General features: G+C 56.0%; 56 protein-coding genes and 11 pseudogenes (1 of these 67 cut by a window edge). 31 read left to right on the top strand and 36 right to left on the bottom strand.

The window, feature by feature from the left end:
* Positions 1-629: 629 nt before the first annotated feature.
* Positions 630-1,309 (top strand): annotated as a pseudogene (locus GJ630_RS09755) (IS6 family transposase).
* Between the two features lie 394 nt (positions 1,310-1,703).
* Here the strand turns inward: GJ630_RS09755 and GJ630_RS20545 are convergent.
* Together GJ630_RS20545 and GJ630_RS19530 are read right to left on the bottom strand one after the other, a co-directional pair.
* A pseudogene (locus GJ630_RS20545) lies at positions 1,704-2,003 on the bottom strand (DUF4157 domain-containing protein); the annotation flags it as partial.
* A 113-nt stretch (positions 2,004-2,116) separates the two neighbouring features.
* Positions 2,117-3,025 (bottom strand): hypothetical protein, encoded by a 909-nt coding sequence (locus tag GJ630_RS19530; RefSeq protein ID WP_186764104.1) that lies wholly within the window; start codon positions 3,023-3,025, stop codon positions 2,117-2,119.
* Between the two features lie 104 nt (positions 3,026-3,129).
* Here GJ630_RS19530 and GJ630_RS09770 point away from each other — a divergent pair, with 104 nt between their 5' ends.
* Positions 3,130-8,325 (top strand): dockerin type I domain-containing protein, encoded by a 5,196-nt coding sequence (locus GJ630_RS09770; protein WP_252718773.1) that lies wholly within the window; start codon positions 3,130-3,132, stop codon positions 8,323-8,325.
* Between the two features lie 7 nt (positions 8,326-8,332).
* Complete coding sequence (locus GJ630_RS19535; RefSeq protein WP_197427633.1) at positions 8,333-9,505, top strand: hypothetical protein; 1,173 nt, start codon at positions 8,333-8,335, stop codon at positions 9,503-9,505.
* Between the two features lie 1,031 nt (positions 9,506-10,536).
* Here the strand turns inward: GJ630_RS19535 and GJ630_RS19540 are convergent.
* The 6 genes from GJ630_RS19540 to GJ630_RS09800 form a co-directional block, all read right to left on the bottom strand.
* Positions 10,537-10,689 (bottom strand): hypothetical protein, encoded by a 153-nt coding sequence (locus GJ630_RS19540; protein WP_004516568.1) that lies wholly within the window; start codon positions 10,687-10,689, stop codon positions 10,537-10,539.
* 174 nt (positions 10,690-10,863) lie between these two features.
* Positions 10,864-11,127: a hypothetical protein gene (locus GJ630_RS09780; RefSeq protein WP_191449810.1), complete on the bottom strand. Its 264-nt coding sequence runs from the start codon at positions 11,125-11,127 to the stop codon at positions 10,864-10,866.
* A 63-nt stretch (positions 11,128-11,190) separates the two neighbouring features.
* Positions 11,191-12,015, bottom strand: a complete 825-nt coding sequence (locus GJ630_RS09785; RefSeq protein WP_191449811.1) for an N-6 DNA methylase — start codon at positions 12,013-12,015, stop codon at positions 11,191-11,193.
* Positions 12,016-12,130: 115 nt separating this feature from the next.
* Complete coding sequence (locus GJ630_RS09790; protein WP_050007922.1) at positions 12,131-12,415, bottom strand: type II toxin-antitoxin system RelE/ParE family toxin; 285 nt, start codon at positions 12,413-12,415, stop codon at positions 12,131-12,133.
* Complete coding sequence (locus tag GJ630_RS09795) at positions 12,408-12,689, bottom strand: ribbon-helix-helix domain-containing protein (protein WP_050007921.1); 282 nt, start codon at positions 12,687-12,689, stop codon at positions 12,408-12,410. The genes GJ630_RS09790 and GJ630_RS09795 overlap by 8 nt, the downstream gene beginning before the upstream one ends.
* 131 nt (positions 12,690-12,820) lie before the next feature.
* The gene (locus GJ630_RS09800; RefSeq protein WP_191449812.1) at positions 12,821-13,261 is read right to left on the bottom strand and encodes a hypothetical protein; all 441 of its coding nucleotides are present in this window, start codon (positions 13,259-13,261) and stop codon (positions 12,821-12,823) included.
* Between the two features lie 106 nt (positions 13,262-13,367).
* Between GJ630_RS09800 and GJ630_RS09805 the strand changes: the two genes are divergently transcribed.
* Positions 13,368-13,757 (top strand): hypothetical protein, encoded by a 390-nt coding sequence (locus GJ630_RS09805; protein ID WP_191449813.1) that lies wholly within the window; start codon positions 13,368-13,370, stop codon positions 13,755-13,757.
* On the opposite strand, the gene GJ630_RS09810 is transcribed toward GJ630_RS09805, so the two are convergent.
* From GJ630_RS09810 to GJ630_RS09835, 6 genes are all read right to left on the bottom strand, one after another.
* On the bottom strand, positions 13,736-14,023 hold the full coding sequence (locus tag GJ630_RS09810; RefSeq protein ID WP_004966184.1) for a type II toxin-antitoxin system RelE/ParE family toxin: 288 nt from the start codon (positions 14,021-14,023) through the stop codon (positions 13,736-13,738). The two genes, GJ630_RS09805 and GJ630_RS09810, sit on opposite strands and share 22 nt — an antisense overlap.
* Positions 14,013-14,309 (bottom strand): ribbon-helix-helix domain-containing protein, encoded by a 297-nt coding sequence (locus tag GJ630_RS09815; protein ID WP_050007919.1) that lies wholly within the window; start codon positions 14,307-14,309, stop codon positions 14,013-14,015. The genes GJ630_RS09810 and GJ630_RS09815 overlap by 11 nt, the downstream gene beginning before the upstream one ends.
* 85 nt (positions 14,310-14,394) lie before the next feature.
* Positions 14,395-14,628 (bottom strand): hypothetical protein, encoded by a 234-nt coding sequence (locus GJ630_RS20035; RefSeq protein ID WP_252718774.1) that lies wholly within the window; start codon positions 14,626-14,628, stop codon positions 14,395-14,397.
* 228 nt (positions 14,629-14,856) lie between these two features.
* Positions 14,857-15,756, bottom strand: a complete 900-nt coding sequence (locus tag GJ630_RS09825; protein ID WP_191449815.1) for a transcription initiation factor IIB family protein — start codon at positions 15,754-15,756, stop codon at positions 14,857-14,859.
* A 57-nt stretch (positions 15,757-15,813) separates the two neighbouring features.
* On the bottom strand, positions 15,814-16,500 hold the full coding sequence (locus tag GJ630_RS09830) for a hypothetical protein (protein ID WP_191449816.1): 687 nt from the start codon (positions 16,498-16,500) through the stop codon (positions 15,814-15,816).
* Between the two features lie 218 nt (positions 16,501-16,718).
* Positions 16,719-17,504 (bottom strand): TrmB family transcriptional regulator, encoded by a 786-nt coding sequence (locus GJ630_RS09835; RefSeq protein ID WP_191449817.1) that lies wholly within the window; start codon positions 17,502-17,504, stop codon positions 16,719-16,721.
* Positions 17,505-17,680: 176 nt separating this feature from the next.
* Between GJ630_RS09835 and GJ630_RS09840 the strand changes: the two genes are divergently transcribed.
* From GJ630_RS09840 to GJ630_RS09875, 8 genes and pseudogenes are all read left to right on the top strand, one after another.
* A complete protein-coding gene (locus GJ630_RS09840; RefSeq protein ID WP_191449818.1) occupies positions 17,681-18,901 on the top strand; it encodes a digeranylgeranylglycerophospholipid reductase in 1,221 nt (406 codons plus the stop codon).
* A gap of 366 nt (positions 18,902-19,267) precedes the next feature.
* Positions 19,268-19,416: pseudogene (locus tag GJ630_RS20040) on the top strand (AAA family ATPase); the annotation flags it as partial.
* Between the two features lie 73 nt (positions 19,417-19,489).
* Positions 19,490-20,182, top strand: coding sequence for a nucleotidyltransferase domain-containing protein (locus GJ630_RS09850; RefSeq protein ID WP_050007966.1), 693 nt, complete (start codon positions 19,490-19,492; stop codon positions 20,180-20,182).
* Positions 20,183-20,308: 126 nt separating this feature from the next.
* Positions 20,309-20,680 carry a hypothetical protein gene (locus tag GJ630_RS09855; protein WP_197427634.1) on the top strand — a complete coding sequence of 124 codons (372 nt, stop codon included), beginning with the start codon at positions 20,309-20,311 and terminating at the stop codon, positions 20,678-20,680.
* Positions 20,681-21,755: 1,075 nt separating this feature from the next.
* A complete protein-coding gene (locus GJ630_RS19760; RefSeq protein ID WP_371727331.1) occupies positions 21,756-22,061 on the top strand; it encodes a hypothetical protein in 306 nt (101 codons plus the stop codon).
* Positions 22,062-22,252: 191 nt separating this feature from the next.
* Positions 22,253-22,810: a hypothetical protein gene (locus GJ630_RS09865; protein ID WP_252718775.1), complete on the top strand. Its 558-nt coding sequence runs from the start codon at positions 22,253-22,255 to the stop codon at positions 22,808-22,810.
* 302 nt (positions 22,811-23,112) lie between these two features.
* Positions 23,113-23,544 carry a hypothetical protein gene (locus GJ630_RS09870; RefSeq protein ID WP_191449820.1) on the top strand — a complete coding sequence of 144 codons (432 nt, stop codon included), beginning with the start codon at positions 23,113-23,115 and terminating at the stop codon, positions 23,542-23,544.
* A gap of 173 nt (positions 23,545-23,717) precedes the next feature.
* Positions 23,718-24,266: a hypothetical protein gene (locus tag GJ630_RS09875; RefSeq protein WP_191449821.1), complete on the top strand. Its 549-nt coding sequence runs from the start codon at positions 23,718-23,720 to the stop codon at positions 24,264-24,266.
* Between the two features lie 687 nt (positions 24,267-24,953).
* Here the strand turns inward: GJ630_RS09875 and GJ630_RS09880 are convergent.
* The 10 genes from GJ630_RS09880 to GJ630_RS09910 form a co-directional block, all read right to left on the bottom strand.
* Positions 24,954-25,304, bottom strand: a complete 351-nt coding sequence (locus GJ630_RS09880) for a hypothetical protein (RefSeq protein ID WP_023842887.1) — start codon at positions 25,302-25,304, stop codon at positions 24,954-24,956.
* 212 nt (positions 25,305-25,516) lie between these two features.
* Positions 25,517-26,779 (bottom strand): RNA-guided endonuclease TnpB family protein, encoded by a 1,263-nt coding sequence (locus GJ630_RS09885; protein ID WP_191449822.1) that lies wholly within the window; start codon positions 26,777-26,779, stop codon positions 25,517-25,519.
* A gap of 701 nt (positions 26,780-27,480) precedes the next feature.
* The gene (locus GJ630_RS19550) at positions 27,481-27,651 is read right to left on the bottom strand and encodes a hypothetical protein (protein ID WP_004592295.1); all 171 of its coding nucleotides are present in this window, start codon (positions 27,649-27,651) and stop codon (positions 27,481-27,483) included.
* Between the two features lie 34 nt (positions 27,652-27,685).
* Entirely contained in the window at positions 27,686-28,084 is a 399-nt protein-coding gene (locus tag GJ630_RS09890; protein WP_014030614.1) for a type II toxin-antitoxin system death-on-curing family toxin, read from the bottom strand.
* 295 nt (positions 28,085-28,379) lie between these two features.
* Positions 28,380-28,535: a hypothetical protein gene (locus tag GJ630_RS19555; RefSeq protein WP_014030612.1), complete on the bottom strand. Its 156-nt coding sequence runs from the start codon at positions 28,533-28,535 to the stop codon at positions 28,380-28,382.
* A gap of 23 nt (positions 28,536-28,558) precedes the next feature.
* A complete protein-coding gene (locus GJ630_RS09895; protein WP_191449823.1) occupies positions 28,559-28,819 on the bottom strand; it encodes a hypothetical protein in 261 nt (86 codons plus the stop codon).
* Between the two features lie 320 nt (positions 28,820-29,139).
* Positions 29,140-29,391 (bottom strand): type II toxin-antitoxin system HicA family toxin, encoded by a 252-nt coding sequence (locus GJ630_RS09900; protein WP_023842884.1) that lies wholly within the window; start codon positions 29,389-29,391, stop codon positions 29,140-29,142.
* Positions 29,392-29,661 carry a type II toxin-antitoxin system HicB family antitoxin gene (locus GJ630_RS09905; protein WP_007189808.1) on the bottom strand — a complete coding sequence of 90 codons (270 nt, stop codon included), beginning with the start codon at positions 29,659-29,661 and terminating at the stop codon, positions 29,392-29,394. It abuts the gene before it with no gap.
* Positions 29,662-29,774: 113 nt separating this feature from the next.
* Positions 29,775-29,924: a hypothetical protein gene (locus GJ630_RS19560; RefSeq protein WP_014030608.1), complete on the bottom strand. Its 150-nt coding sequence runs from the start codon at positions 29,922-29,924 to the stop codon at positions 29,775-29,777.
* 363 nt (positions 29,925-30,287) lie between these two features.
* Positions 30,288-30,584, bottom strand: coding sequence for a hypothetical protein (locus GJ630_RS09910; protein WP_014030607.1), 297 nt, complete (start codon positions 30,582-30,584; stop codon positions 30,288-30,290).
* Positions 30,585-30,922: 338 nt separating this feature from the next.
* Here GJ630_RS09910 and GJ630_RS09915 point away from each other — a divergent pair, with 338 nt between their 5' ends.
* The gene (locus GJ630_RS09915; RefSeq protein ID WP_023842882.1) at positions 30,923-31,567 is read left to right on the top strand and encodes a helix-turn-helix domain-containing protein; all 645 of its coding nucleotides are present in this window, start codon (positions 30,923-30,925) and stop codon (positions 31,565-31,567) included.
* 72 nt (positions 31,568-31,639) lie between these two features.
* The gene (locus tag GJ630_RS09920; RefSeq protein ID WP_014030604.1) at positions 31,640-32,599 is read left to right on the top strand and encodes a hypothetical protein; all 960 of its coding nucleotides are present in this window, start codon (positions 31,640-31,642) and stop codon (positions 32,597-32,599) included.
* Between the two features lie 172 nt (positions 32,600-32,771).
* Here GJ630_RS09920 and GJ630_RS09925 read toward each other — a convergent pair whose 3' ends face one another.
* The 3 genes and pseudogenes from GJ630_RS09925 to GJ630_RS09935 form a co-directional block, all read right to left on the bottom strand.
* A complete protein-coding gene (locus GJ630_RS09925; RefSeq protein ID WP_191449824.1) occupies positions 32,772-33,023 on the bottom strand; it encodes a hypothetical protein in 252 nt (83 codons plus the stop codon).
* A pseudogene (locus tag GJ630_RS20045) lies at positions 33,020-33,279 on the bottom strand (hypothetical protein); the annotation flags it as partial. The gene GJ630_RS09925 and the pseudogene GJ630_RS20045, both read right to left, overlap by 4 nt.
* A gap of 784 nt (positions 33,280-34,063) precedes the next feature.
* Positions 34,064-34,573, bottom strand: coding sequence for a radical SAM domain-containing protein (locus GJ630_RS09935; protein WP_371727347.1), 510 nt, complete (start codon positions 34,571-34,573; stop codon positions 34,064-34,066).
* A 190-nt stretch (positions 34,574-34,763) separates the two neighbouring features.
* Between GJ630_RS09935 and GJ630_RS09940 the strand changes: the two genes are divergently transcribed.
* A complete protein-coding gene (locus GJ630_RS09940) occupies positions 34,764-35,666 on the top strand; it encodes a hypothetical protein (RefSeq protein ID WP_191449826.1) in 903 nt (300 codons plus the stop codon).
* Between the two features lie 352 nt (positions 35,667-36,018).
* On the top strand, positions 36,019-36,300 hold the full coding sequence (locus GJ630_RS20550) for a PH domain-containing protein (protein ID WP_371727349.1): 282 nt from the start codon (positions 36,019-36,021) through the stop codon (positions 36,298-36,300).
* 134 nt (positions 36,301-36,434) lie between these two features.
* Here GJ630_RS20550 and GJ630_RS20320 read toward each other — a convergent pair whose 3' ends face one another.
* Both GJ630_RS20320 and GJ630_RS09950 read right to left on the bottom strand, forming a co-directional pair.
* Entirely contained in the window at positions 36,435-36,569 is a 135-nt protein-coding gene (locus GJ630_RS20320; RefSeq protein WP_256369590.1) for a hypothetical protein, read from the bottom strand.
* Positions 36,566-36,862 carry a hypothetical protein gene (locus GJ630_RS09950; protein WP_191449828.1) on the bottom strand — a complete coding sequence of 99 codons (297 nt, stop codon included), beginning with the start codon at positions 36,860-36,862 and terminating at the stop codon, positions 36,566-36,568. The genes GJ630_RS20320 and GJ630_RS09950 overlap by 4 nt, the downstream gene beginning before the upstream one ends.
* A 1,010-nt stretch (positions 36,863-37,872) precedes the next feature.
* On the opposite strand from GJ630_RS09950, the gene GJ630_RS09965 reads away from it, so the two are divergent.
* From GJ630_RS09965 to GJ630_RS09985, 5 genes are all read left to right on the top strand, one after another.
* On the top strand, positions 37,873-38,187 hold the full coding sequence (locus GJ630_RS09965; RefSeq protein ID WP_191449829.1) for a PadR family transcriptional regulator: 315 nt from the start codon (positions 37,873-37,875) through the stop codon (positions 38,185-38,187).
* Positions 38,188-39,354: 1,167 nt separating this feature from the next.
* On the top strand, positions 39,355-39,654 hold the full coding sequence (locus GJ630_RS09970; RefSeq protein WP_146418398.1) for a hypothetical protein: 300 nt from the start codon (positions 39,355-39,357) through the stop codon (positions 39,652-39,654).
* Entirely contained in the window at positions 39,654-39,866 is a 213-nt protein-coding gene (locus GJ630_RS09975; RefSeq protein ID WP_014030594.1) for a hypothetical protein, read from the top strand. The genes GJ630_RS09970 and GJ630_RS09975 overlap by 1 nt, the downstream gene beginning before the upstream one ends.
* A gap of 271 nt (positions 39,867-40,137) precedes the next feature.
* Positions 40,138-41,007, top strand: a complete 870-nt coding sequence (locus GJ630_RS09980) for a hypothetical protein (protein ID WP_191449830.1) — start codon at positions 40,138-40,140, stop codon at positions 41,005-41,007.
* A gap of 1,768 nt (positions 41,008-42,775) precedes the next feature.
* Positions 42,776-43,630, top strand: a complete 855-nt coding sequence (locus GJ630_RS09985; protein ID WP_217284527.1) for a hypothetical protein — start codon at positions 42,776-42,778, stop codon at positions 43,628-43,630.
* Positions 43,631-43,821: 191 nt separating this feature from the next.
* On the opposite strand, the gene GJ630_RS09990 is transcribed toward GJ630_RS09985, so the two are convergent.
* Positions 43,822-44,067 (bottom strand): hypothetical protein, encoded by a 246-nt coding sequence (locus tag GJ630_RS09990; RefSeq protein WP_191449831.1) that lies wholly within the window; start codon positions 44,065-44,067, stop codon positions 43,822-43,824.
* 85 nt (positions 44,068-44,152) lie between these two features.
* On the opposite strand from GJ630_RS09990, the gene GJ630_RS09995 reads away from it, so the two are divergent.
* The 10 genes and pseudogenes from GJ630_RS09995 (at position 44,153) to GJ630_RS10040 (ending at position 53,268) form a co-directional block, all read left to right on the top strand.
* On the top strand, positions 44,153-44,413 hold the full coding sequence (locus GJ630_RS09995; RefSeq protein ID WP_064288215.1) for a hypothetical protein: 261 nt from the start codon (positions 44,153-44,155) through the stop codon (positions 44,411-44,413).
* A 491-nt stretch (positions 44,414-44,904) separates the two neighbouring features.
* Positions 44,905-45,270 (top strand): VOC family protein, encoded by a 366-nt coding sequence (locus GJ630_RS10000; protein WP_023842880.1) that lies wholly within the window; start codon positions 44,905-44,907, stop codon positions 45,268-45,270.
* Between the two features lies 1 nt (position 45,271).
* Positions 45,272-45,543, top strand: a pseudogene (locus tag GJ630_RS20050) (transcriptional regulator); the annotation flags it as partial.
* Positions 45,531-45,665 (top strand): annotated as a pseudogene (locus GJ630_RS20555) (hypothetical protein); the annotation flags it as partial. The pseudogenes GJ630_RS20050 and GJ630_RS20555, both read left to right, overlap by 13 nt.
* Positions 45,666-45,770: 105 nt before the next feature.
* Positions 45,771-45,968: a hypothetical protein gene (locus tag GJ630_RS10015; protein ID WP_225308227.1), complete on the top strand. Its 198-nt coding sequence runs from the start codon at positions 45,771-45,773 to the stop codon at positions 45,966-45,968.
* A 292-nt stretch (positions 45,969-46,260) separates the two neighbouring features.
* Positions 46,261-46,569: a divalent-cation tolerance protein CutA gene (cutA, locus tag GJ630_RS10020; protein ID WP_191449832.1), complete on the top strand. Its 309-nt coding sequence runs from the start codon at positions 46,261-46,263 to the stop codon at positions 46,567-46,569.
* 48 nt (positions 46,570-46,617) lie between these two features.
* On the top strand, positions 46,618-49,206 hold the full coding sequence (locus GJ630_RS10025) for a PD-(D/E)XK nuclease family protein (RefSeq protein ID WP_371727343.1): 2,589 nt from the start codon (positions 46,618-46,620) through the stop codon (positions 49,204-49,206).
* Entirely contained in the window at positions 49,203-52,067 is a 2,865-nt protein-coding gene (locus GJ630_RS10030) for a UvrD-helicase domain-containing protein (protein ID WP_191449833.1), read from the top strand. The genes GJ630_RS10025 and GJ630_RS10030 overlap by 4 nt, the downstream gene beginning before the upstream one ends.
* Before the next feature lie 27 nt (positions 52,068-52,094).
* Positions 52,095-52,508: pseudogene (locus tag GJ630_RS10035) on the top strand (MFS transporter); the annotation flags it as partial.
* A 127-nt stretch (positions 52,509-52,635) separates the two neighbouring features.
* A pseudogene (locus tag GJ630_RS10040) lies at positions 52,636-53,268 on the top strand (IS6 family transposase).
* A gap of 217 nt (positions 53,269-53,485) precedes the next feature.
* Here the strand turns inward: GJ630_RS10040 and GJ630_RS10045 are convergent.
* From GJ630_RS10045 to GJ630_RS10070, 6 genes and pseudogenes are all read right to left on the bottom strand, one after another.
* Entirely contained in the window at positions 53,486-54,004 is a 519-nt protein-coding gene (locus GJ630_RS10045; RefSeq protein WP_014030580.1) for a hypothetical protein, read from the bottom strand.
* Positions 54,004-54,996 carry a ParA family protein gene (locus GJ630_RS10050; protein ID WP_014030579.1) on the bottom strand — a complete coding sequence of 331 codons (993 nt, stop codon included), beginning with the start codon at positions 54,994-54,996 and terminating at the stop codon, positions 54,004-54,006. Before GJ630_RS10050 ends, GJ630_RS10045 begins: the two co-directional genes overlap by 1 nt.
* Positions 54,997-55,675: 679 nt before the next feature.
* Positions 55,676-55,993: pseudogene (locus GJ630_RS10055) on the bottom strand (hypothetical protein); the annotation flags it as partial.
* Between the two features lie 32 nt (positions 55,994-56,025).
* Positions 56,026-56,527: pseudogene (locus GJ630_RS20560) on the bottom strand (twitching motility protein PilT).
* Positions 56,524-56,661 (bottom strand): annotated as a pseudogene (locus GJ630_RS20420) (UPF0175 family protein); the annotation flags it as partial. The pseudogenes GJ630_RS20560 and GJ630_RS20420, both read right to left, overlap by 4 nt.
* A gap of 425 nt (positions 56,662-57,086) precedes the next feature.
* On the bottom strand, positions 57,087-57,127 hold the 3' portion of the coding sequence (locus GJ630_RS10070) for a hypothetical protein (protein WP_252718778.1). It continues 322 nt past the right edge of the window; the window shows 41 of its 363 coding nt (coding positions 323-363); its start codon lies off the right edge, out of view; its stop codon occupies positions 57,087-57,089.

A 57,127-nucleotide genomic window follows, 5' to 3' on the forward strand; every position in this document is an offset into this window, starting at 1 on the left:
TTGTCTTCCGGGTTGGGACAGCTAAAGCACGCAAACGGGGTGTTCTCGGGCACTATTAATCGATGAGAAGCAGTGGCCGATAGTGTAATAGACCCAAACGTTGCACCCGTACTGTGAGATATAATATTTCTTATATATTATGGCTTGAATTCACAGGCCCAAATACCACTATCATGATATAACAAGCGTACACTTGTAAGATACGGTGATTTAATCCGTTCTATGGTTCTTTCTAGCGGTTTCTCCAACAGACACTGCCGCTGAAAACGCCCTCCATGATCCGGTAGTTCTCTGGAAGCTTATTCTAACGATCCATAACGACCGCGGGGTGCATTCATGAGATGCTTCCCAACTGTAGAACAACTGAGGACGATCAGAAGCCGATGAACTGACGGCTCTCGATGGTGATACCCAGAAACAACGGATTCAGGGTAAGATAGCGGAGTATTCCCGAAAGATGCGTTGGCATTGCAGAGTTTCGGGAGACAGTGAGGAAAGTGGCTACAGAGAGTCGTCTTCGAGATGAGCCATCCAAATCTCGACATCTCAGATGGTAGAGCGAACGAAACAGCAGGCACTGTCTAGTTGAGGGAGTTTGAGAAACGAGGAGGCCGTAGCGAGAAGTGTCCATGCAACTCGCAGACCTCCTCAGAGAAACGTTAGATGAGGACAGCCAAGACGTTTGGGAGAATGAGCGCACCCCGACACCCGTCCGGCGGTTTGGGGTGCGTCTCCATACTGCGGGGCTGTCGATCAGGGAGACGGTCGCTATCTTAGACCTTCTGGGTGTCGATCGCTCTCACGGGGCGGTCTGGAATTGGGTGCATACACTGTCTGAAGCGCAGAGCGACCCGCGACGGCAGAGCCGTCGCGGGTCGCGGTCGATGAGAAACAAATCGAGATCGACGGGGAGAAAAAGTGGTTGTACGCCGCTGTCGACACCGAATCAAAGCTGCTTCTCGAAGTGGACGTGTTCAGCCGCCGCGGGACTGACCCCGCGGCGGCGTTCCTGCACCGACTCACTCAGAAACACGATGTCGCCGATACAGAGTTTCTCGTCGATGCTGGCGGCTATCTGACTGCCCTCTCACGCCACGATTTGAGCGGTCGGCTTGACTACCGAATCCGGAACCACATCGAAAAGTGGTTCCAGACTGTGACCATGCGAATCGACCGCTTCCATTCCTTCTGGAGGGGCAGTCAATCCAGCGCGAAACAGTGGTTACGACGCTTCAGACACCACTACAACCATGAACAACCGAACCAAGCACCCGACGGACGAACGCCAGCTGTGGTCATCCAGAACTAGACAGTGCCTATCCGAATGAATTGCACCTATACTGATATAATTCCAAATATCTAATATATAGTACTATATTCGAACAAACTGCCTTTATATCTCTGAATGAGCCGTAATATTACTCTATCCCCCACTCCAAAAGGGTACAACTCCGAGTTATGTTTCCGTACTTATCCAAAACTGTGATCGAATATACTCAAGGGTACTATCTCCGATCAGGCCCCAATACCCTCTATCTTGTATTCACTCGCTCACACGCGAATCGGAGACCAGCCCCCTTTGTCGACACGATGAATGCCCGGTTATCGAACAAAGGTTCACAATCGTTTGAGTCTCAGGGGTCAACGCAAACCTGCAACCAGCTTGCGGAATGACTTCGGGGAGATATCGTAGTGTCTGGCAAACTCGGGTCGGGCTCGCCGCGGTTGAACGCGACGTGATTCCCAACGGTGAACGCCCGAGCGTTGATATCTTTGCAGGCTTTGGCCGCTGTTGGACCAGTATGGCTACGCACGTCTCTGAGGTCATCAACCATGTGGTCTCCCATGGTTTATTGAATTGAGGCGTCGAGTTGCTGGCCGGATGAGGAGTTGACGTCGCGCACAGACTCGGGTACTTGCGTATCGCCGTCGCAACTCGACTCGTGGTGTGCCCCATGCGACTGCTAGACCGATCTGAGATTCTGCCGCTTGATGTCCCGTATGAGATTAGCGGCGGTGAGTAGGTTGCCGACAACTCTTCACCCGGAAGCGACAGACGACCTCCAATTGGGCCGGTCAGCAAGGTGAGAATGTTTCGTGTGTCTTGGAATCGCTTCTACAAGCGACGATAGATGATGATCCCACCGAGAACAGCGACGATCATGCTCCCGACAATAAGCAGATTCGTGGGTGAGCCGCCAGACGGCTCGACAGTGTCTGTGGCCGCGGTCTGAGACGGTGTGATTGCTGGCCCACCACTGCTGGTCTGGGTTGAGGTTGATTGCTTGGTGTCTGTCTCGGTCGAGTGTTCAGTTTCCGTGGCCGTTGTTGGGGTGTCGCTGGGCGTTGTTTCCGTTACTGTCGGTGTGTCCGTCGCTGTTACTGTGTCACTGGAGTCACCGCTGCCGGAATCGCTATCATCATCGTCATCACCATCATCACTGTTACTACCGCCGGAACTCGACGAGTCTTCCTCGGTAGGAGTTTCTGTTGCAGTCGGCGTAGGCGTTGACGTATCCGTTGGTGTTGGTGTGGCTGTTTCCGTCGGCGTTGGTGTCGACCCATTCGCATCGTCGGTTTGGCCTTCGACGGTGAGGACGCGCCCTTCTGTTCCGGTGACCGAGTAGGCACTGCCGTTCTCGTCACCCAACGCCGCGACACTCACGGAGAGCCCGACAGTTCCGGAATTCTCGGCTTGGACAGTGACAGTCGCGAGTTCCACTGGGCCGCTCTGGAGCGTGTTCATTCCCGTCGCCGCCAACTGCACTGACGCCCCGCCGTCGGGCTGCTTGGCGTACGCTGGGCTGTCGGCATACCTGACGCTCTCGATGGTCGCGACGCTGCTGTCGTTGAGCGACACTGTCGCGTTGAACGTACCGACACCACCGCTGGCCTCGGCCACCACCAGCTCGTACTCGACGGTTGCGCCCGAATCAACGCTCTCTGCAGCCGGCGAAAGTCGAACCTCTGTCCCGCCGGCACCAGAAACGACAGCAGTACTCCCAATCAGCGCAGCGCTAACCAATACTACCCTCATGAGATGAGCGAGTTGCATCGATATTATCGAACCCGACATCCACAGTATTAAATAAACCGGAAGTAATATTTGAATTAATACTGGAATGCTTCATGTCTAGAGGTCACAGTCGTACTCGTGAGGGTATCGAACTCGTAAGTGAGCAGGCACGGCCGCTGTTGGCGGTCATCCTGACCGTATTGCTCGTCACCAGCCCAGTCGTCGCAGCGGTTCCGGCCGGCGCACTCACACAGGCCGGCAATGCAGGCAACACCGGTACGGGCGCGGGTAACACCGGCATCGGCACTGGCGCCGGAAACACGGCTGTGACACCTGACCCGGTCGTCGGCTCGGCGAGCCCGACCGACCCGAACGGTGATGGACGCTTCGAGGACGTCAACGGTGATGGCAGCTTCGACGTCGTCGACAGCCAGGCGTTGCTTGCTCATCTCACGAACGCCTCCGTCCAGAACTACAGTTCGAGTTTCGACTTCACTGGTGACGGACGAGTCACGGTCAGCGACGGCCAGTGGCTCTACGTTCAGGCTGTCAATCCGACCGAGACCGACGCTGACGGCGACGGACTCAACAATACCGTCGAGATCGCGCTCGGCACCAACGCATTCGACACCGATACCGACAGCGACGGAATCGGCGATTGGACCGAAACCAACGGCGGTAAGCCCATCGACACGGACAGCGACGGCATCATCGATGCCCGTGACGCGGACAGCGACGGCGACCGTATCCCCGACATCCGCGAAGGGACCAAAGACACTGACGGTGACGGGACGCCCAACTACCGCGACACCGACGACGACGGCGACGGCATCACCACCCGGACCGAAGCGCTTGACGGCCAGAACTACAGCCACGACGTCGACTTCGACGAGACGGTCAACTGGCTCGACACCGACGCCGACGGCGACGGGGCCCCCGACGGGACGGAGGGCACCGCCGACAGCGACGGCGACGGGATGCCGGACTATCTGGACAACGATCGTGACAACGACGGGCTCCCCGATAGCTACGAGCGCAACGTCACAAAGACCGACCCCGCCGACAACGATAGCGAGTCCCCTCTGACGAACTACACCGAAGCGGACAACGACGTCATCGACGGGATGGAGGACTTCGACCAGGACACGCTGGGGACATACGTCGAGTACGCCATCGGCACGGACCCGTTCGTGAGCGACACGGACGATGACGGCCTCTCAGACGGCTTCGAATACCGGAACGACCAGTTCAACCCGCTCGATGCCGATACGGACGGTGACGGCACAAGCGACGCTTCGGGCGACCTTGACGGTGATGGACTGACCAATGGTGAGGAGGCCCAGCGCGGGACCTTGGTCGACCGACCCGACACCGACGGCGACTCGCTGAACGACAGTCGCGAAATCGAGCTGGGGACGGACCCGACGCTGCCGGACACGGACGCCGACGGACTGGACGACGACGAGGAACTCGCCATCGGAACCGACCCGCTGAACAACGATTCGGACGGCGACGGCGTTCTCGACGGGAACGAGACCTTCGAGACGGCGATGGACAGCGAATCGACCGGCGCCACTGTCACGCTCCGGACGAACGGGTCGGGGGCCGACGTCACCATGGAGGCCAAGCCCGACTTCTTCGAGAACACATCGGCCAGTGCCGGCCCGACGATACAGCTTGAGAACCGCACGGCCTTCGAGAACGCGACAGTCGAACTCCCGGTCGACGCCTCGGTCCCCGAGTCTGAGTACGAGAACCTCTCTATCTATACATGGAACGGCTCCTCGAAAGACACCTGGAGCAAGGTCGAGACGACTATCGAGAACGGGACGGCGAAAGCCACCGTCGAGCACTTCTCGTATTTCACCGTGCTGGACACCGACGAGTGGGTCAGCGCGACGCAGGTCAGTATCGGCGAGCCGGTCGATTTCAACGCCAGCGACTCGTTCCGCTGTCGGAACGCCTGTAACCTGACCGGCAACTCGACCGTCGTGCTTGGCGGGGAACCCACGACGCGGAAGATAACCATCGAACAGGGCGGGGACAGCTACGAGGTGGTACCACTGAGCAACGGGCAGACCATCGAGAAATTCTACGACTACGCGAACGCTGAGATCAACTCTCCGCTGCCGGTCGCGAAAAGCGACACCAGTCGGCTGTTCTTCTGGTCCGGTCCGAACGGCCTCAGTCTGGTTTTACTGCAAGATAAACCGAGAGATGGGTCCGGTGCCGCCGTCTCGTTCGAACTCTACGAGTTCCCGATCAGTGACGGGAGTTGGGTTGTTCGGGACGACCCCGGAGACAACTACGGCACGACGCCTGACTGGAGCTGGAACGACGACAACACCGACGGAGGGGCGTTCCGAGGCGAGCTGACCAACGCGACGTTTACCATCAAACCGAGGTTCAACGAAGAGGCGGTGAGAGACCCGATCACTCCCGGCCAACTCAATGACTGGGAGGTTCTGTCCGGACGCGCGACCGACCCAACCAACGAGTCACTGGCAATAGACCAGAACATTACCATCAGCGTCCCGGGCGACCCCGACGAGAACGCCTCCAGTAACGTCAGTGGTGACACGGGTAGTGCCAACATCACGGACGATCTCACGTCTGGCACCGACGACCTCGTGGTGGTGTATCAGACCGAGCAGACCAACACCAATCCGGCAGCGAGCATCGAGGTGACCGGTGCGAGCGGAACCACAGTTTCGAAAGACCTCGCTATCGGGACCGTCGGCACCGTTCAGACGACGGTCAACGTCTCCACGCTCGCTCACGGCCCCGCGAACATCAGCCTCTCGGCCGACGGCGTCAATATGCGGGCGGAGGTCGTCCCACGCGAGACCTTCGACAGCGACGGCGACGGTATCCCTGACTCTGTAGAGAACCAGAACTGGACGCTCCCGACCGCCGCCGCAAGCACGTTCTCGACGGACCCATACGACGCTGATACTGACGGAGACGGCATCCCCGACGGGGAGGAGGTCATCTACAAGACCAACGCTGAAAACGGCACGCTCACGACGACCATCGCGGTCGCCAACTCCGATCCGACCGAAGTCAACAGCGACGGGGACGAACTCACCGACCTTGAGGAAAACCGCGGGTGGAACACCTACCTCGCGCGCTCGCCCTCGACGGCTGAACAGTTCGTCAGCGCCCGCCAGAACGGTGGGGACGCCCTCGGCGTGCTCTGGAAGCAAAACGTCAGCTCCGACCCACTGTCGACCGACACCGACGGCGACCTGCTGGACGACCACGAGGAGCGTCGCCTCGGGACCAGCCCGACTGTCGCCGACTCCGACAACGACGGCAGTGACGACTACTACGAGGTTTCGAACGACTACGACCCGACCATCCACGACCACAAAGCGCCACTGGTCGAACCGCTTGAAGTCAGCGCCGACAACACCGCCCGAACCAGCTACACAGCTCGCGTCAGCGTCTCCGACCAGAGCGGCATCTCCCGAATCGAGTTCTACAAGGCCGGAAGCAGGCAGTGGTCGGGCCTAGGCGATGGCGCGACCGCCCGAACCTTCGACGCCAGCATCGAGGTCGAGCGTGACGCGCTAGATGCCATATACACCGGCGCAACCGGCTTCTTCACGCCAGTGACCGTCGACGCCAGCGCCACGGATATCCACGGCAACCGCAAACGCAAGGAGCTCAGCGGGCCGGACACGTTCGGACAGGCGGCCGACAAATACGCAAGCTTCCCGGCCAGTCCTGGCAAAGGCGGCTTCGTCGCCTGGATGGGGCTCTCCTCGGGCGCGTCGACGGTGGTCGGTGAGAGTGTCGCTGGCGTCGCCCAGATGGTCTCCGACCCTGGCGGCTACGCGAGCCAGATGGCCCAACTGGCGACGACCATCGCCAACAACCCCGCGATAATCACGAAACTGCCCCAGATGATGGCGAGCCAGCTCCGCCAGCAACACGAGACCCGCAATCCCTTCGACTCCCGCGAGCAGTACTACCAAGAGTTTGGCGGCGGCTGGTCGCTGGGCTACTCGACTGGGACAGTGGCGCCCGCGTTTGCATCTGGCGGGTCGAGCGTCCTCCAGAAAGGACTGAGTAGCTCATCGAAGCTCAGACGGCTGGTCGACGCCGCCGACTCGGCGGTGCCCTCTCGGGTGCCAAACGGCGTCAAGCCGACGGCACTACGGCGGGCTGGGAAAGTCGACGACTCGGTCCCCGACGCGGACGTGCCGACCGGGCGCATGAGCGCGAAGCTCAACGACATGCCCGGGCCGAAGCGCCAACGGACCACCGAGCAGTTCGACCAACTCGACAGTGACGGGAGCGATTACCTGGGCAACACCGACATCAACGACCCGACGCTGAAGGCCACCGACCTCTTCGAGAACACCGGACCCAGTGGGCGTCGCGCACTCAACGATCTGGCGGAAAGCGATCAGGACGCCGCCGACGCGCTCCTGCAGATGGACGACGCCGCTACCCAGCGGCGCTTTACTGAGGCCTACGAGAGCGGCGAGGTCGACAGCGATGAACTCACGACGGCACTCACCCGCTACGACAGTTTAGATGCCGACGGGAAGCGATTCGCCGACGATGCCATCGAGCGGACCGGCACTGACGGGCCGGACCTGATGTCGACCGATGTCTGCAATAGCCCGTGCCACGGGACAATACGAGCGGTCTACGAGTACACTGACGAGGCTGATGGGCTGAGCGACTCCCAAGCGAAGGACGTCCTCCAATCCTACGATGCAGCCGACGAGGTGGACGTCGGTCCGGGGCGCCAAGGCCCTGGGGCCGCTCAGGAGCGAGTCGATTCACTCGCGAACGATAACGTGGAAGGGGTTCAGGACATGCTGGAGCACGCGCAAGGAAACACGAAGTCGTTCAAGGAGATTGCCGGTGAAACCGACATCGCGAAGAAAATCCGTGACGAAGACAATGGTATCGAAGCGAGTAAGCTCCACATGCAGAAGACGAGCCGCGGTGTCAGCGGCGGCCCCAACAGTAACACCGAAATTGACGTGAAGGTAGATGGTGAGCTGACAGTCAACGGAAGAAACCTGGAGTCGCCGGCTATCGAATCTAAACATCTCAGCGCCGCGGGGAAAAGTGACTGGCTTATCGAGAACAGAGAGGTTCCGAAACTGACAGACAAACTCAAAACACAGGTGGCAGATGACGAAGATACGCTCGTCGTCGTGACCACTGACGAGTATCGGGACCGACTTGATGACATGGGTCTGCTATCAGAGATACGGAACGATGTCCAGAGTCATAGCTCCAGTTCCGACGTGACCGTAGAGTTTACCACCTATAGTGAGCTTTAAAATTAACATGTCAGATGGAGTAGTGACCGTCGGGGTGTACGACCCCGACCCGACCACACAGTTCGTCGCCGAAACTCGCGCCGCGTTTGAACGGGCAGGGTTCGATGACGCAGAACTGAACGAGAAGCAGTCTGACGGACACGTGACGTTCAAGATGCCGTATGGCCACTGGAACATCCGTGTCCACGTGAATACGGACGGGGAGTACGGGATGGACGAACCGGCAGTCCATCTCGGTCTCGGTGAGATGATCTATCCGTACAGGTGGGACGATGCCGATACCTATCGGCAGGCTATGAGTGGGATATTCGAACTCGTCTGCCGACTTGCGACGGGACTCGATGCCGCGTACACACCGGTCTTCGATTCGGAGGGGCGTGCTATGGCTGTCATTCCTCGCGACCGTCCAATCGGTGAGGCTGTCGAGTCCCCGCCGATACTGGGCGTGTATTCGGACGATGTCCTGACCCAGTTCGGCGGTCTCGATGCACTGTACGACTCGCCGCCGTGGTACACGGCGGAACTCTCCAGTGGGAAGACTGTCGTCGTCGAATCCGAGGAACCCTGGGGTGGCTGGCAGCCACCGACGGACGCCGAGTTCATCAAGAGTGCAACGTTCAACGACAATGCGGACACGCCGGAGACAGAGCGGCGAGGGCTCTCTGACCCGTTCGCTTCGCTTGAGGTAGGTGCTACCGGCGCCGATGTGTGTGTTCACCGCGAGGACATCTCCCGGTCGTTCCCGAACGAAGATATCGAACTTGTCCGCGTTCGAATCGACGAGAACCGTGATCTTCGGCGGTTCGACTCGGACAGGTTTGTCCGAAATATCGTTGACGAGGACCCCGGTGACGATATGGCGTTCATCAAAGCGATGCTCGCGGATATTCCGGCCGACGCGACCGAGCGCGACCCGATGGTGAGTGCGCTGCTCGACGAACGGATTCCGCCGTCGTTCGTGCGACTCGATGACGCGGACGATGAAAACGTCGTCACGAGGGTCATGAATCTCGACACCACCGTGAGTAAGTTCGAACTCTTGCTTAGTCTCGGCCGCGTCGCCCAGCAGGACGATTTCACGGCCGAGGACCTCGACTCGATGGAAGGAGCGCTGGATACGCTGAACGAACTCGATGACACCGAGAATATCGACCAGTACATCGAAGCGAAGCTGCTGTAAGTAGTGACGAAGGCCGCGAGTGACAGTGTCCTTAGCGAGGGTTCGACGTAGTGTAATCCTGCAGACTTAGAATGCGATATGGACTCTCCAGCGATGATGCCTTTCCTGAGTCAGTGACAGCGCGGGGTTATCGCTTTGATACAAACACTCTGTGGCTGCTTTACCTATCCTCTTACAGCGGCAATGAGGGGGGCGACTGTAGACTATAGTAGCCATTGAAAATCAATGCACACCTGATCGCACGACGGCAGTGCGATCAGTGTGTAAACCGTTTCAATTGTTACTATAGAGGTAACTGTCTCACCGGAATTTACCTGAGTTCACGGCGAACGATATCATCGGCGGTGAGTAAGCTAATTGACTCGGACTATGAGGGTATAAATCAGTTCGAGAGGTGGTGTGTTTCATGACCTTTGCGAGAAGCTATCTGCTTAGTATGTCTGCGGACTAATTAGTATGGCAACTCGGGTCATCAATTGGACACTCAGCGTTATGCGCGTAAAATGATGTTCTCTGGTCCCGCCGTACTTGAGCTATGACACCTACACAGCCGTCTCTATCTTCTGTCTTGAAGTTATTCCACTCTCCATCTTGATGACGGACCATTACCGTTAAGGGTGCATCTGGCCAGACACAATCGATGATAATCCAACCAGGGTCTACCGTCAGTTCACGAGTCTCCGTATGAACTATTTCACCAGTATCAGTGTGTTCTATCCGTAATTCCACTGGAACCACAGTAGATCCTGTGTTTACCAAACTGAATTCCTGCATCGTCGCATACCCCTTACTGCCAGTAGAGGAACAGCCCGTCAGAAAGCCGATTCCCCCACCTGCAGTAACACGAAGGAACTGCCGCCGCTTCATGACTTAGCCCTCCGGCGACTCCGGTAAGTGCTTTGCCTGTACTGATCAAGTCGAAGACGCGAAAACCCGGTATGAGAGCGTTGTCTGAAACTCTCAATGCGGATGGCTAAAACACCGTACTGTCAGCCCGTACACTCAGTGGAATGCGCGGAGAGAATGTTGCGTTACTCCGGCGCAACGACATCTTCACACATTGGACACTCGGCCCAGATACCCTCCGTGCCATCGTCTTTCTCGTATTCAACCAGCAGCCACGGAGTTGTGATACGCTCGTCACAGTTTGGACAGCGACCGAGACTCTGCGTGTCATCAGGCATGGAAAGGGGATGGAAGGAGCGTGTGACAGTGTTCTGTCCACGCAAAAATTGCCTACCCTCGGATATAAGCGTTTAGCCACTGCCTCGCGCTAATTAACAGAACCGTGTGTTCCGCCCTCACGGTCACACCCACCCAACCGCTGGGCAGTATAATAGGGAGTCCTACTCGTCGTCTTACTCGCCTGCCGCGTCTTCTCTTGGCTGGATATCTCGAAGCCGACCACTGATCTCCTGGTCGTACTCTTCTAGGAGCTTGTAGAACTCCGCAATCGTCTCCGCAGCAGTCTCACCCTTCGATTTGATCGTCACTCTGTCTTGATCGCGAGTGTCAGTGCCTCGATCCAACCGTGCTTCCATACTGCACCCAAAGTCCGTTCGTTCGACCTTTTCAACTGAGTCTGGAGCCGTCTCTGGCTCTACATCTGGTTCACTTGACATGGGTCTTCTCGGGACGCTCTCACTGGACCGCCCCGCACCTGACTGGGGCACACAAAACAGCCGTCAATCGCTGCCCTCGAACGCACCCAGACTGGCCTGCTCACTCGGAACAGACATCCCGACGCGTGGTGTTCGCTCTTCCGCGCCCGTGTCTGTCCCCTGCGCTGGACTGGGCTGGTTGTCTCCTTCGACCGTGTTCTCGAAGGCATCGGTCACCCACTCGTGAAGCTCCTCGACCTCCTCGTCGTCGAGTTCGCGAACGCTCCCACCCAGCGAAGAGTACAAGGTCTGCCATACTCGCTGGAACTCGACAGTCAGTGAGTCGCCCTGAATAACGTAGGCATCCAGATTCAGGAAACAGCAGTTCAGCGCCGTCATTCGGGCACACAGTGGGTCCTTGTCTTGCCCGACAAACAGCGCGTCTGGCTGCTTTCGACCGGCGGCCAGCAGTGTTCGACCGCTCCCACAGGCCGGGTCAAGGACCGTCTGTCTATCATCGGTATCGCTCTCGCCTCCGACGCCGGCGATCTCGGCCATTGTCTCGCAGACGCTGTGTGGTGTGAAGTGCTGGCCGAACGCATCGCTGGACATCCCGTATTCCTCGTAGACAGCACCCAGAACGTCGGCGTCGGTAGCCGCCATCCGTTCTTGGAGCTGACCGAACGCCTTGGCGAAGAGGTCGACCGAGCGCTGTCCGTCTGGATGGTCCATATCGCCGCGTTCGCGATAGTCGTCGACGATTTCCAGATACGGATCGTCTCGGTCCTGCAGTGCGGACAGCATGAGGTTGACCCAGTCTCGAAAGACCGTGTGGGCGCTGTGCCCGCGCTGGCGAATTTGCTCAAGCGTTGCAACAATCTCGTCGACGTCAATCTGTGGCGAAGCCATACTCTCTCAGCCACCAGAGAGTCACAAAATCTGGCCTGCTGAAGAGCGTCACTCTGAGAGTTCTACTTGCCAAGTGATCGGGTCAAGGTAGGGACCGAGTGAATATAGTGCCTGTTCAGTCGTCGTCAGCCGTATATGCGCCACCACGGCGTTTGATCCGGGCGACAACAAGCAACTGTTCTTCTTGCCGAAACGTCACGGAGAGGCGGAACTGTCCGATTCGAATTTTCTTGTGTGGGCTGTTCTGAAGTGGTTCGCCGTACTCTGGCGGGTCGCGCCACGGCGAGGTGACGATCTCAGTGAGTTTATCGAGGATTCGGTCCTGTACCTCTGGTGAGAGCGAATTAAGATCATCCTGTGCCGTGGAAGAGAGTTCCCACGTCCACTCGTCATCACTCATCGCTTGTTCCGAACCTCTCACGCGCTTCTTCGGCGTCCATCGTTTTTCCTTCACGACTTTCTTCCTCAGCAGCGAGGAGTGCGATAAGTTCGTCGCGGTCGAACGTCGGGAACTCGACAGCATCTCGGAGTGTGTAACGAATAAACTCGCTCCGGCTGTTGAAACCGCGTCCTTGCCACGTCTTGTCGATTTCGTCGAGGAATGACTCTGTGGCTTTGAAATTCACTGTGACGATTTTATCCTCCTCGTCTCCTCCTGTGGTTGCTTCAGACATACGTCTGTAATACGTTAGTAGTACTATTAATCATTTTGCCGGGTTCATACTGAACACATCGATACGTCTACACGCATACTGAGCGGCCGTTTCAATTGCTTTCACGGATGAAGAGCCCGTATTCACAACAGCTACGACGAGTCATACAGGTCCTCAACCCCCCGTCGATAGTAGTCCTGACTGGAGTCTGGAACTGGATCAGCTTCCTCCGGGTGCTTCGCGATGACGCTGGTGAACTGCTTGGGCGGCTTCCAACTGTCATCAATTTCGCGAGCTTCGGACTCTTTCAGGACTGCATACTCACCGTCGGCGGTAACGTACAGGACGCGAATCCCCGGCTTCTCGCTCAGCGGGCCTCTAAGTAGCTTCCCCGTTCGTGTATCGACCAGCCACTCAAGCAAGAGCCCAGCCCGACACTGGATTGCGTACAGTTGCACCTCATCTTCTGCGGGAGATTCTGTGCGACCATTGTCGGCCCACGATTGGGGCAACGACCGATTCTCCGTCTCATCTTTCCATCGCCACTTCAACTTTTTCGGACCAGTATTCCCACGTTGGTATTTACTACTCATTGTTGGATTCTCTCAGTCACTAGAGAAACACAAAATCCACTCTGTATCGGCTCTATAGCAACTTTTTTGCTGTTTGGGAATATATGTGTTAGTACGAGGACTCATCATGAAAACAGCCGAGTCCCCTACCCCGGCTAGCGAGTGTTCGCCACCAAACCAGTGGATATCCCGCCAGCCCAGCGGCACCCGCGAACTTGATTTCAAGGAGGTTCGACAGCGTCGGTCAGCAACGTGGAACGCTGCCCTCGATGCCAGTGTCGACGTAACGAAGGGCGGTCGCCCGGACCTGTTTCTCGTCTCCGTCGACGGCGACTGTCCCGTTAATTGCTCGCTGGCCGAGCATCCCAGCGGGACCCACGCCGGCTGGTGCAGCTGCGAAGTCTTCCAGGCGACGACCGTCTGCCCGCATCTCTGTGTTCTCCGCCAGCACGCTGCCCTCGGTGATCTCAACCTGCCAGAACGAACGAGCGACAGTCAGTCATCGTCAGCCGTGTAAGCACCGCTCCGGTGTTCGATTCTGTGGATTTCAAGCACTGAGGCATCATGTGCAAGCACACATGCAAGGCGGTACGTTCCAACTCGGAGTTTCCAGAACGGCCCGCCAGTCAGTGGTTCTAGGAAGTCCTTGGGCTCGCGCCATGTTGAGTCGACAACTTCGTCTAGTTTCGAAACGATTCGATCCTGAACGTGTGTATCGAGATCACCAAACTGCTCAGTCGCACGCTCAGTGAACTTCCACGTCCACTCAGCGTCACTCGTCATTACCGTCTTGATCCATCATTGCACGGACTTCTTCACGCGAAACCAGTTCAGCATTACCCGCCCGAAGATCGTGCTCGCTCGCGGCAATCTGTTTCCACCCACTCCGACTAAATGCGGGGTGCTTCACTGCATCCCGAGCGACATGGCGAAGGAACTCACTCCGTGAATTGAATCCCTCCTCCTGCCACGTTGCATCGATATCTTCGAGAAACGATTTGCTCAATCGGAGGTTTATTTGTACCATCTCTGGACCACCGTTTCCAGTATCGCTGTCTGCATCAGACATATACAAATGCTATACGCTCGTGTAGTATAATTCTTCACCTATTCTGAGACGTACAGCTGCTCTGTCGAGTAGTGGTATCGCCTCATCAGCCGTCGCCCATCGAAACGTCGGCCAGCGGTCGGACATCAACGCGCCCAGTCCGGTCGTGGTCAAGACACTGGCACAGTCGTTCTCGAACCATCGACTGCGAACACGGCTCGACGTCAACCCCTAGCCGCGGATCGTCTCGAATCTGGACGTACTCTGCGTCGACGTCCAACGGCGTGTGCTCGACCCGACACCAGATCGTCTTTGCTCCGGCTTGGTCTAGATCAGTCACGTACCGAGCAGCCACCGCTTCGTGGCGAAGTTCGACAAGGACTCGTTCGACAAACGATGCGGCTTTCGTTGGCGACCGTGGCGCTGGGACTGACGCAAAAACACTCGAAGAGTCGTGCCGTGCCGCCGATTCGGGAGTATCTATAACTGACATATGTCTCTCTCAGGACGTGCTTGCTGGCTCGCCCTGCACCCTCGCCGGGGCACGCAAAACAACGGTCGCGAGCGCTCACGCAACGATATACTCCTCGATCTCTTGGAACCACTGCCGGGCCGTCGTAATATGCACATCCAGCGGCTCGCAGATCGTCGCTTGTGTGAGCCGGATGTCTGACTCTTTCCCGGCGAGGTACAGAGCGCCGGCTGCGACACCGTCTGGTCGCCCGTTGACCGCTGTTGACTCAGTTGCCTGCTCTGCGAGTTCGAGTGCCCGCTGGCGAATCTCCGGGGAAACGTTGAATGGAAGGTCCGAACAAATCCGCGCCACCCAGTCCACCGGAAGCGACACTGGAATCGAAAGGTCAAGTTCCACCAAGAACGTCCGGTAGCAGTTCCATATATGCGAGTCTGAACACCGGGCAACGTCGGCTACCGTCTCCATCGTCACGAGGCCGTTGCACCGGCAGGCGGCGTACACAGCGGCCGCTGCACCGCCCCCAATCGACCGTCCGATCAGGAGGTCTTTTTCCTGTGCCTCCCGGAAGAACGTGGCTGCCTGCTCTTTCACCGCGTTGCTCTCAGACAGCGCACTCGCGATGCGTCGGATTTCGCCAAGCCCGTGAGCGAGGTTCCGGTCGCGCTTGCTGGTGAACTTCGACCGGCCGTGGAGTCGTCGCTGGCGAGCAAGCCGTCGACGCCGTTTCGGCGAAATATCTGCACTATCGACGCTCCCGATGTTCGTCGACAGGCCTCGGTCGTGCCGAGTGGCTGTTCGGGGTGCGCCCGTCCGCTTCTGTTCCTCCTTGTCGTACGTCTGCCACGCTGGCCTGCGGTCGATCTGATCTTGGTCGGTCACCAGGCCACAGTTCTTACAGTGCGTTTCTCGGCCACTGCTGTCGAGTTCGCCGCCACACTCGGGACAACCCGGCGTAGCTGCAGACAACGCTGTCTGGACAGTTTGTGAAGACATATTTCGAGACATCCTCTCACCTGACCGGAGGGGCAGAAAACACACTGCGGCCCCCGGTTATGCGTCTGGCAGTTTTCCATCCGGGCGGGGGACTCGCTGGGCGTCGATCTCGATCTCGACCCGGCGACGGTGCTTGCATCGCTCGGCGACATCGGGACAACTGCACGTCTCCTCAAGCACATCCACCTCGTACCGGCTATCTGATGCTGAGTGAACCTCGTAGCGACCGGGCTTTGCGAGGAAGGAAACGTCGATATCTTCCTGCTTCGCTCGTTTCGTGCGTGGTTCGTCCTCGGAGGTGACAGCCAAGGGGTCCTCTTTGGGGCCCGTGACGCCGCTGTCGTCGAACCGGACCTGCATGACTCCGCCGTCAGCGACTGCCTTGCGGGGTTCGCCGTCAACGTGCAATCCGAACTGGTCGTCTAGGGCGTCGTCATCCACCCACTGCGGGATAGGTCGCTCGCCGGTCGCGAAGGCGACTCGCTTCTGGTGCTTGCACTCTTTGTCGGGGTTGTACTGCTTCCACTTGCACTCACAACTCCCTGTTCGAGTGTCGACAAGGTACTCTGAGCCAGACCCGGAGTTGACCAAGAAGAGGTCGTCGGCGTTTCGTGCCCGACCAATCGAGTCCATCACGGTCATGACTTCGGTCAGCGCCCGAACGGTCCGGTTGTTCGGGTCAGCCTCCTCCAGTTCGCTCTCGTCGATGCTGCTGGCGTCGCTACGGGATTCTGTGGTAGCCATGAATGACAGGCGGCACGCCCTCTCTGGGACGCCCCTCACCCCGCTGGGGCGCAGAAAATTCGGGGACTAGAGTTTATGAGAAGGTGATTCTATTCTCGAACAGGAGTGGTCAGTACAGAAGATATACTTACCGTTGAGGAGGAAAATTGATTAGCCTACTTACTTCTTGCTCTCCCTCCCTTCAAGCAAATCATAGATTCAGAGGGCTCTAGAGTTTACTAAATGAGGGGGTCTGCATTGGCCCACAGTTGTTGGAAGCATTTCTCAAACTCTTCGACCACCTTCGAATCTTGAATCCCGACTACACCAATCCGATCGCCACCAGCTACTGGATGTGGGAGGTCAATTGTCGTCTCTACCTGATCGATTACATCGAAAGAGAGAGCGACATCAGAAATGGTTCTTACAGTCACATCGACGGAACGTTCGTCGATTAGACTCGGAAACCTATCCGGAAGTACGGTAACGACCGTCTCACTCAACAGTAAATCGACTGTGAGCTCTGAATTAGCTCCTTCGAAAAAAGCCTCAATTTCAGTTTGGAATGTCTCCCACATGGAACTCTCATAGGGCGTTCCCATGACTGCATGAACGGAATCCTCCGCAGTCCGCATATGTTGCTGGAGAGCCGTACTCATTTCATCGCTCCCAAGCGACCCGCGCCAGAAACCACTTCTTGTAGGTGGTGTTGGCAAAAGGTTCGAACGGACCGTCTCAGCTGCCTCCAGATGGCGGTTCCATTCTTGAGCCATTTCATGCGTCTTCTCAGCTAGAAGGATATCAACGGCAGTCTCGGGTTGTACTGCAACGTACTGTTTTGGATCATTTGGCTGGGTCTCAACCAGCTTGCGAGCTTTGAGGTTGTTGAGTACATCGTAAATACGGCCTTTCGGAACGCCACTAATATTGGAGAGTTCAGTCGCAGTAACCGCACCTGTCACTAAGAGTGACCGATATGCCTGATCTTCATAACTTGAGAGTCCCAGTTCGGCCAGCTCTGACATAGTACTCCGTTAGATGCCCCAACGAATTGTAAGTGCCGTTCTGTTTCGTGTTGTCATATGATGTCGGCTGAGAGTTCCTGACTGAAACTATAGGACAGCCTATCTTGAAACGAATCAGAAGTGGCACTGTGTTTCAATACCTTTTCGGCTGTATTCTGGTTGTTTGGACATCAGAAATGGATGATAGATACGACGTAATAATTGCTGGTGCAGGCCCAGCAGGTGCACAGTGTGCCCGAGATATCGCTGAGCGTGGTTACGATGTAGTTGTTTTGGAGGCTGAGGCAGAGAATAAGTTCCCGGCACAGAGCAACAAATCTACCGGCGGTACATTCGCGTCGATGATGACCTCCTTCAGTGTCCCCGACGACGTGGTCATGCACGCGACAGATTCAGTTGTTATTGAATCTCCGAACAACTATCTCATACGAGATCAGCCGGGGTTCGTCCTAGAGTTTTCTGAGTTCAAAGAGTTCCTCGTCGAGGACGGCCGGAAGAAAGGAGCAGACTACCGTTTTAACGCCCGTGTAAGAGATCCAATCATCGATAATGGGAATGTCGTGGGCGTCCGGTACAATAGTGACGAAGAGGTCTACGCAGAGATAGTTATTGATGCGACAGGGCCAGCTGCACCGTTGGCCAAGAGCTTGGATATCGTCGATCTTGAGCGCAAAAATCACGCGATTGGTATCGAATACCAATTCGAGGGGATCGACCTCAATCATTCTGGGTATGCCGACCTTGCTGACGCCATGATGCTACAGCTAAACCACGAATACGCCCCAGGGGGATATTCTTGGATTTTCCACACTGGTGGGGACACGGCAAAAGTCGGTGTCTGTTTTATTCAAAACAAGCGGTATCGGGAGCACGCCACCGAGGATCGAACTGTGGATGGTTTCCTCGAATATTGGCTTGAGACAGATCCACGCTTTGAAAACGCCAAACGTGTACCGGATACGCAAGTTCGTGGCTCAGCTCACATTCAACCTCCGGGAGCGATGAGTACTTCGTCATTTATGGCAATTGGTGATACAGTCCCATCAGTCGATCCTGTATGGGGTGAAGGTGTGTACAAGTGTATGAAGTCGGCTCGTGTAGCGGCAGTGACCGCCGACCGTTGTCTTACTGGTACAGTGGATACGTCTACAGGAGCGATGGCAGTCTACGATGACCTCTGGCACGAGCAAGTCGCCTCTCGACAAAATCGCCGTCAGATAATGACTAGACTACTGTATCTCGCATCAAATGAACGGTACGATCAACTGATAAAGGATCTGAACGAGGCCAGCGGAGACTCCCTTTCAGCGATCAACGATGGGAATATTCGAGAGATTGCTAAATTATTTTATTCAAACGATTTACCTCTTCTCTGGAGATACTGGAGAAAATCATAAACCGGTTTTCACAGTGTTAATTTCTCATCTACTGGCTCTTTAACAAGGTTACTCTCAGGAGCCTCAGTGTTCAGTTCGCATACTTACTGAGAAGGTAGTTCTCTCTCAAGAGTGGTGAAACAAACTACCCTATGAACTGTTCCATGACACCGTAATCAGGCATACCTCTGCTTCGCCCGGCCGTCTGCCCCACACTACAAGGGACCGACTGCCAGCGGGAGTGCAGTCGTGTCCCTCTCGTCTCCAATCGCGCGTTTCGAGTAGTGAGATACGCGGATCGACCACGACTGAGACCACCCTTAATCTCGACGGCCTCCAAGCTGTCCTTCGGGAGCATCCGGTCCGGCTCGCAATTCTCTTCGACTCTCACGCCACCGAGACGACCCACGGACGAAACGGACCGTCCGGACGTACCTCTCCAAAATGGCGCAGTACAACCTCCTCGAGGCGGGGAGGACGAGTCGAGACGAAAGTACTCGCTCGTCGATTCGGCAGCTGCGTCGCCGATACAATAGGTCGAGACAGCTCCGAGAACTCTGTATCTCTTCAGTATCAAGATTTTTGGCTCTTTGAACCATTAGACCAGCCATGAATGGTGACGGAGTTCAAAGTGAGAATCCGAAAGAGGGATCTTACGTTCGGCTCCCCATCCCGCTCGGTGAGCCCGACGCTTTCCGATATGGGGCAACTGCTGATATCCTCCATATCCTCGTCGACAACCCAGATCGAAGGTTCACGAATCGAGAGCTCCACCGGGTGACGGGAAAAGGACTGAGTGGCGTGAATGCCGCCGTCGATACGCTCGAAGCACTTGGCGTGATTACCGTCGACCGATCTGGCCGGGCGAATGCTGTTCAGATGGATTCAGCAATGCTTGTCAAGGCCGATGATCCAGTGACGACCATTCCACAAGCAGCGTATCACGCACCAGTCAGAGCAATTCTGAGTAGACTCGAAGAACGGGTTACCGACGAAATCGGCGTCGTCCTCTTCGGCAGCGTCGCACGAGGGAGCGCTGATCGAACGAGCGACATCGACCTGTTCGTCGTTGTCGAGGGCGACCGAATGCAGGCACAGCGTGAGGCCCACACCATCGAACAGGAGATCGCCGACGAGGAATTTGACGGCGATCGGTACGAGGCCCATATCGTCGTCGAACCCAGCGAGTCGGCCGCGAACCACGACCAGATCGGCAACATTCTTGCCGAAGGGCTGACGCTCCGAGAGTCGCCGGCACTCGACGCGATAAAACAGGAGGTGTTTGGAAATGGGTCTGAATGAAGTCGTCGCCGCACTCGAACACGCCGAACAGTTGCTAGAGGATGACCAAACCGGGCCGCACAGGACTCGCTCTCCTGGCAGCGGGCTGACGACGACGCTGACATCCAACTCGGGAAGGCCTGTGCCATGCTGGGGACGTGCCGGCAGCTTCGGCAGGGAACGAACAACTACGTGAGCATCGTCGAACTGTCGTTCAACGCCATCGAGCGGTCGTTCCAGTTCTACCTTGTAGAGATGACGGCGGCGGAGTCAGCAGATTACATTAAACACGAGGAAGTATTCGACGACATCGCAGTACGAAACGTCTTCTCCGACGAGGACGTCGCTGGTCGGATCGAAGCCTTCCGCTCGGAACATCGGGCACGCTTCTACTATGACATCGACCGGCCCGGTCGAGACTTCGCCATGGCAATGCACGACTTGGCGGAAGAAATCCACCAATATCTCGTGGAGTTTGCTGACGCTCACTCCCGGTGCAGCTGCGACGATCGAAAATGAATCCGTAAAGGAATTCTCTCAATTCAGGTAAAGAACCTCGGGGTAAATCCCCAAGGCACTCGCCTTACCTATCTGTAGAGGCGATGGATAGCTCTCTATACTGGCCGATGTACATCATGAACAGAGTGAGTGACTGTGTTTCTTCCCCAGGTGATCGGATCGTAGATCACCCTATCGAGATAGGACTTCTGGACACACACTGCCGCTGTTTGGAACCGGTAACAATCTAGGGTATCATCGCTCACCGTGAGGACGCCCCGCAAAAACTTCGCCACTCGTCTGTGCCTGCCGGTGTTGGGCACGAATGTCTGGTTGGTCGTCGGCTTCGGTGCCTGAAGGCTGCTCGTCGACGGACTGCTGTTCGGTGCTCATGTTCGGGCAACCCCTCACCCTCTCGGGGGGACACAAAATTGAGGGGTAGTACCGTCACCAGACTGGACGGTACAATATTTCAACTACATCTTGACGAAAACGTCTGGATGCTCGACCTGATACAGAGATGTAACGAAGCGGTTTCGTCTGTCGACAAAACGGTTGATTGGGCTGTTGGTGGCTCTTGAAAACGAATCTTGACTCATTGCATATATCTTGTTCTCATAACGTACAAGCATAACCCAACAGCTATTGCTGAAATATATAACATTGCCAATGCTGTCTCACCAACATATATCAGACCAGCTATCATTAGCAAAGAAAAGGAATAAGCGGACATTTCCGACCACGAAACTTGATACGCTGTCATACTCTTGGATAAGAGAATCTCTGATTACGCGACAGTGTCATTAAATAACGAAATTCTGTCGCATGTTGATTATGTATCCTAACGATCAATTTGTATTTCATACCGACTTAGTGTTTCCGGAAATATATGCGTTTACAATCACATTACTTCTGCAAATATCGACAGACTCCAGACGGTTACATTGTGTCTGAAGAAATGTATTTACGCATAGTAGCCGAAAAGATGATGAAATCACGAATGAATATATTCAACTAGATCCTTCTCGCTCGTATTCGATTTCGACGACGGCATTGGTGCAACCTAGAACACAACAGCAAACACGAGGACGGCTCTGTGGGCCAGAGTCTGGTGGCCGAAGCGCTCAAATCCGTCGTCGGCAAAGAAGTTGGCACAGTCGTTGGCGGCGCTGCAGGCTGGGCCACCCAGAAAGGCGTCGAGCGATACGGCGGCGGTCTCGCCAAGCGCATTCCTGACGGCGTCCGCACCCGCTTCAACGACACCGTCGATACCGTCACCACCAAAGCTGATATGTGGGCCAGTGACGTCAAAATTGGATACGATGCCGTCACCGGTGGAGTCCAGTCTGGTGATGCCGGGTCCGGAGACGCTAATATGCACAGTCATAATCGGTTTGACTAAACCTGAGTAAAACAATGAAAATAGAGATTCTTGGCCACGATGACCAAGCTATAGGGATAGAGCTGTACGATGAAAACAACCACCGTCATATTGTAAATGTGGAATGGTGTGGTGATATTGAGAAACATACTATCGATGAGAACTCATATCCATACAAACGCGAAGAACGATCAGAAGAAGAACAACGAATAATGTCCCAAGTCGAGGAGCGAGCAAAGTACGCTGCCCAGCAAGAATTCCCCGAGGAAGACATCTTGGAACCGATGTGGGACCCGGAGCATATCAAGCGGGGAATAGAAGCACTGAAAGCGTACCAACTCGATGACTTCCACCGGGAGTTCCGGGATTACTACGAGGCGTTGCAGGACCCGGCGAAATATGCCTCGGACCCCAGGGAGTCCGTCGTGGTCGAATCAGCGCGTATCTACAAGGCGTTCACTATCACACCGGACAACCGTATCGGTGAGATCGACGATGTGGCCTTGAGTTACGAGTGTCAGGACGGTAGCGACGGCAGCGCTGGGCGCGTCCGCGAAATGGACGATAGCCTCATCGTCTGCGCAATGCCCGCTCTGGATATCGGCGAGAGCTTCGACTACGAGGACGAGTTCCACAAACTCGTTTTGACCCACCTCATCGCGCAAATCCGAGATATCTACCTCCACATGGGTGAAGAGCCGCCAGACGAGTACAAGGTTCAGGGCGTCGGCAAACTCAACATCCACGGCGACGGTATCGGCGAGACGTAACAGTAGTGTGTCGAATCCATCTGGGGCTACTGATAGCCTGATCCAGTGTTGCCTGTGCTACCGACTCCCAGTCAGGGTCATCCGTGACCGACACCACGGCACAGGACCTCTCAGCCACGTCGGCAGTGGCTCCGGAGGGCGGCGGTACTGATTCGCAGTCCGGGACTGATACTACTCGGCCAGAGAATCCATCTCAAACCAGTGGGTCATACAAGATGGCACCAGTGTCGGAAATGAAATCGGGGAGTTCTGGTGGAGGCGCAGACGACAGTGGGCAAGCGTCACCGCCAGACCTCACAGAAATGGATGCCGACACCGACCCAGAGCAACTCGGCACGGCCTTCGAAAACGCCACTGCCGAAGAGCGAGGGGAGTTCCTCCAGCAAAATATGCAGCAGGATTCAATGGGGTCGGGCCGCAAACTCCTCGGGAAGATGATGGGGCCAGCTGGCGGCGCGGTGGCCGGTGCCGCCGTCACCGCACTCGGACTCTCTGGTGGTCTCGCTGTCACCGCCGGGACTGTCGCCCTTGCCGGGACAATCACCTTCGCTGGCGAGCAAATGAACAAGAAAGGGATTCGGGACGGCATTTCCAACACGGTCTCTGCCGTCTCAGACCTGACCGTTGGCTCCTACTCCGAATTCAAGGAGAGCATGGCCCAAGCCAGAACTGCCTACGAAGAGGCTTCTAATGGCTCTGGAAGTGCAACCAATAACGAGACCAAATTCGAATAATTATGCAAACAGAAGTACTCGGTCACGATGAGAAGGACTGTGGAATCGAGGTGTATGATGAGAATGGAAACCGTCATGCTATCACAATTTCATGGGATGGTAAAATACGAGAACACGGTACGCAAGACTATCCACTTGAACCAGAAGACCGAACCGACGAAGAACAGCGAATAATGACCCAGGTCGAAGCTCGGGCACGGTTCGCCGCCCAACAGGAGTTCCCGGACGCGGATATCCTGAGCCCGATGTGGCGGCCAGAACACATCAAGGCCGGCATCGAAGCGTTCAGCAACTATCCCATGGAAGAGTTCCTCAACGACTTCCGGGAGTACTACGATGCGCTCCGGAACCCAATGCAGTACATCGACGATAGTCCCGTCAACGAAGAGTCGATCATCGTCAATTTGGCCGTCCATTTCGATGACGGCGAAGTCCTGGACGTTTCAGAAGTCGTTATTGACTACAAACTCACCGATGGTAGTGAGCACCGCATCGGCTCTCCTCCCTCCTACCCCAACAAGGAACTCATCTTCGCGATGCCGGAACTGGAATTCGCCGATGGGTTCGAGTACGAAGAGGAATTCGCCGACGTGATTATGTCCCATCTGATGGCCCAGATACGGGACATCTACCTCAACATGGGCGAAGACCCACCAGCCGAATACCGGGTCGAAGGCATCGGGAAACTCAACATCGTCGGCGACGGCATTGGCGCAACCTAGAACTCTGACACAATCGCAGTCCTCCGTGGCTCTGAGCCAAAGTCGGCGACCGTTACGACGACTCCCAGTCAGGGTCATCCGTGACCGACAACACGGCCCAGGACCTCTCAGCCACGTCGGCAGTGGCTCCGAGAGGCGGTGCGGGCGAGGGAATCACCAGAGGCTCCGAATACCTGTATCCAGATGACCACACAGAGTCACGGAAACTGACTAGCATCCTTTATGCGGCAGACGTAGCACAGTGGTACCGGAACTCCTCCTTCCCGGCTTGATCGGATTCGTGCTCGTGATGATTGCGGCCTACGCCGGTTCACTTCGGGCTCTGGAAGTCTACTTTCATCCGGAACAGGACAGTATCTTTCTCTCGGACGACTACGAACCCCCGGTGAGCAGTAGCCCGCTGTATCGACCACGAGCTGAAGGTTATGCTGAAAGCTGGAGGCAGATGTCCCTCTGCTTCAGACTCATCGACAGATGTGTGTTCAAGTGTATCCACCGTTCATGCTGTCGAGCCGAATACCGCCTATGACAGACTATCGGCACTCATCTGGGGGGGAGTTTAGTGTACTATTTGACGTAGGAAGTGCCACGGATGGATTGATTACATTCTGCGACCACTGAGCACCTCTGGTATACTGACCAGCGATTGGGTGAACAATTTTGTTGTCGTCTGGGTGATTGAGCCAGCTATCCTGACCCGAAGAGAGACCTCTTCTGACGAAATACGGAGAGCAATCCGAGAACACCGCAGATGATAAACAGCCCAGCGAGGAGGAACCAATGACCATCAAGATACTGTAGCGTACCGACTAGAACAAAACCAGCATACAGAAGCGGCTGATAGAGTGGATGATCTTGAACACCGTCCACCGTCGTTGCGAGCAACATTGGAACGACAACTATCCAGAGGACAATGGAATATACCGTTGGTGGCCCGTGGTATATGAATTCAAAATAGGTGGCTGCACCGATCACCCCCAGCATCAGTAGTGTGGCTTCTGGACGGATTCGGTTCTGGAGGGAACGGAGGGCGGTCATTCAGAGTCGTTATTTTTTATCGATACACATCTATCTGCCTGTTGCTTTCTAGTGGCTGGTCGTCTCATGAGCCGGTGTACTGACCGCCAGTGACCACGAATCGAATGAGAGTTCGTGTGTCTTCGCCGTACGAGATCGGGTTTGACTTCCTCCACACGACTGAAGTCGTGGGATTCCCACGGCACCGCACCGCTTGATTGGGATATTATGGTTCACGGAACGACCCGTTCTTGTGGGGCTACTTGCCCCGTGGATTTGTCGAACAGGTATACCGATGGCTGAGCCAAGCAGCCGTTACTCCTATCCTTCGCAGGACTCGGAGTTACCGTTTTTCGCATATTCTCTGCCGCGTTCAGGTCACTGTTCGCAACTAAGTCGCAGTTTGCACACACGTACAGGCCACGTGCAACCCGGTTTGAGTTAGCTTCCGTCCCACAGTCACAGCAGGTTTTCGATGTTTTCAATCCTGCTTCGTCCACACGCACTACGTCGATACCGCGTTCGTGGGCTTTGTACTCGATGTGGTTGAGCAGTGTTTCAAACGCCCAGTCGTGCAGGCGTTTGTTGCCGTGTCGTCCCCAGTCTTGGTCGTCACGGATGTTCTTCGGATGGCCGACTGTAATTGTCTCAACACCTCGGTCAGCACACTGCTCAACAATGTCTTTCGAGAGAGCATGTAGGAAGTGTTCTTGTCGCCGGGATTTCTTCTGTTGTGCCCACTCTGCGTGGTCGCTGGGGCCATTCTCGCCTTCCGTGTCGTATTCCTGCTGTCGGAAGTAGTGAGCGTCTTCTTTCAGGGCGTTCCCTGGATACAACAGCGTCTCGTCACCGACAGAGACAGCCGCAGTGTTGCAGATACCGAGGTCAACACCTGCTGTCTTCTCACCGGGCGTCTCAGGCGCCTCAATCCGCATTTTACAGACGAAATGTAGCTCCCACTGCTCACCAGTCCAGACAGCACGCACCGTCTGGACGTTTTCAACAGCGTCAAGCGTCTGGTCGTCTGCTTGGAGTGTGTATTCACAGAGTATGTAGTCCGCGGCGTAGCGCGACTCTTTCATGTTCGTGCCCTTGGAAAGTCGGACACGGTTGTACTGCGTGTCGAGTTTGAAGCCCTGGTTTTTCCACGTCATCGTCGAGCGTGGGTGGTCGTCGCCGTGTTTGCGGTAGCCGGGTGGGTTCGCCTCCGGGTCGTCTTGTTCGTACCACGAGACGAGCGCCTCACCGAGTTCCTGAAGAACTCGCTGACTAGATTGGCTGTGCAAGTCTGCATAGCGTTCGTGGGTTTTGAGGTACGAACAGAGTTCGTCGGCGTCTGGAATGTGGCCGATAGCGTCCCAGACACGCGAGATTGTCCATCGCCCGACGTTCCACAATTTCGACGCGGCAAAGCCATGCGAATCGAGGTCGTCACAGACTTGCGAGTGGTTGCAGATACTCGCTTTGAGTGTCCGAGTGACAACCTGATTCGACATATGTAAGCATAGTATTTTTAATTACATAAACGTTGGACATCTCGGCGTGGAATATCCAGCCGTGGCTACGAGCGTAGAGAGATGCCCAGTTGTCGGCTTCAGCCACACCCGTAAACGGGTGGGCTTTCGCCTCGCTACCGCTGTAAATCAACCTATCAAGATGGGGTACGTCGACAGAGACATTCACTGACTATCTGGGAACTCATTGCCCACCACGGGAACGCCCCTGAAACACCTCGCCACTCGTCTGTGCTCGTTGGTGCTGGGCACGAATGTCTGGTTGGTCGCCGGCTTCGGTGCTTGGAGACTGTTCGTCAACGGACTGCTGTTCGGTGCTCATGTTCGAGAACCCCCTCACCCACCGGGGGGAACAAAATTGCTTCCAGTACCGCCGTTAGACCGGCATCACTACAGCGGTTCGACCCACGCAGGAGCAGCGTCGTGTATGCCACGGAAACCCAAGTTGTCGGCAGCCTCGACAAACACGACCACGTCGCCGACGCAACACGAGCATAGACCACGAAACGCAGATGTGCGCGACGATTGTGCTGTGCTGTCGTATTGGAAGCAACCGCTATCGGCGTGGAGAGTTCAAGATGGGTTGATCCTTCTACGAGAGGGCAAAGGCGTTCACAAAAGGCGACCGAGTAGCCACTAGTCGCGAACGACGCTGGACACGAAAACGCAGAACGTGGGGCTTCTCACTCGTTTTCGAGCGCTGCGTAGATATCTGCGTGGCGACGTCCATCGAGCTTCCCCATTTCAAGCGCAATCTCGCGGCGTTCGGCGTCGCTTTCGGCCGCCTGATATCGCTCGTACAACTGCCGGACTTCCTCGTCAATCGCCGTCGAGGAATCGGTGCTAGACGCCATTTCTCTATCTATCATTATCCAGTGTATCGGTTTATCAGTTGCGGCGAGCACATGCCCGGAAGTAGATGACTGCAGTGTCTACGTCGACTGTGGTTTCGCCGGTCGCAAACCGGTGTAAGAGCGCTCGAATTTCATCACCGTACTCAAACGTGTATCCGTTCAGCATGTAGAAAACGACCACTGTTCGGAGTGCCGTTCGCTTGTTTCCGTCGACGAACGGATGCTCCGAAACGAGTAGTCGCATCAGATGGACCGCCTTTTGATGGATCGTCTCAGGCACTTCCCCGAAGAACCCCTCCGAAACGTACTGTAGTGCGGATGCAATCGCGTCCTCTGACCGGGCCCCCGGTTCCGTGATGTCGCCTTCTGTCACGACCTGGTCGTGGAGCTCAAGGATGAGTTCGACAGAGGGATACGCGAGATCGTCAGTCACAAGCCCGACTTTTGCATGCTCCTCGTTAACCGTTTCTCAACTGTCGAGGTTGAGTCTCTCTTGTGGGGCCTACTGGCAGTCGGGGCAACACATCTACCTCTCACCTCGGGGACGCCCCGCAAAAACCTCGCCACTGGCCTGTGCCTGCCGGTGCTGGGCACGAATGTCTGGTTGGTCGCCGGCTTCGGTGCCTGAAGGCTGCTCGTCGACGGACTGCTGTTCGGTACTCATGTGCGGGAAACCCCTCACCCTCTCGGGGGACACAAAATACGGGCGAGTACGCGACCGACAGCACTCAGGCCTCTGCGACGTCCCAGACAGAGAGATGGCCGCTGGAACAGACGCCGGCGTGACGCCCGACAGCCATGCAGGGCCCGTACGCTCCGTCGACACACGCGATGCGCTCGGCGTCGAAGATCGGTGCGTCGCATCCGTCGGTTCTGCAGGTCATATACTGAGACGAGTCACTGGACATCACGCATCGCCCGCCATCGCTTGGTGACGGAGCTCGCTTTCGTCTGGTAGATCCCAGCCGTGGTACTCGCGAGCGATGTGGCGAGCTCGCCTGACGTTGCCCGCGCCGCCGGCTGCTGGAGACTGCTGTGCCTCAACGCGCTCTTTCAAATACTCGGGATAGTTGCGTGTGTACGTGCCAAAGCCGAGGCTGTCTGGCCCGCTCTGGCTCATGACGACGTAGCCCTTCAACTTGGTCTGGATCGCGTGTTTCTCTGACATAGCTGGTGGTCAAGACGCTCTCTCTGGAACGCCTCTCACCCGGTAGAGGCTCACAAAATAGGGGTGAGTCCGCGCCGTCAGACTAGGATTGCTCTATCGGTTCAACTCAGGCACTCGCGCCGTTGTGGGACCCCCCGCAGGCCCCGGCATGGGGTCGCAAACTGTCAGGAGTAGTCTCGAAACCATCGCGACCCATGCAAAACAGGCACGCAGTTCGACAGAAAGATAGGGGAATCGCCTGTCAAATACCCCGTTATCGAGGTGTCGCGTCAGCGCTTCGACTCGAGGGACTCGCAGCCGATGGTGACGAATTGGTTCGCCTACGAATTGCGGTCGAGCCACTCACAGAACGCCGCAAAATCGTTCGCGCCAGCATCGTCGGCGATGCTTCGGAGCGTTCCCGTTTTGAGTTCGTCGTGCAGCGGAACGGTAACGTGTCGTCGGTCGCTCTCGTTGGTTGGGTGCTGGTAGTAGAGTTGGGCGTGATCGCCAGTCGTCCGACGCCACTCGAAGCCACCGACATTTACCAAGACCTTCACGACGTCCCGACCAGAAAACGTGCCCCGAGGCATTTACTGCATGAAGTCGGGCAGGTCGCCATTACCGGTGGTATTGTCTTCGGGGTCAATCCCCAACTCTCGGAGTTCTTCGTCGGTGGGTTCGTGGCCGCGTTCGCCCTTGTAGCCCGCGACCGCATCGTCAAGCATTTCGAGAGCCTCCTGACGCGTCTCACCCTGCGTGGTGATGCCGGTTTCGACATCTGTGATGATCCAGGAGTCCCCCTCGCGCCACATCCGAATCTCATCCTCGTGGGGCTCTCTATCGCGCGTCGAACTGGCCATACCTCTAATTGCTGTATGAGTGGCATAAGCGTTCGGTCAGCGCAAACGGAATGAGGGATAGGGGAACTGGAACCGAAGTATGTTAATAAAAAAGAGTAAAGTATTCGGTTCTGTCAGGCTGTCGCGACGACGTGTTGATACTCGGCTTGAGATTGCAGCGGCTGGAGCGTTAGGCCGGCCAGCGTCAGTTCCCGGAGGACCTCGGCTGGGACGCCGTCGGTGTCTCGCGGCACGGCGTCGAGAAACAGCGGGCACTGAGTCAATTGCTTGTAATGATCAAGTCAGTCCAGTTAATTGACTGCTCAGAGTCCGTCAGCGTCTTTCAGCAACCGGAGTAGCAGACCGAGAGTCAGAGTCATCACCACAAAGACTGTGAGAATTATAAGTAGCGTCCCCAGCCCAATCATATGTGAGTTCGAGTGGTCGGTCATAAGAGGGTACCGCCATGGCTTCCTCTACTCAGTATAGCGGACTCATGTATAGGCGAACCCGATCACTCGCTTAGAATCTGTCAGTAGCGGCGTGACCGATACGGCAGATCTCCCCGTGAATCGTCAGCGGTCGTGGCGGTTCCCGTTGAAGAACACACCCGGCCGGCAGCAGTGAGTTCGAATCGATCACCGCTCTTAGTTGATAAGGAGGTCGGGTGTGACAAACAAAATTACGAGCATGCTCACCAGCACGACGAGTGCTGTGACCCGCAAGATGCCAGCTGCCCGTCGTCGAGGGTTCGGCAAGGACTCAGCAATGCCGGAGAGGGCCATCCCGGCGCTCAGAAACAGTCCAGCATAGAACGGTGTTGCCCCTTCTACAATGACGTAGTACCCTTGCTGCCCAGCCAGCAGAAGTGCGCCACAGAGATAAACCACTGCAAGCCCTCTGGAGGGTTCGCCGAACACGGTTTCATCGATGATGGAGGGCATCAAGCGTATCCTCTCCCGCGACGTTCAAGTGTTGCGGGGATTCGCGCTCGGTGCAACCACATCAACGGACTCAGTCGGCACTTCCTTCTGAATCGCCCGCGCAGCACGCCGAACGCGCTTCCGTTCTTCCACAGTGCAGCTCACGCTTCAACGCCTCGGACAAGATCGTCGACGAGCGACCCACCGACATTCGGACCAGTCTCCCAACCGCGCTCCAAGTGCGTGTATTCGCACCACTCCGAAAGCGTCTCGGAGTAGCATAGTTCGACAAGAATTGGACTCAAATACCGCTTTGACTCTTCCCCAAGCACATACTCCTACAAGCGAATCAGACAACAATGTCCTCATTATTACCCCTGAAACCCACCCCACAAACAGCTTCGGATCGTAGTTTGGAACCGAAGCTCGTTGACTTCGAAGATGAATCAGCGGAACAGATCATCTCAGCAGTTTCCTCAACAACTGCACGCCGCATCCTCAGCCAGATATACGCGGAACCAACGACAGCATCGGAGATCGCAACTGAACTCAATTCCTCGGTACAGAATATCAGCTATCATCTCGACCGACTCCAGGACGCAGACCTGGTGGCGGTCGTCGAGACGTGGTATTCCGAGCAGGGCCGCGAAATGGACGTGTACGCGCCGACCAATAGCGCGCTCGTTCTCTTCGCGGGGGCAGAACGAACAAGCCCGTCGCTCAAGACGGCGTTGAGTCGCGTCTTCGGCGCAGTGGGTCTCGTCGGAGCCGTCAGTGTACTCGCCCATATACGCCGGTCAGTACCGACACCAGTATCATCGCCCCGGGCTGGTGCGTCCCCTGTTCAGCAACCCGACCCAACCATGTGGGAGACGCTCGGAACGTTTGCGACCGGGCCTGGTGGAGTTGTGCTGGGAATTGGCATCTTCCTGATTCTGTTGTTCTTCGTTGCTTGGTACTGGGGAACGTATCGGCCAGCACGGAATCACGCCCACTCGGCGTGAGTGAGTAGCCGGGACTCAAAGACGTATTTGAATCTGGGATAGCGCGATACTTCCCCCTTCCAATGGTAGGGTATGAAACGGCGAACGTTTCTGGCAAGCACAGGAATTGGTCTCACAACCGCAGTCGCCGGTTGCACCACTCAAGCTGGATCGAGTGACTCACCGCCGACAGATTCCGAGACGCCAACCTCTGAGGACACGCAAACCAACACTGAACAACAGACCGAGCGTACACACGTCGCCGCCGATGGCACTGTCGAACGAACCATCGGCGCTGAGTCGCTCGATGAGCGCGGTCTCAGAACTCCCCACCACGTCGCGTTCGGGAATCCGACGGCGGAGTCTCATCAGGGGACGGTGACGGTTTCGACGGCGGACGAAACCGTGTTCAAGGAATCGGTGGAACTCGAACCGAACGCGAGCATTGTGGCGTCGCTCACTGATCTCGACACGTACACCGCTCGTGTGTCCGTCCCCGAGTTGGATGCGACGGAACAGATTACCGTCGAACCCAGCCAGTTCACCTGTAACGTGACCAAGACGACGATCAGCGTCCAGGACGACGGGACACTTGACTCGCTGGGTATTTCCACGCGGATGGCGTGCCAAGGCGTCGTGAGCGACCACGTTGCTGCTCGTGAATCTGCGTCGGAAACGCTCGGTGACGACCCGATTCCCGCAGACACGGGGAAAGGCAGCCACACGCTCATGCTCCGGAACCCATCGGAGGAGACGTGGACGACGCGAATCCTCGTCGAGAAGGACTCGACAGCGCACTTCGACGGCGTCTACACGGTCGAACCTGAGGGCACTGTACTGATTACGCTCAGCGAGTCCGATACGTACTCCCTATCGGTAGGTGTGCTCGAAACCGAGACGACCGTCACCGAACAGGTCACGCCCGAAAACTTCGATTGTAACCGATCCTCGACGCGCGCGGAGATCGACGATACGGGAGAACTCACGGCAAGCACCGTTTCGACGCTCATGGCCTGTGACCTCGAGACAAACTCGACGAGCGAGTCCCCTTAATAGCGGGACGACTGTCGCTGCTGTTCTCATCCCAATTGAGAGTTCCAGTCGCATACTCACTGAGCGGATATTTCTGGTGAGCTCGTGACAAACGAACGCCGGGCAGCAACCAATCGCTTCTCGACTAACCAACAGTCGTGAGTTCTGGGCAGCCATTGTTGGTTAGCGGCTTCTACACCGTCGCCGCAACGTGCTGATACTCAGCTTGCGACGGCGTCGGCTGCAACGTCAACCCAGCGAGCGCCAACTCCCGAAGCACTTCAGGTGGCACACTCTCCGCGTCCCGAAGCACGGCATCAAGCGTCCATGCACCGTACTGACTCGCACTCGGCGCAAGCACATCGACGGACTCAGTCGGTACTTCCTCTTGAATCGCCCTCGCAGCACGCCGGACACGCTTACGCTTCTCGACAGTGCAACTCATGCTTCCACCGCTCGGACAAGATCGCCGACCAGCGACCCACCGACGTGCGGGCCGATGTCCCACCCACGCTCGCTACGCGTGTATTCGCACCATTCAGAAAGCGTCTCGAAGGGCGTTGCAGCTAACTCAACTTTCTCAGCGTCCCCACAAGCGGCGACGACAGCCACGGCGAACTCGTAGCTGTCCGATGGGCCGCACCCTCGCCGTCGACGCCGAGAAAGAGTGGGCGGCCCTGGGTGAGTAGTTCACGAGCAGTATGGGCAGTACAGGGAACAGATCCGCCGCAATGTTGAGTAGAAAATGAGTCTACTTCTGTGTGGTCGAGTTCTTCAGTCGTTGAATACGCGAGTATCGGCAGACCGCCCAAACGAGTACGGCGGGGACGCCGGCAATTAGCAGTAAGGTGAGAAGCGCGGCTTGCGTGTTCTCCCACGATAGCCAGCCATCAATAACAGATTCAATGCCAACCACGGCACCGAACACAAGAGCAGCCAGTGGAAAAGCGATTCTTTCAGTTCGATACGAGTGGACGCCAACACTGATTACAGCTAATCCACCCAGAACGTGGGCGATAAATACGACTTCGGCCAGAAGACCAAGCTCGTGACTCGGGTTTCGAGAAAGGTGACTAAGATATGTATTAGATCCTCGAAAAAGAAAACCTACTCCAATGGTGGCCAGAACAGCTGCGGGGAGTTTATCCCAGTGGATATTTTTCATTTCTAATAAGTTAATCTATAATCAATTAAGTGCCTTTTGTATAATGTGCAGCCGGTTCAGTAGCTTTTCATTGGCATTAGCACCCCATAATTGGTCAATACGCATACTCGCTGTCTAGGTATTGTTGGGGGAGTGTGGGAGAAACAAACGCCGGACAGAAACCAATCAGTCATTGGCTAACCAACAGTTGTAGGAATTGACCGGTTCGTGTTGGTTAGCGTCTCCCTCTACACCGTCGCCGCCATGTGCTGATACTCAGCATGTGCCGGGAGGCCGTAACGTCACCCAGCCAGACCCTGACGCGGTGCCTGATAGACACATTAGATAAGACGGTCTATGGACTCCCCGTCCCGGGATAACTCGGACTGCTCAGGCGAGGCGTCCGTAGCACATGTGGAGAACGACTCCGGTGAGACGGCCTGTTGCATTGCGTTGAGCTTTGACCGAAGTTGGCCGCTCGTCGAGCGGACCAGCTCATCATCAGGCCAGGAATGCACTTCGAGCCCGTCGAAGCGCGTTGCGACCTGCTGGACTGTATTCAACTGTTCGAGGGCGTACTCGACCCAGTACTGGTGACTGTCTTGCGTCTGTTGCAGTTCGGTTGCAACGTCGTCATAGCCGGCTTCTTTGGCGGCGGTCAGACACTGCTGGAAATTCGCGCTACGTGGGTTGATAGGCTCGTGGAAGACAACGATTTCACCGAGCGCTCTGAAGTAGCTGAGTAGCTCGTGACAGTCGTCTTCGTCTATGGTTGGATATGTGGGTGACATCGAAACGAACACCGACACACTGGCCTGTTGGAGGGGATCCAGCGTCTGCCAGCGAATTATCGGTGTTGTTATCAGTTGTGATAACGGCGTACTCATCGCTGTCCAAGTAATGCGCCGCTCCGTCGCCGTCGCCACCGAAAAACAGCAGTCGTCCTTGGGTCCGTAGTTCACTGAATCAGATGCTAATCACTCTGTGGCACGGTAAAGAAAACAAGTACTAAATATGAGAAATATCAGAATCAATAATATAATGCTAAACGGACGGGCCTATTTTTTTGCTGTGTTATGCCTCATCTTGATTGGGGCAAGTACTGTGCTCGGTAGCAGCAGCATCGCCACAGGCCAGCAAGTTGAAGCAAATGAAACTGCACTCGTTGAAAAATCGATCAATCCACCACTACGTCCAATTGAATGGGACTCTGGCGATGGCCAATTCCCGTCGTTTGAGCGAGAAACAACAGAGGGATATAACGGCTATCTTGAGAGGAAGAGCGATGACAGGCGGGTTTCAATGAAATACACGTTTGATGAATCGAAGTTCAATAAGGACGTAGACACCTATATTCTCATCGCCCGGGTAGCCTGGCACGCCAACGGAAATGGTGACCAGCAGGGCATACGAACAGTAGAAGCAAAACGTGATATCCCAGGGCAGTCCGCTGACGAATCTTGGGGGACAGTACGCTTACCGATCAGTCCTGTTGAAGAGCCACTGGTAGAGATAAAAGCAATCTATGGGACAGGATATCTCTCATCAGGAACTGCCGTGATTCGGATACAAGATCTCACAGTTGTGCCTGCGAGTGCCGCCGGAACCCTCTCGGATGAAGAAATCCTTGAAGTCACGTCAACTGATAACTCAGCTGACCAGGAGACACAGACAAGCAAACCAACTAGTTCAAAACCGATGACAATAACTACGCCCACTGCGACTCGGGTCGCAACGACAGCTGCTACTGAGACCACTGAAAATCAAGAAAGCACTAATACAGCGGACCGGGATACAAACCAACAAGGTGTGCTTGAGGGAAGAGGGTTGCTCTATCCAGAGGATGGGTTACTAACCGGCAGTCTGAACGCATTCACTCTCTCTGTCATCGGCTTACTCATCTCAGCGGTTGGTGTCCTCTATACCGTGTGGGGGCAAAAGTGATATGCTGGCCTCTCCCTCACTCTGGTGGAGTCTCGGATCAGGTAGTAGCCTCGCTGTTGTTGGGTGGCAGCTTACAACGAAGTCGGATATCGCGCTCACATACTCTGGGTACCTTGCCGCAATCTTGGGTGCTGGAATCGTTCTTGGAGGCGTACTGACAGCCATTTCGGCCACTCCAACTCCAACCCGATTGGATGGAGAGCAGTTGCGCTTCAAAACGCAGCCAACACAGAGAGTTGCTGCCGTCCGATCAGTTATAGGGATGGTGATCGGTATTCTCGGTATTTATGGACTCATCAGAACCACACTTCCAGTTGCGTACCCAGCTGGTGCATTCTTTTTGGGGATCGCGATGTACTCCGTGGGAATTGTCCAGCTATGGCGTAACTCGCTGACAAAGTACTACGTTACTTCTGGCCGGGTAATCGTAGGCTATCAGTTATTAAAAAAGAAGGAGCGAACGATGCCCAGAGACCGGATTCAGGGTATCGAATTGAATAAGTCGCCCATTGAACGACTGATTTCTGTTGGGCACGTCAGGCTGGAATCAGCAGGCGATACAGGGACCTCTCGAATCATCGCTCGCAATATCAACGATCCACAGAAATTTGTCCATGCTGTACAAGCGACATGACTTCTCCTCACAAGACGAATAGGCAGTTTGGACATCCTCAAAGGCGAAGTATTGATCTTAAGCGGTAACAATGTAGAGTCCAGCGCTCAAATCCGCCGCATCGTCGTCACAACCTCTCGGCCAGTCACACGCCACTAACAGCCGTTCCAGACGGCCTCGATGCGCTCGAACTCACCATCTGACCGCGGTTCGAACTCGATCTTCCGCTTGGGACCACGGACGGGCTCGTAGACGAAGCCGTTCGCGTCGGCGACCGAAACCTCGCTCATGCTTCCACCGCCCGGACAAGATCACCAACCAGCGACCCACCGATATGCGGACCAATGTCCCAGCCACGCTCCGAGCGCGTGTATTCACACCACTCCGAGAGCGTCTCAAAGGGCGTCTCTGCCAGCACAACCTTCTCGGCGTCACCATTGGCCGAAACAACAGCCACGGCGAACTCGTAGCTGTCCCAGTAATGCGCTGCACCCTCGCCGTCGACGCCAAGGAAGAGTGGGCGGCCTTGCGTGAGTAGTTCGCGTGCGGTACGTTCTTGTGGATTGGATTGCGTAGTTGCCATTGGTTCTTTCCCGGAACCACGCGCCTCGGTGTTACAGCACCGGGGCGATTTCGTGAGAAATCGACCAGCGGCGCGTGTGTTCCTACTTGTACTGTTGGGCTAGACAAACAAAAAACTATTGCCCTAGAAAAACAACTATCGAATGAGACAAGATGTCTACCCGAGGCCCAGAGCGGAAAGTCAGTGATAAAGAACTACTCGAATGCTTTGAGGATGTGGAGAAACCGTTTGTAACTACCTCAGACATTGCCACGCGGGTTGGACTATCTAAAACTCGAATCCGACAGCGTTTGCAATCAATGGGGCCTGAAGTTCGAATAGAACGTCATAAAGTAGGAAATGCAGTTGTCTACTGGTTGCCTGACGAGAACTCTGGATCTAACTGAGCTCGCCCATCATCTGTTATCCAATATACCCGGGCACGCCCCACACGTTCTGATTCGACCCACCCGTTTTCCTCCATATCTTTTAGCTTATTGCTGACTGCCGTATTACTAATCTCCAGCCGTTCAGCGAGACCTTTAGGGGCCTGAACCGGTGGATAAGCTAGCCTAATTTCTTTCAAAACGTCGATTTTGGTGACCGTTGGGTCTGGTCCGGGCTTAGACACTTTGAGAGCATTTTGGTCGGTTCGGACATAGTAATGTCTCTCTACAAGTGTTCTTCTAGAGCAAGTATTATGGGTGTCGGGTGTAACATCACGAAATAAGCGACGCCTACTCTCGCACACAGCGTCGCACTGAACCCATGACAACCGGCAAGCCCACCCACGAAGAGTCGCATCGCTCGCCACCGACCGGCACTTCCGGTCATTCGGAAACCACCAGACGGCGGTACTTCCAGTCACTTCCGGTCATTTTCCGGTCATCGACTGAGCGGCCCACGAACACGCCACAGCGGGCCAGAGACGAAAATCGGACGCCAAAAATCCACTTCCGGTCACGCGCGCCCCAGACTCTTGCCAAGTCACGTCCCAGCTGTGGCCAGATGCATACCACCGGAGGCGACCGATGACGACCTACCACGACCTGACGGGCTTCCAGCGCGACCTCCTGGAAGCCATCGCCGCCGTCGACGATGATCCGTATGGCCTCGCGCTCAAGGACTATCTCGACGAGCGCTACGCCGACCCGATCAACCACAGCCGCCTTTACCAGAATCTCAACCGACTCGTCGAACAGAACCTCATCAACCGCGACGAACTCGACGCGCGCACCAACGAGTATACGCTGACTGACGCTGGCAGACAAGGGCTCCACCAACACGCCGAGACGCTCACACAACTCTGCGAGCAGCCCCGTCTGACCAGAGGTGCCCAACAGTGACGGTACCTGTACACTCCCGTGGCTCTGATATCACGCGGCTTTTATACAGCTACCCGAAGGCGAGTGTGGGGTGGCAACGGGCACAGAATTTGCCACCCGTCTGTCAGAGGCACGGGCGGGTTCTGGACCCTGTTCACGGCATGGCCCAACTGAAACCATCCTGGGATCCAGCCTGTAGCGGGGATCAGAACCCGTATCTACGCTATGCACTCCTCCTAATTAATTTTAATTTGCCCCTGTCATGCAGTCTCAAGCCTCCAGCTGCCCGATTCGCTGCCCACTCAGACTCCGGTGGAGTCCATACTCAGAGACGTAATTCCGCATATCGGAACCAGACTACACACTGGCACCAGTCATCTCAGGAGAAGAATGGGGGACAGCCACGGGGAAATGGCGTATCACAGCCCATTCAGCGTCGCCTGAATCGGCGACGGGTTCTGGACCCAGACTACTTGATGAATCAGATGGGTCCTATGGGGATGCTGAGCGGGGACCAGAACCCAACTGAAGATAGCACGATTCGGAATAAAATCGCTTGCGGTTTCCGTCGAATCGCAAGCAAGCACCGGTATTATCCTCGTACCAGTCGGCCCGATGCCAGCAACCTCCAGTCTCACTGCCACGTAGACAACTGACTCGTCAGGAGAGTGGGTCGTGGTATGAAAGTGGTGGGCTGCTGGGGGGTGTAGGAAGTGGCGTGCAACGCACCACCGGAAGTCGTCATCCACGACGACGGGTTCTGGCCTCGGGCAAATCGATGATTCGGGGTGGGTCCATGGGGGGATGGAATAGAGACCAGTACCCAACCGACCGGTATGGAGTTGGTATCAAAAACAGTTGTGACTCAGACTCACAGTTTGTCCGCTCATGGAGTACGACACAGCCGCAAGCGTACCGGCGACAGAATGGTGGCCAGCCGGGGGACAGCCGTACTGAAGCTAGCGCTTCCGCCACCATTCGAGCTCATCGGCCCCGACACCGAGTTCCGGATCCGGACCAACTACTACCTCCGATTGGCACCACTGACAGTCACTCCGGCCTCGGGAACTCATCCGATTCATTGGTAAGTACACATAAAAGTCGTTTTGGCCATCAGTTATCCGGTACTGCGTTTCCGAGTGGGTATCAACGCCCCATCAATTGCTCACTCTATTGGGAGGTGGGGCGATGACTACCCACCCGACCGTCGGCGAGATCGTCGCCATTACGACCACCAATAGTAACCCGCTGTTGCTGGTCCGTACTGTCGACGACGAACACGTCACGGGCGTGTTACTGGCCGACCTCACGACAGAACCGCTCCGTCGGTTGCAGGCGTCTGAACCAGACACGACCACGCGCCGACGGCTGGTCGACGCAATCGGTCAGACTGGCGAGCTGATGTCGTTCACCGTTCCGGTCACAGATTGTGCGCTGGTTGAACGCGAGAGCAGCCGTCCTGAGCCATTCGCAGGAGGGGATGACTGATGGCCCGCGCTGATCCATCACCGGAACCTGCCACCGAGACAGCGTCATCAGACACAGCCCAGTGGCGACTCCACTACCACGTCGGCGACCTCGAACATTACACCGAATGGACGGCTGACTTCCCCTCCATCGAGAACTACTACGACCAGTACCATCACGGGGACCACGCCCACGATGTCGCCATCGAGCGCCGAGCAGTGATCGAAACGTGACCCACCATAGCACCCACTCCGGTCCCAGCCACGACTGTACCACTGCCACCAGCGGAGCGCGACCGGTGAACCCAGTACCACGCTGGTCCGGACGACGACAGCGCATACAGACTGCTCGTCGCCGGCGCAGTGCCACGACACAAATCCACTAGACGGAGCGGGGTTGCCACGAGCCAACCGCTCGCCTAGAGAGCGCCAGCTACGTCACCGACAGCCCGTGCTGTGGTCAGCACCGCTCGGTTCGATTCCGAGCACGGGTCCTGTGGTCACAATGCCACGACAAACAAACCCCAACGACGACAACGAGACCGACCAAGTCCTCGCCGACCACCTCGACATGGATATCGGACAGGCTGAGACGGATACCGACGCACTCCAGGCGCTCGTCAACGACCTCGGCGACGGCATGTCACCCCTCGTTTCGAGTGTTCTTGAGACACTGGTCGCGACTATCGATGACCTCCACGAACGCGTCACCGAACTAGAGGCCGACCTCGAACAGACCCACGAGGTTGCCACCACGGCTGTCGGTGACGCCGCCACGAACAACCAGCGCCTCGACGATCTCGAAGCACAACAGGAGACCACCCGCGATGTCGCGAAGAGCGCCATCGCCAAAGCCCAGCAACTCGAAGCCGACACCGACCAGCAGGAAGACGCCGAGGAGCTGCCAGAGGGCATCGAACCCAGCACCTCGCCGCTGGATTTCTTCGCGAACTGCCGCCAATCGAAAGTCAAGACCATGTTCGTCGAGCGCTCGAACCGCCAGAACACCTACCGCGCCATCAGCATCGCCAAGCGCTGGCCGGAATTTGCCACGACACGAACCGACGGCAGCGGCGTGTTCATGACCAAAGCAGACCTTCAGACAGCCCTCACCGCCGAACTCGGGAAGGAACCCCATCGCCAGACGATCAAGCGCGTCTGGGAGACACTGGTTGACATCGGCGGCGACGACGTTGTCGAGAAAACCCGACAGGTCGGACGGGATCAGACCCAAACTGAGATCCTCGCGATGGATATGGCAACAGCCGAAGGGCTGCTCGAAAAACGCTACATCGGTCTCGATTTGTTGGAGAACAGCGACCACAAAGCCGCCACACGTGGCGTCACACCCGTTGTGGTGGAGTCCACCCCCTAACCCTGTGACACACGTCGGATAGGACACGAACCGACACTGAACCAACGCTACTGGACGCGGTGGTACGTGCCCTGCCGCCGTCGACGCCGCTGTTTCCTAGCTGCAGGAACCGGGAGCGACCCCCTGTTGTCAGGAGTGTAGTGAGTGGTCGTAACACGAACGGAGCGACCACAGCGATTCCAGTGGTCACAACAGGTGTGACAGGGCAACCTTGGTACTGGTCTGGATTGCGTGCCTGTTTGAGTATGGCTGATCGGGTTTCTCTGGAACGCCTCTCATCTTGCAGAGGCTCACAAAATACGGGCGAGTTCCCTTGCCGTCAGACTAGGATTTCCCTATCAGTTCAACTCAGGCACTCGCGCCGTCGCTGGATTCTCCCAACAGATCCCGGCGCGGGGTCGCACACCGCCAGGGGTAGTCTGGAAATTATCGCTACTCATGTAAACATTACACACTATTCAACAAAAGTGGAGGTGTCGATCAAGCCGGCGCAACGACGTATTGGATAGATCGGCCACCATTAGACTGGACGCTAACAAAACCGATTGCGTGCATCTGGTACGCCTATGACGGTGGGTTAGTGTGGTCCGGAGACTCGACGCGGCCACGGGCCACTTGGACGATCACCGACGACATGCGAGCAAGCGCTCGTCGAGCAGGGCTACGAGGTGACGGTGTGGGATCGGCGGCTGGCATTACCCTTCGATGCGACCGAGCGGTTTCTGGCGTGGCTTGGTAACCCGGCGCCCGGAAGTACATACAAGTGGGCACTGGAGCGTGACGAGTACGAACGGCGGCGTGAGGTGGTGTAGGAACGGATTCGGTACTCTTGTGGTATTTGTGTTGTTCAGGTCGCGAGTGGGTCACGGACTCCAGAAGTTCGGCCCTACGATATCGGCGACTGTAGCGACAGTGACAGCAGCTGGGTTTCTCGGATGTGTGCTGCTCCAATCGTATCACTGCTGGACCTGCAGGTTCCCGTTCCGTAGGTTTGTCTGAGCATCGCAGTATGCAATAGTGGCATAAATTATATCACTGGGTGGGCAGTATGTACGAATGTTCCAAGCATCTGCGGGGAGGTGACTTTCACTTCCCTGTGTATTAGATTTTTGAGCAGCGGCACTGTCACCAATAACGCTTTAGGGCAGGCTGTCTTTCAATACACTGGTGACGTTCTGTCACCAACCCCGCAAGATGCTTGGAACGCTCTTCGCGGGCTGCGGCGCAGTGAAGATGGCAATGTGGACTGTGACGACAGTCCTGACGACATTGTCCATCGCGGTTCGCGTCTTGCAGCTTAAGCGCGAGTAGTCCGCAAGGACCTCGCTACGGCGAACGGGGCGGGGGTGACGCACCCTCGCCTTGGGAAGAGAGCAAGCGTTGGGACGATTCAGTTGCGGCCCATCTTGCGGGGGTTTTAATCGCCGTTTTCGGACACGAACTCGATAGGAGGGCCATCCACGAGACCAGTATTTGGTTGCATTCGCCAGATAAATCAGCGAGGGGAATATCGCCGTTTACCGCGGGTGTGGGTGATAGATAGACAAGTCCGACTGTATGTTTTACCATCACACATGGTATTTCAAGTGCAACAGTAGGCGATAGTGATGACATGGAGCGTAGTCGGATTAACGACAAAATCAAGTCCGCCCTGTCGTGGTTCTCGTATCTAGCTTTCGTTACACTCTTGATCTCTGGTTTACTGGCGAGTAGCTACATAGCATACGAGATCGAATCTGAACGCGCGGTTGAGGGAACAAACAAGCATGTGAAACTGGAGGAAACATCCGCGGTTACTAACAATAACACCCTCCAGTATCAAGATGTCCCTCCGTCGGTTCGGCGCGTAATCGGAGCGAAGATAGAGCGAGATTTGTCCATAACAGATCGAGGTCCGCCCATAACACTGTTCGGCCACCCAGATGAGAGCCCCCCAGAGGAGTGGAGTGAACACGATTTTTACCTCTCAAGCTCTGCAGCGTACAAAATAACGCAGGTCGAAGCACCCTATCATCGCCTCTCGGTAGGCGCAATAGTATACGAGCAGAATTCCTCAGATATTCTGTCAATATTAGGACTATACTTGCTCCTGATGGGAGGAATACTGGGAATCAAACTTGGACAGCGATTGCAGTGGGACACGCTTATCACCCGATCGTTTCAACTGGTCATAATTAGTACCGGTATCGGGTTACTGTTCGCCGTCCCCATCCTGCTTAGTATTCTCTCTTATCACGAGGTGAATGGGGGAAGTGCGATGACGACGGGATTCCCAATCTACATCGGCTTCCTCATGTTTATACTCTACTCTGGTCGGGTCGGGAAGCGGACGGCATCGCTTCTCGGATTCTCCGCCGAGTACGCGGCATACAAGGACCAGTTCGCCAGCGGCGCTGACTCCAAAATGCCGACCGGCTCACGAGAGGGAGACACGGTCACGCTTGATGCAGATGAGACAGAGAGGCTACTGACAGGAAAGACGGTCTCGGAGTCTCTCGATGACGGCACATCATTCCAGATAGAACTCTCAGGTACCGCGTTGACATGTCTCTCCGACCGGAACATAAACTTAGATCGTGGCGATGACAGTGATTCTGATCATCAGTCGGATCGGAACGGGTAAACTCCCGAGAATCATCTGTTGTGAGAGTTATATGTACCACTTATAGTGGCGGTTGAAAAAGTGCGCCGGTGACATTGCCTGCCGATTGCCACCGGGTATTCGTCGACGGACCGCTGTTCGGGACTCATGTTCGGGAACCCCCTCACCCGGCGGAGGCTCACAAAATACGGGCGAGTTCCCTTGCTGTCAGACTATGATTTCTCTATCGGTTCGACCCACTCGGGAGCGCAATCATGGGTCCCGCCGTAGATCGAGCGGTCGGGATACTGGTCGTCGTCAGCCTCGACAGCGACGATCACGTTGCCGCCGGAACACGAAATTTCTGCAACGGTTCCGACGACTGCATCGAGTGGGCCGTTTCCGTCGGTCCAGTCAGTTCTGACGTGGTCACCGCGGTCGAAGTCATACTCCTCGAAGGAAGGCGCTGTGGTACTCATGCTCTCCTCTGGCTCCGAGGGAGACACAAAATGGCTCGGATGCCAGCCAGAGTGCTGATACTGCTTGCCGCGATAAGAAGAGGTGATGACTGAGTTGCAGGTCCGGAAACCCAATGGCTGGACAACCGTCACGTTTCCCGACGAAGTTGCGACGATCTCGGTTGTCGGTGGGAAGGTCGACGGCCAGCTGTGCCTGACCCTCACCGCCGAACGGGAGGACAGTCCCCGTCTCGTCGAAACCGGTATTCTCGACGTCGACGAAAATGACGAGAACGTGCTAGAGAATGCAGTGCCCCGGACCGAGGACGGGACGAGTGTCGTTTTGGATCGGCTACTGCCGAGTTAGCCGTCGTTGTGAATCCGGACACCTCGGTAATAGGTCCCCGGGCGTTATCGAAAATACCGTACCCGCAATCCAGACAGAATATGACCGACGATTGCCGCTGCTATTAGCAGTACTGCACCTGATTTGGAGCCAGTCGTCTGTGGTAATGCCATCACAGCCGCCGAGAGCAGGTAGAGCAGGTATCCAGTCATCCACATTAATGTATTTCTTGAAACCATCTGGTTACATATGTAGAGTGGTGGGGAATTTGATTACGGTATCCTGTTACCAGAGGGGAATGTCTTCACCCTTATCTATACTCTATTCCTGCGTCAGTCAATCATTCATTCAGCGAATTATTCGGGTTATCAATAATACTACACAATCGGTCCACCTTCACCTCATTAAGATACAGGGTTACCGGTCTCCCCAGAGGATTTCCCGGTGATAGTCGTGGTAGTACTTTCCGTATCCAATAGGTGTTTTTACCCTCCGGAATATAACCAAAGTGCATGCCAAGCGTACAATTTATTACCTTTGCTTGTGATGAAGTGGAACAACTGGCAGAGTTCTGGTCAGTCGCTCTCGGAGGTACACGACGTGAGCTGCCAGAATCGCTTGAACCTGAAATCGTTGACCTGCCTGGAGATGGTCCGGATTTGCTGTTCAAAGAACAACCGAAAGGAACGGAGCGAGATCTCCCCATTCATCTTGATGTCTCAACCGAGAATCGAAGGGAGACAGTCGAACAACTCTGTAACATAGGTGGGTCTGTCCGCGAAACCAAGACCGAAGAATACGAAACGCACACCGCCACTTGGACAGTGATGTCAGATCCCGAGGGTAACGGATTCTGCGTCAGCGAGTACCAACAATAGCTACTACAGCGCTCTCAGCTACCACAGGCTGACCGAACAGGTCTCCCGGACGGTGTACGTCGTCACACGACCCGGACACAAAGCCGGGTGATTCACAGCGCCTTGTTTCGCATCACGACGGTCATAGAGCAGAAATTCTTCGGCTTTGAGCCGACATCTATCGAGGGGACGACCGTTCGGGTCAGCGATTTAGAGAACCACTGGTCGACTGTGCGGACCACTCCCAGGTTCTACGGTGTCCGTCGAGAACTCGCAACTGCGATGCGAACCAGTTGCGCGAAATTCCCGAAAATCGACGTGATGCGTTCCACCGAGATGCTCTCGAAGCCGATGTGATTCCGCTCGTGGCGGCGTTCGCTGTACAAAGTCACGGTGACGCACGGAAGGCGATCGACCCTCGTCGCCGGTTTTCGATCCTTCCGGCCGGACTGTGTTCGATTGTAGCTGACCCTGTCGGCGTAGAGGAAAGAGTTTGAGAGGGGTCCCGTCGTATGGAATGCATGGACAAAGACCAACTGCCGGAACTCGCGCTGTACTATATTGCGTTATTACTTCTGGTGTTTTTCATCCTTGAAGTGCTTCAAGCGGCTGTGGGTGAGATTTCATTCTGGATTGAAATGGTGATTATCCTCGGCATTGTCTTTGCGTATCGATATATCGCGGTCTGGCTCGGTATCGCCCCCAGCAGTGAAGAGTAGTGGGATCGACCAGCGAGCCATGCCAATCCTGACACGGTGAGAACCTTACCGTTCTTACGGAACACCGATGTTTCGGTGCTATCACATCTACGATTCTGTGGACGGTACACCGTCCTAATTCAGAAGCGTCTGTGGGGATGCCGCATTGGCAAGACCGAGCGTAGTGGTTCAACTGCTGCGAGCGTCAGAGGGTATTTGCTGTCCGCGTGGCGACGCTTCCTCTGTCGGTCTAACTCTGTCGCAAGTCGAGCAGCGGGAGTTCTGATATACGTGTATCCCAATGCAGTAACTGATGCCGACGATCTATATCACAGCTCCACAAGAGGCTGCAACGGAGATCGCGCAGACACTCGTTGAGGAACGACTTGCAGCGTGTGTGAACCGTGTGGCCTGTGACTCGATATATCGATGGGAGGGCGAAATCCATACCGATGCTGAGGAAATCCTTCTGGCGAAGACGACAGCCGACCGGTATCCCGATCCTCGCGACCGGGTTGTTGAGTTGCACCCCTACGAGGTCCCGTGTATCGAACGCTTTGACGAAACTGATATTTTTGCGCCCTTTTCGGACTGGCGAACCAGGAACGTGGACGCTGAATAACCGCTGAAATGGAGCCATCTTTTTGCCACTGGTTATACTCCTACCAGTGTGCCTATTCAGCGTGCAAGATCACTTGCGGATCTGTATACATCGGTCGCCGACTATGATCTCGTCTTGGTTCCTGAGGCCCCGCTTGCGAGCGCCCTCAACCGCCGGCTCGACCGGCCACAGTTCGGGACGTTTGCAACCACTCCACGCCGACTGGCCGCTGGGCGGCGCGAGCAGGCCGAAGACCGGACGGCGTTTCTGGAACTCGCCGACACTGTCGACGACTCGTGGAAAGCTCTGTCCTACGCTATCGGGAACGTCCTCCAGTGCTGGGAGCACCACGGACAGGCCGCGGGGATCCTGGAGTATCCAGCCTACGACGATCCCACCACGCGCACTGTGGTGGACAGGCTCGCCGCACGCCAGTCGACGTCACAACAGCTGACAGAGTTCACGGTTGACGCGGACCAGTCGGTTGCCGTCGTTGGGCTCCCGGAGTTCACTGAACTCGAACGATCGATCCTGCCAGCGGAGTATGACACGTATCCCCTGTTGACTGACGACACCTTCGACTATCCGGCGTTCAACATCTTCAGGTCCCCATCGGCGATTGTCGACGCGGTCGTGGATACCATCGACGAGGAGTCGGCTGATAATGTCGCAGTGGTGCTGGATAGTTCGAGCCAGTACTCTCCGCTGGTCGAATCTGCGCTTGAAGCGGCAGATATTCCCTACTATGGAGGACCGGGGTTCATCGATGACCTCGATGTGCGAGCAGTACTGCGGCTCTTGCGCGTCGCCTATCGTGGTTCCGAGACGACTGTCAGCGATATCGCCCCGATACTGTCACGACTTGGGACCGATGTTGATATTGAGCACAGTGAGAAACGGCTGGCAGCGACCGACCTGCCAGCAACCGCGTGGATTACGGAGGTGTGCGAGACGATCGGGGACCGAACCTTTGGCTCGCTCCTCACGGCCTACGAATCGAAAGCCGGCCGAACACTGGACCGTCTCCGGGACGAACTCGAGTCGCTCGGGCTCCACGACACTGTGGTCACCGAATCGCGGGTTAGTGATCTGGCCTTCTATCTGGATTTCTACGAGGTCCCAGTGGACAGAGAAAACGAGGGCGTGTTACTCGCAGATGCCAAATCTGCCGGCTACGTCGACCGACAGGCCGTGTTCTTTCTCGGGCTTGACGAGGGCTGGACCAACAGTGCTCCACAGCGCCCCTGGGTCGACACGGAGGCGCAGTTCGATCGGTATATCCGCCGCTTTCAGCGACTAATCCAGAGCGGCAGCGACCAGTACTATCTGGTCGAGGATACCGCTGGGGGCCAACCGGTGACGCCGTGTCTCTACTTCGAGGAACTCCTCGAAGAGCCCTTTGAGCGATTCAGCGACCTCGAATCAGTCAGGTATGAACGGACGGTCGATGGTGACCGTGATGGCTTTGCGAAAACGGCCGTCGAACCCCCGGTCGAGTCGGCACCCATCGAAACGATCAGCCAGACCAGTCTCAACAATTTCGTCAACAGCCCACGGGAGTATCTTTTCAGCCGGCTGGTCGATTCCCCCGACAAGGACTATTTCCGCGAGGGGAATCTGTTCCATGACTTCGCGGAGTTCTACGTCAACTATCCCGAGATCATCGACACAGACACGCTCTCGGAGGTGGTCGATGTCATGCTCGAGGAAGCCAAACCCTTCTACCCTGAGACGGACCGAATGTTACGCCGACGCCAGTATCGGATCGGGCTGGAAACCATCGTCGAATATCTGGATGCCAATCCACCGACGGCACCTGCCGATCTGCCCCCGGCCGGGGAGCCCGATGAGAACTTCTTCGCATCGTATTTCGACCGCCCCGTGGACTCGCCGCTTACCGAACGCCAGTTCACCAACCCGGACCTCGGTATCAACGGGAAAATCGACCTCGTGGAGGGACCCACAGCCCTGCTCGACTACAAGAGCGGGTCGAAGAAATCAGCCTACGATGTCTGTAAACAGGCTGCGATGGACCCGCCCAATGATACAATCAACTATCAGGCAATCGCCTACCTGGCACAGTTCCGTACACACCAGCCAAACGCGGAGCTATCCTTCTCGTTCTTCCACTTCCTCGAAACGCTCGACGATGCGATCACCGGCGACGCGGCTGTGGATGATACGCTGACAATAGTCTCCTACTACCCGCAGTCATTCGACGAGTTCGTCGGGACGCGCCCGGCGTACGAGGTCCTCTTGGATGGCTACAAGGACTGCGTGGCGACCTTCGAGGAGCTTGGCTTCGGGGGCTACAGCGATATCATGACAGACCTCACGTTCCCGGACACGACGGAGCGGTCGGCATTACGGGAGTCTGACTTCGCCGACCGATTTGCCAAGGCCGTGCGTCAAGAAACCAGCGACGACGTCGATGCCGAGAAAGGGGCTGACCAGGCGATTCGAGCGCTCAACGGCGTCAGGAAGCGCAACTTCTTCAAAGATGATCTCGACCAGTTCGAGGAATTCGTCGCCGACCGACTGACCGAGATCAATCGCTACCGGGCGGGCGAGGAGCGATTCCCGATTGAGGGGCTGGGTGGCGAACCCAACTATCGCCGGATCGATCATCGCGATATGTTCCTGGAGGGCAGCCGATGAGTGACGACACACCGAACGAGGCCCAGCAACAGCTGATCGATGAGACCGAGGGGATCTACCATGTCGACGCCGGTGCTGGCACCGGCAAGACCTTCGCCATCACACGCCGGTATGCGAACATCGTCGACCAGCCCGACGTCGAGCCAGAAGACATCCTGCTGGTTACCTTCACCCGCAGTGCGGCCACCGAGATGCGTGAGCGCATCGTCGAGCACTGTTCGTACGGAATGCGTGAGCTGGCCGACGCACCGATCCAGACGTTCCACTCGTACTGTCACGACCTGCTCGACGAGCACGGCTATCGCGCCCCGACGCATCTGGGCATCGACGACCGAATCACTGGCGGTACCCAGATCCTTGAGGATAGCCAACTCGAGAATGAGCTGTTCCGTGAGTTCTTCGGGCAGTTCCGGGATCGCCATCCTGAGTACAACGACATCTTTCGGGCACTCTCAGAACCTACCGAGCCGCTCTCGCTCATTAACGAACTCGCTGCGAAGGGTATCTTCCCGACTGCAGATGGCTGGTATCGAGAGGAGAAACAACATCTGCTGGGGGACTACGAGCTGTTCAAGCAGTATTTCGATGCCCAAAATCAGGCCCGCAACGATGGGCGCAAGCAGTCCCCGCTCCGGGACGATCTCTCGCGGTTCGGGACGAACAAAACCTACCGCTCGGCGGCTCCTTCCAAATCGGAGCTTCGGGGTGGCCGGGGAACCAAGGAACTCGACGATAGCGTCGCTCGCGAGGTCTTTGAAGAGGATCGGAATGAGCTACTGGCATTCGTTCACGACTGTTACTTCGAGTATCTGGAGTTCGCCCTGGAACGGAACTACCTGAACTTCGGGTTCCTCCAGCTGTTTGCTTTCGTGGCACTGTGCGAGGAGCCAGCGCTGCGTGACCGCGTCGGGTTCGAGTACGTGATGGTCGATGAGTTCCAGGACTCCAGTGAGATTCAGTTCAAGCTGGCGCTGCTGCTCGCTGAGACGGACAATCTCTGTGTCGTGGGCGACTGGAAACAGAGCATCTACTCGTTCCAGTACGCCGCCGTCGAGAACATCGCGGAGTTCGATTCCCGGCTGAAGCGATTCCGGAGCGAGTTGAACGCTGATTCCGAGCAGGTCGAATTCGGGACGGATGGGATAACATACATCGAACTAACGGAGAACTACCGATCGACACAGACACTGCTTGACTTCTCGACAAATGCATTGACCACGCCAGCGACCAGCTCGGAAACAATCGATGAGCCCGTCGACATCGACTCGCTGTCCTCGAATGCCACCTTCGACGAGACCAGCATCGAGGCCGTTCAGCATGAGGATGAACACGAGGCGGTACTGGCCAGGATCCAGTCAATTGTCGATAGCGACGACTACCGGATTGAAGACGAGAACGGCGACCCCACAACCCCGAGCCACGGCGATATTGCGGTCCTGACCAGAACACGCGATTACGGACGAGAACTACTGACTGCAGCCGAGGAGCACGGGCTCCCGATGGCCTACGACGGGGAAGTCGAACTGTACCGCAGTGACCCCGCGAAGCTACTGCTGGCGTGGCTGCGGATCGTCGAATCCGATGGCGACCGTGGCTGGGCCGTTGTTCTAGAGCGGGCGGGCTACACGCTTGACGAGATCGATGCGCAACTGGAGCGAGAAGACTACCCGCCAGCGATGACCGAATTCCGGGACACTCTGCGGGAGCTTGAGGCAGTAAGTTCGCTGGCCCGGCGCGTCTTCGATCGTTACGGGCTGACTGGCGATTATGCACGGGAACTGCTGGCGCATATCCAGTCCGTCCACGACGCCACAACACTCACTCGCGGGGACCTGATCCAGTTTATCGAACGCGCGATTGACAAGGGGAGTACCCACGCGATCAACACCACTACTGATACGGATTCGGTGACGGTCCAGACGATCCACGGCGCCAAGGGCCTGGAGTATCCGATCGTCATCCTGGCCAATATGAACGACGGGCGGTTCCCGCCGCGTGGTCGGACCAGTGGTGTGCTGCAGTACGACGAGGCGACGGGGCTCCGACAGCGCAAAACCTTCGCTGACGAAGGCCGGTATCCACACGTCTACGATAACTGGCGCTACGATGTCTTGCGGCAGTGCCTCCCCGATAACTACGACGAAGAACGCCGGCTCCTGTATGTGGCCATCACCCGAGCCGAGAGCCACGTCGTTTTTGCCAGTGGGGCCGATCCAAATACGTTCCTCTCTGAGCTGCCAGTCGAACTTACCGAGGGGGCGACAGAAATTGAAGCGAGCCAGCCCGACGAGTCAGTCCAGGCACAGCTGCCGTTCAGCATTGCAACACCCGATGGGCCGGTTGGCTACAGTCCACATTCACTGATGGATGACTCCGTGTTTACTGAATCGGAGGCCGATGCCGGTAAGGCCGACGCTGATGAAGCAAGTGGGGTGGACTTTGGCTCACAGGTGCATGACTTCGCAGAGGCCTATGTGCTGGGTGAGGCGGTCTCACCATCGAACCCGCATGAGGAGCGCATCAAATCGCTGCTGGATGGGCTGGATGGAGAGTTGTACGCCGAAGAGGATGCCATCCTGCCACTCGAGATCGATGACCAGCGTGTCTCGATTACGGGTATCGTGGACCTGGTCCACATCACGCCCGATCGAGTCGAGATAATCGACTACAAGACTGACCGAAGCCGACGGGCACAGGACGAGTATCGCAAGCAACTGAGCGTGTATTATCACGTACTCGCCAGTGAGTATCCGGAGCGAGCGGTAACCACAAGCCTATTTTATTCTGCTATTGGGGAGCTGGTGTCAGTTGAACCGCTATCGAAGAGGACTCTTCGTAAGCTTGTGCTGGACCATCAGTAGATAAGAATAGGGTTCACACAGAGTTTGGGGGAGTCCTACGGCACGGAACTCGTCTCCCAGGGGCTTGGTGCAGTATGCTGGATCGTGGCGGTGTTTGCGCCAACGACTGCACTGACTATCACGCTGTTCGGTCTCGCGTGGATTCCTGTTGGCGTATCGGGCGTGCTCACCGCAACGCTGAACCAGCGCGTGTTCCCGACTGACCTACTTGGACGCGCCTCTGCGACGAAGGGAACCGCCTCGGGAGCGACGCTCCCGCTTGGCTCACTCGTTGGTGGAGGAGTTGCTGAAGCGTTGGGGACCACGACGACGATGGCGCTGGCCGCGAGCGGCTTCGGCTTTACTGCCGTCTACGTCCTCCTACGGCCACGGATCCGTCGGCTCCCCGCCGTCGAAACGGCAACTCCCGACGACTTTGATCTGGAGACCGAGACGCACTAATCGGCCGATTAGTGGGGCCTCCCACGCCCGTTCCGGCCAGAGGAACGCCCATCCCAGGTACAATCGTGAAAGCAGTCGCCATACCCCGTGTGGACACCATATTCCGCTCCATGAGGAGCGTTCGGCGATGGAATCGGGTATACAATCCCACGTTGCGGGACTTTCGTTGTCGAATACCATCGAAGTACTCGAAGATCCGGGTGTCCAACGCGGTCGCAAAGCCGTCCACAATTGGGTTCAGAAAGCCGATCTACAGCCAGAATCTGGGAAATCTCTGAATTAGATTGCGCTCGACGAAACAGTGATTCGCATCACCGATCAGCAATTCTATAGTAACAATTGAAACGATTTACATACTGATCGCACTGCCGTCGTGCGATCAGGTGCGCATTGACTTTCAATGGCTACTATAGCTGTACGCCGCTGCCGATCCGCAGTCGAACGTACTGCTTCACGTTCGGCTGTTTGCGACGACTACGACCACCCTCACAGAAATTTTCCTGCGCGAACTTCGTCAAAAGCACGATGTCGAAACTACTGTCTTTCTCGTCGATGGCGCTCAACACCTCCAAACTGCACTGCAACGAGCTGGCCTCCGATTTCAGATACGTCCCCACGGAAATTGGAACGCTGTCGAACGGATTTTCGAGAGTTGAAGCGTCGAACCTCGTCGTTTTCGAACTGCTTCAGTCACGCCGACCCGGAAACCGCCGAAAGCTGGTTGCAAACTTCCGCTCGATGGCTCAATGCCACTAACTAAACACTACCCAATTGAGAGACAGCAACTTTACTTATCCTGTGAATTGGATGGGGGGACTCTGATTCTGTGACTGAGCCGCTCTGATGTTGACATGTCGGACGACAGCAGACAGTAGCTTCGTCTATCACAATCCCTGAGATTACACCCAGAATATTGCGTGACCAGCTTTCGAGAGTGAGACACACCCTGTTTCGAGTGTAATTTGGGGCTGTTAGGATTAATCGAGTTCTCCGTATCCATCTCCTCTCATGAGTTCTGCAACGTCCTCTACGTTGTCGAACGCCGCGAGAAGCGCATACTCACGGGCGTCCGTCTTCGCGATGTCGTCTGCCCCGAGTTCCGAAGCGAGCTGGCTCCGAAACTCCGCTTCTTGTGAGACGACTTCATCGCGAGCGAAGAGCTCGAGGCGATTGTCTCGTTCATCCCCGACATTGCTCCGACGCACGAAGTACGGATACTTGTGGCCACTCGTTTGGTGTGATCCAGTATCGCTGGCTGTCGAGTTGCTCGTCGTACTCTCTTCGCTGGTACTATCCGCTTTCTTCGCTTCTGGGGAGTCCCGGCTGTCAGCTGCTTTCTCAGAGACGACCTCTTTGGATTCCAGATCATCCGCCTCCTCGTCTGCGGTGTCATCGATCTCCTCACCGGCTTCCTCTGTCTCGTCGTCTCCTTCTTCCTCATCGTTATCTCCGAAATTGAGGTTACCCGATCCCGATTTGAATGAATCGCCCCCCATTAGTCAGCCACCTCCGGTTCAGCGGGAAGGTCGAACTCTACGGTCTCGGTTCCATAATCGTCAATATCTAAGACGAGTTCATGATCAATGTCGACGTCGAACGTCTCAGTCGCAATGAAACCCGCCAGTTGCCAAAGTTTATCAAGCGTCTGGAGTTCACGGTCGGGAACTCTACGCTCCCCTTTCTTCGAGACCATCTCGCCGTCTTCCTCGTAGGTCTTCCACCGCTCCTCTACTACTTTGAATGCAGAACCACGGGCTTCCCACATGGCGTCCATCAAACTTTCTCGTGACCCAATGGAGACTGGCGTTGCGAAGGCGTCTGTATTTTCGAACTGATCGCGATACTGCTTGTGGGCGTTCGTCTGGCCGACTCCGGATGGAACCACGCACGAAAGCCCGATTTCGATGTCCAACGCAGTCTCCATGTTTCCGACCATCTCCTCAAGGCCATCAAGGCTGAGACTCCCCTTTCCAGCTGGCTTGACGGGCGCCACCAGTGTTCGAAGCGCGTAGATAGCATTGTAGAGGAGGTCTTCAGCGCGTGCGTTGGGGTCGATGAGGACCGCGTCGTACTTTTCGTTTAATTGCTCCTGCTCCCAGAGAAGATTGTATAGTAACTCAAAGCGGGGGTATTCATCGCGAGAAATCCCCTTCATTCCAGTTTCGTAGGAAATCTTCTGCTCAAGATTTGAGGTGAAATCCCCAAGCATGTCGTGGCTCGGAATGACGTCGACGCCCTCCTCAGCGGTCTCGATGAGGTCATCAAAGTCTCCATCAGGCATTTCGAGAATGTGTTTTACGAGATTGTCTGCGTCCGGGTTGCCACGGTTTTCTCCGACGTCGAAGAGTGAGGTAAGATTCCCAGTCTGCGGGTCCAAGTCAATCACGAGAACATCAAGTCCCATCCGCTTGAATGCGACCGCGAGATTCGCTGTCATAGTCGTTTTGTACGTCCCCCCGGATTCAGCGTAGACGACGGTCGTTATCATACACTTCCTCATTTGGATCCCTGTTACATATATCTGTGTCAGACATGTGGGCCAATTGTCTGTACCACTAATCTACACCATTTATCTGTACCTTCCTTCTGTAATGGTTGTCTGTACTATGATAGAGACTGAGTTGGATCGGGTCTGGAATCGCCGTCTGTAATTGTAGCACGTAGCACCTACCTGTGACACATATCTGTACTAATCATATGCAACAGGGATCCGATACAGACATCAATCTGTAGTTGTTTTAGATCGCAACGTCCATGACTTTCAGAACAGATATCTGTTACAGACTGGTGCTACAGTCATCTGTCTGGAAATAATAGGCTGTGCACCGACAAGATAGCGCGGAGTGATTCACACTTCAGAACCTGTTCCAGATTTCCATTACAGAAGACTGTAACAGACGACACACCTTTGAAAATCCAGAGGTTATGACCTGCGCTGTCTCATAAACACCCAAACGCTATATAGTCTTACAGACTTGGAAGTTGAGACTACAGGGGGTTTAGCGGGACTGTAATGCGTGATTTCGGAAGGTTTAGTGAAGAGGAACAGACTCAGATCGCTCTCCAAACGTCCAAGCTTGTCGAACTTCCAATCATATCCGCGGATGTCGGAGACTTCCGACAGCGTTGCCACTCAGACGGCCCTCTATCACGGGTGGAGAACCTCACTATCCGATTCCTGTCTCCTTTTTCAGCAGCGTCAGCGTATTATCTGCCGTCACCATCGGAGAGTGCTCGTACTCACCGGTCAATTCGACCTGCACGAGTAGATCTACTGCACGCCAAATCGAGTACAGCAGACACGCGAATGCGAAGTAGAAGAACCGCAACCCGAAATTGGTTTGCATCCGCTTCGGCACGACGTACGAGAGCCCGCACTGGCCGATCATCTCCAGAACGTGCTGGCTATCGAACTCCCGGTCCATCAGCACGTTATCGACGTGAACGAGGTTCTCGGCTGAGTTGAGCAGGTCTTCGACGATTTCTAATCAGGCGTTTTGAACTCCGAACAAGCCCATCATCGATACTCCGAGGTCGTTCGATACGGGACGTAGTAGCCGATCTCATCGATCCACTTCGACAGCCACTCGTCAGCAGTGGCTTCATCGATCCTCCCAGCATCGATTGCAGCCAACAGAGCCAACCGACCCCACAACGGTCACGCCCTGGGCTTTCGCAAACGACCGGGCATCTCCGTCGTCTGTCAGCAGTCAACCGTCGTGTGCGTCGGCGAGAGCGAACGCCTGTGCTCCCCAGGATCGAGATGCCCCCAACAACGGCTTCTCTGTTTGCGACAGTATCCGAAATCGCCGCAACTGGGATTTCGTCATCAAGCGTATCGAGTGCTTCCTGAAGATATGGGTGTTAGCAACGCCGTGTTCAAGCTCCTCACGAACGACTGGTACCGTACAGATTCCAGAAAGGTCAGCAACTATCCACAGCTGATCGATGTACGCAAAATTCGAGAGGACAGTCGTGTTCAAGACGCTCGGGTTCGCTGGGAGATCGTTACCTGTCATTTAGCACGGGGCTCCTCATCAGACGAGTCCTCATCATCAAATTCGAGTTCGCGTGTTGCCTCTACCTCGTAGGCTGCGTCGTCTTCGTTAACGAGCCCGAGGCGAAGTTCAACACCGTGCTCACGGAGGATGTTGCATCGGTTGTTTTTGCGACGCCGCCCTTTTGATTCGAAATGGCAATCCGTGTCGGCGGTAGATCATCTGGAATATTGGTACTATCTGGATTATCTAGATTATCTGTGTCATGTGGCATATCTTTACTCACCAGATTATCCAGATAATCTGGATGTTCTAACTTAATTCTTCGTCAGACACATCGCAGACATCGAGTCGATATGAGTATCGAAATATGAGAGATGTCGATAGCGACTACCCCTCAGCTGCCCCCAAGATCAGGGCTTCACGCCGATACTGGCGCTAGTCGTCAAGGAACGCATCGAAATCCCGAGCAGGTGAGTGAACCCAGCCTCATCAATCCAGCGTTTAAGATGCGTGTCTGCAGTCGTTGCTGTAATTCGATCATCCTCAACAGAACGGGCAAGCAGCCCAATCGAACCAGTTAGTTCGATGCCCCGTTGATTCGCAGTCGCACATGCATAC

It is taken from the genome of Haloarcula sp. CBA1122 (assembly GCF_009741785.1).
Lineage (GTDB): Archaea > Halobacteriota > Halobacteria > Halobacteriales > Haloarculaceae > Haloarcula > Haloarcula hispanica.

Coding starts and splice junctions, on each gene's coding strand:
- GJ630_RS09770 (WP_252718773.1), top strand. CDS start 3,130: ATGTCTAGAGGTCACAGTCGTACTCGTGAGGGTATCGAACTCGTAAGT.
- GJ630_RS19535 (WP_197427633.1), top strand. CDS start 8,333: ATGTCAGATGGAGTAGTGACCGTCGGGGTGTACGACCCCGACCCGACC.
- GJ630_RS19540 (WP_004516568.1), bottom strand. CDS start 10,689: ATGCCTGATGACACGCAGAGTCTCGGTCGCTGTCCAAACTGTGACGAG.
- GJ630_RS09780 (WP_191449810.1), bottom strand. CDS start 11,127: ATGTCAAGTGAACCAGATGTAGAGCCAGAGACGGCTCCAGACTCAGTT.
- GJ630_RS09785 (WP_191449811.1), bottom strand. CDS start 12,015: ATGGCTTCGCCACAGATTGACGTCGACGAGATTGTTGCAACGCTTGAG.
- GJ630_RS09790 (WP_050007922.1), bottom strand. CDS start 12,415: ATGAGTGATGACGAGTGGACGTGGGAACTCTCTTCCACGGCACAGGAT.
- GJ630_RS09795 (WP_050007921.1), bottom strand. CDS start 12,689: ATGTCTGAAGCAACCACAGGAGGAGACGAGGAGGATAAAATCGTCACA.
- GJ630_RS09800 (WP_191449812.1), bottom strand. CDS start 13,261: ATGAGTAGTAAATACCAACGTGGGAATACTGGTCCGAAAAAGTTGAAG.
- GJ630_RS09805 (WP_191449813.1), top strand. CDS start 13,368: ATGAAAACAGCCGAGTCCCCTACCCCGGCTAGCGAGTGTTCGCCACCA.
- GJ630_RS09810 (WP_004966184.1), bottom strand. CDS start 14,023: ATGACGAGTGACGCTGAGTGGACGTGGAAGTTCACTGAGCGTGCGACT.
- GJ630_RS09815 (WP_050007919.1), bottom strand. CDS start 14,309: ATGTCTGATGCAGACAGCGATACTGGAAACGGTGGTCCAGAGATGGTA.
- GJ630_RS09825 (WP_191449815.1), bottom strand. CDS start 15,756: ATGTCTTCACAAACTGTCCAGACAGCGTTGTCTGCAGCTACGCCGGGT.
- GJ630_RS09830 (WP_191449816.1), bottom strand. CDS start 16,500: ATGGCTACCACAGAATCCCGTAGCGACGCCAGCAGCATCGACGAGAGC.
- GJ630_RS09835 (WP_191449817.1), bottom strand. CDS start 17,504: ATGTCAGAGCTGGCCGAACTGGGACTCTCAAGTTATGAAGATCAGGCA.
- GJ630_RS09840 (WP_191449818.1), top strand. CDS start 17,681: ATGGATGATAGATACGACGTAATAATTGCTGGTGCAGGCCCAGCAGGT.
- GJ630_RS09850 (WP_050007966.1), top strand. CDS start 19,490: ATGAATGGTGACGGAGTTCAAAGTGAGAATCCGAAAGAGGGATCTTAC.
- GJ630_RS09855 (WP_197427634.1), top strand. CDS start 20,309: ATGCTGGGGACGTGCCGGCAGCTTCGGCAGGGAACGAACAACTACGTG.
- GJ630_RS09865 (WP_252718775.1), top strand. CDS start 22,253: ATGTCCCAAGTCGAGGAGCGAGCAAAGTACGCTGCCCAGCAAGAATTC.
- GJ630_RS09870 (WP_191449820.1), top strand. CDS start 23,113: ATGGATGCCGACACCGACCCAGAGCAACTCGGCACGGCCTTCGAAAAC.
- GJ630_RS09875 (WP_191449821.1), top strand. CDS start 23,718: ATGACCCAGGTCGAAGCTCGGGCACGGTTCGCCGCCCAACAGGAGTTC.
- GJ630_RS09880 (WP_023842887.1), bottom strand. CDS start 25,304: ATGACCGCCCTCCGTTCCCTCCAGAACCGAATCCGTCCAGAAGCCACA.
- GJ630_RS09885 (WP_191449822.1), bottom strand. CDS start 26,779: ATGTCGAATCAGGTTGTCACTCGGACACTCAAAGCGAGTATCTGCAAC.
- GJ630_RS19550 (WP_004592295.1), bottom strand. CDS start 27,651: ATGGCGTCTAGCACCGATTCCTCGACGGCGATTGACGAGGAAGTCCGG.
- GJ630_RS19555 (WP_014030612.1), bottom strand. CDS start 28,535: ATGACCTGCAGAACCGACGGATGCGACGCACCGATCTTCGACGCCGAG.
- GJ630_RS09895 (WP_191449823.1), bottom strand. CDS start 28,819: ATGTCAGAGAAACACGCGATCCAGACCAAGTTGAAGGGCTACGTCGTC.
- GJ630_RS09900 (WP_023842884.1), bottom strand. CDS start 29,391: ATGCCTCGGGGCACGTTTTCTGGTCGGGACGTCGTGAAGGTCTTGGTA.
- GJ630_RS09905 (WP_007189808.1), bottom strand. CDS start 29,661: ATGGCCAGTTCGACGCGCGATAGAGAGCCCCACGAGGATGAGATTCGG.
- GJ630_RS09910 (WP_014030607.1), bottom strand. CDS start 30,584: ATGCCCTCCATCATCGATGAAACCGTGTTCGGCGAACCCTCCAGAGGG.
- GJ630_RS09915 (WP_023842882.1), top strand. CDS start 30,923: ATGTCCTCATTATTACCCCTGAAACCCACCCCACAAACAGCTTCGGAT.
- GJ630_RS09920 (WP_014030604.1), top strand. CDS start 31,640: ATGAAACGGCGAACGTTTCTGGCAAGCACAGGAATTGGTCTCACAACC.
- GJ630_RS09925 (WP_191449824.1), bottom strand. CDS start 33,023: ATGAGTTGCACTGTCGAGAAGCGTAAGCGTGTCCGGCGTGCTGCGAGG.
- GJ630_RS09940 (WP_191449826.1), top strand. CDS start 34,764: ATGCTAAACGGACGGGCCTATTTTTTTGCTGTGTTATGCCTCATCTTG.
- GJ630_RS20550 (WP_371727349.1), top strand. CDS start 36,019: ATGTACTCCGTGGGAATTGTCCAGCTATGGCGTAACTCGCTGACAAAG.
- GJ630_RS20320 (WP_256369590.1), bottom strand. CDS start 36,569: ATGAGCGAGGTTTCGGTCGCCGACGCGAACGGCTTCGTCTACGAGCCC.
- GJ630_RS09950 (WP_191449828.1), bottom strand. CDS start 36,862: ATGGCAACTACGCAATCCAATCCACAAGAACGTACCGCACGCGAACTA.
- GJ630_RS09965 (WP_191449829.1), top strand. CDS start 37,873: ATGACGACCTACCACGACCTGACGGGCTTCCAGCGCGACCTCCTGGAA.
- GJ630_RS09970 (WP_146418398.1), top strand. CDS start 39,355: ATGACTACCCACCCGACCGTCGGCGAGATCGTCGCCATTACGACCACC.
- GJ630_RS09975 (WP_014030594.1), top strand. CDS start 39,654: ATGGCCCGCGCTGATCCATCACCGGAACCTGCCACCGAGACAGCGTCA.
- GJ630_RS09980 (WP_191449830.1), top strand. CDS start 40,138: ATGCCACGACAAACAAACCCCAACGACGACAACGAGACCGACCAAGTC.
- GJ630_RS09990 (WP_191449831.1), bottom strand. CDS start 44,067: ATGAGTACCACAGCGCCTTCCTTCGAGGAGTATGACTTCGACCGCGGT.
- GJ630_RS09995 (WP_064288215.1), top strand. CDS start 44,153: ATGACTGAGTTGCAGGTCCGGAAACCCAATGGCTGGACAACCGTCACG.
- GJ630_RS10000 (WP_023842880.1), top strand. CDS start 44,905: ATGCCAAGCGTACAATTTATTACCTTTGCTTGTGATGAAGTGGAACAA.
- GJ630_RS10015 (WP_225308227.1), top strand. CDS start 45,771: ATGGACAAAGACCAACTGCCGGAACTCGCGCTGTACTATATTGCGTTA.
- cutA (WP_191449832.1), top strand. CDS start 46,261: ATGCCGACGATCTATATCACAGCTCCACAAGAGGCTGCAACGGAGATC.
- GJ630_RS10030 (WP_191449833.1), top strand. CDS start 49,203: ATGAGTGACGACACACCGAACGAGGCCCAGCAACAGCTGATCGATGAG.
- GJ630_RS10045 (WP_014030580.1), bottom strand. CDS start 54,004: ATGGGGGGCGATTCATTCAAATCGGGATCGGGTAACCTCAATTTCGGA.
- GJ630_RS10050 (WP_014030579.1), bottom strand. CDS start 54,996: ATGATAACGACCGTCGTCTACGCTGAATCCGGGGGGACGTACAAAACG.